Raw genomic sequence first — 57130 nt, 5'->3', positions numbered from 1 at the left:
AAAAAGCGCCGGCGGTCCTGATACTGCTCGGGTGCGGCGTCGAGTAGGAGTTGGACGTGGGCGTTGTAGATGTTGAGCCAGAAGGCGAGCCGTCGGTCGTCGGTGGCGAGCGCGTCCTGGAGCGTTGCGGGCGAGAGGTCACGGAGCGTACGCTCGTAGTGCCTGGTCAGCTCGCCGTAGCGTACCGCTCGGAGCAGGTCCGCAGCCAGCGTCAGCGGATCAGTGTCGGCGTTCACGGTGCTGTCTGTAACCCCAGTGCAGTCGGTGTCGCCAACCCACTCGGCCCGGATCGCGTCCCAGCGTCGGTACAGGCCACGGTCGATCCAGGCTCGGAGCAGTCATGGCGTTTTTCCCGTAGTGTTTTAGCCGCGCACACGCGAGCAAGCGAGTATGATCGGCATCATCGGCGGCAGCGGGATCTACGAAGCGTTCGATCTGGACGACGTCCACGAGGAAGCGGTCGAGACACCCTTCGGCGAGCCAAGTGCGCCGATCACGGTCGGCGAACTCGACGGTACCGAAGTCGCCTTCCTCCCCAGACACGGCCATAATCACCAGTTCTCGCCGACCGACGCGCCGTATCGAGCGAACATCCACGCACTGAAACAGCTCGGCGTTAAGCGCGTACTCGCGACCAACGCCGTCGGAAGCCTCCGCGATGACCTCCTGCCGCAAACCCTCGTGGTGCCCGATCAGTTGTTCGACCGCACCCGCCACCGGCCGTACACCTTCTTCGGCGACGGGATGGTGGTCCACATGGAGTTCGCCGAGCCGTACTGCCCCCATATGACTACCCATCTCGTCACATCAGCGGACGTGGCCACCGACGACGGCGCGCACGAGGGCGGCACCTACGTGTGTATCGAAGGGCCACAGTACTCGACGAAGGCCGAGTCAGAGTGGTTCCGTGAGCAGGGTTGGGATCTCGCCGGCATGACTGCGGTACCGGAAGCGAAACTCGCCCGCGAGGCCGAACTGTGCTACGCGACGATCACCGGAATCACCGACTGGGGCGTCTGGAAGGGTGCGATCGACGACCGCCTCGGCGACGTTCTCGAAAACGCCGCCGCGAACGAGGAAGCGATCAACGCGACCGTCGAACACGCGATCCGAACGCTGCCCGACGAACGCGAGTGCTCCTGTGAGCACGCCCTGGAGGGAACGATCAACACCCCAGGCGAGGCGATCCCCGACGAAACGAAAGAGCAGGTCGACCTGCTCGCGGGCGAGTATTTCGACTGAGCCGACGCTATCCCGATCGACCGATGCAGACCGATCGGTGTGAACCCTCGTGTCGATTCACGTCCGGCCGTCGTCGCGGACGTATTCGAGCGCCGCAACGAACTGGTCGAGGTCGATCCTGTCTTCAGTTTCGGCCAGGCGCTCCCGAACTCGTTCTGGCGTCATGTCCGACGTTATCATATATCGTGTGAAGATATGGCTCTTTCGTTGGTTGACATCGTGCTGTTCGGTTCGGGTGTTCTCAAACGTCCCTGTATCCGATCAGTCGGGATCAGCCCTACGACGCTGGAAAGTCGAGCCGATCAGTCCGCGATCGCTTCGGTCGAGCCGACGTCAGCTGCCGGGTTCTGGATCCAGAGGTCGCCGAACAGTTCGTCCTGTTCGAGTCGGACGTGCCCCCGATGTGAGAGAAACAAGATGGCGAGGAAGGTTTCGACGCGCGACCCACCCGCTTCCTCGATTTCGGCGTAGAGCACCTCCTCGCGCCCGGCGTCGTACTGCTTGCGGAGGACGCGCTGGACGTCCGCGATGATGGTCTCGATGTCTTCGGTGTGGGCCGTGGCGGTGACCTCGGCCTCGGTCGGCTCGTCGTCGACCCGGAGATCGTCACCCGACCGGTATTCGAGGGTCTGAGTACCTCGTTGAAAGCCCTTCGGCGAGCCGTCGGTGTCGTAGGTTCGGGACTCCTTCCACCACGAGTCGCGTTCGGCTTCGCGGAGCTCCCGCACGAGTTCGTCGAGCGTTTCTGGGGTCCCACGGGCCTGCTTCCGGTCGAGGCGGCGGTCCATCTCGTCTTCGAGCGCGGCCACCGGATCAGGACCGAACTCGCCCCCGTCCGCCCCGTCTTCGGGGTCCCACGCGTCCTCCCACGGCTCGGGCGCGGGTTCGGGCTCCGGCTCGTCGGGTTCGAGCAGCGCATCGCTTTTCATTCGAAGGAGCACGCTCGCGTAAAACAGCGCTCGACCGGAGGTCCGGAGGTCGGCAGCGTCGAGCCGCGAGAGGAAGGCGTCGGTGACCTCGACCACGTCGATGTCCCACGGCTCGATCTCGCCCTCCTCGGCCAGTCTGACGAGCAGCTCGACCGGTTCGACTTCCTCGTCAGGTTCGTCCGCGCCGCCGTCAATCTCGTCACCAGTAGTGGCCGCTTCCGCCATCTCGGGTGGAGTCTCAGGATCGGCCGGATCAGTCATCCGCCGGGACCTCCTGTGCACCGAGTTCGATCCCAGTCACCGCCGAAATGTTGTCACCCTGCATCGTGACGCCGATCGCGCGCTCGGAGCGTTCGAGCATCGCCGAGCGATGCGAGACCACGATGAACTGGGCGTCAGCGGCGAGTTCGTCCACTAACTCCCCGACGCGTTCGGCGTTGGCCGCGTCGAGGAAGGCGTCGACCTCGTCGAGCGCGTAGAACGGGGCAGGGTTGTGACGCTGGATCGCGAAGATGAATGCGAGCGCGGTCAGCGATTTCTCGCCACCGCTCATCGCGTCGAGGCGCTGGATCGGTTTGTCGCCCGGCTGGGCCTTCATCGTCAGCCCGCCCTCGAAGGGATCCTCCGGATCCTCGAGGTGAAGGGTCCCGGATCCGGCGGAGAGCCGCTCGAAGATCGACTCGAACTGGTCGTTGATTGCCTCGTATGACTCCATGAAGGTACTCTTCTTCTGGGCCTCGTAGGACTCGATCCGCTCCTCGATCCCGTCGCGCTCGTCGGTCAGGGTTGCCTTCTTGTCGGTGAGATCCGCGAGGTCGTCCTCGACCGCGTCGTACTCGTCGATCGCGAGCATGTTGACCGGCTCCAACTCCTCCATTGCGCCCTCGATCCGTGAAATCTCGCGCTCGACCTCGTCGTGGTCGGGAATCTCGTCGGCGTCGTACTCGCCGACCGCCGCAGCGAGTTCGTCGATCTCCCAGTCGAGGCGCTCGGCGGTCTCGCGCCGGTCTTCGAGGGCGTCCTCGGCCTCATCCACCATCTCCTTCTGTTCGTCGCGGGCCGCCCGTGCGTCCTGGAGTTCCTCCTTCAACTCGGCACGATCTTCTTTCAGCTCGGCGAGCTCGTCTTCTAGCTCGGCGACCGCGGCCTCCTTCTCGTCGAGAGTGGCCTCGCACTCCTCGATCTCGGCTTCGAGCTCCTCGATCCGCTCCTCGTTCTCGGCCTTCCGATTCTGTGCGGTTTCGAGAGTCGTGTGGAGATCGTCGATCGAGTCCTCGGCGTACTCCTTCTCGAGCTGGAGCTCGTTCAGCCGGCCGTCGAGATCGTCCATCCGATCCTCGCGGTCGTCGATCTCACCCTCGATCGCGTCGGCTTTTTCGGTGAGTTCCGGGACATCCGAATCCGCGAGTTCGCCCTCCAGCTCGGCGATCTCGCTCTCGATCTCCTCGATCCGATCGTCATGGTCGGCAATCGCGCTTTCGAGCTCGCCCATCTCCTCGTCGACCTCCTCGCGGGCGCTCTCGATCTCGTTGATCTCGCTTTCGAGCGAGGCGATCCGCTCCTCGACCTCCTCGCGTTCGCGCTCTTTGGCCTCGATGTCGGCCTCGACCTCTCGCACCTGCTCGGCGGCCGCCGAGCGCCGTTCGCGCGCGTCGTCCAGTCGTCCCTCGACGTCGCGCACCGCCTCTTTGGCTTCGCGGCGCTCCTCTTCGAGCTCCGCCACCCGATCCGCGACCCGCTTCAGCCGGCCCTCGCTCGATCCGAAGGAGTACCGCGACCCGCTCTTGGAGCCGCCGGTCATCGCGCCGCTCTTCTCCACGAGTTCGCCCTCCAGCGTGACGAGCCGGTAGTCGCCCATCAGCTCCCGCGCGGTCGCCATCTCCTCGACCACGAGCGTGCTCCCGAGGACGTACGAGAACACGCCCGCGTACTCCTTCGGGTAGTCGACGAGGTTCGCGGCGAAGTCCACTACGCCGTCTCGGTCCGGCAACCGTGGCAGCGAGCGCTGCTGCATCTCGGTCAGCGGGAGGAACGTCGCCCGACCCGCGTTTCTCGATTTGAGGTACTCGATCGCGCGCTCGCCCACGCCGTCGTCGTCGACCACGACGTGGGCCAGGCGTCCGCCGGCGGCGGTCTCGCACGCGGTCGCGTGCTCCGGGTCGACGCCACCGAGCTGGGCGATCGTCCCGTGAACCCCGTCGAGATCGGCATTGAGAACCGTCGACACCGCTCGGCCGTACGACGACCCGCTCTCGTCGGTCTTGGCTTCGAGGTCGGCGTATTTCTGTTGGGCGGCCCGCAGCTCCTCCTCGACCTCGTCTAAGTCCTCGTTTCGCTCGCGTTTCTCGGTCTTGAGATCGGCAACGACGTCCTCGATGTTTTCCTCGTTCGTCGCGGCCTTCTCGCGCTCGTCCTCCAGATCCCCGATCGCGGCCTCGATTTCGGGGATCCGCTCGCGTGCCTCGTCGAGTTCGGTTTCGGTCTCGGACTGCTCGTTCGACCGCCGCCGCGCCGCGTCGAGCAGTCGGTCCTGCTCGCGCTGTTTCTCGTTCTTTGCGCTCTTCTCTGCTTCGAGCGCCTCGCGTTGCTCCGCGAGATCGGCCTTCAGCTCGTCGTACGCAGTATCGGTCGCCTCGATTTCGGCTTCGACCTCGGCGAGATCGTCTTCGAGGTCCTCGATCTCCGTCGCGATCGAGGACTTCTCGACTTTGACCTGCCGAATATCGCTTTCGAGTTCGTCGACGGTCTCTTGCTTGCGATCGATCTCCACGAACGCCTGGCGGCGCTCGTTCTCTGCGTCCTCGATGCGCTCCTCGGCAGTTTCGATCTTGTCCTCCAGCCGACCGATCTCGCCTTTGACCTCCTCGATCTCGCGCTTGATCGCGAGCTGCTCGTCCTCGCCCTTCCGTTCGATTTCGGTGTTGAGGTCGTCGAGATCGCTTTCGAGTCTGGAGACGCGACCCTCGCGCTCGTCGAGTTCGCGCCGAAGTTCTTCGATTTCGTCTTCGCGCACGTCGATTTCCTCGCGAGTGTCGGCGAGCGCCTCGCGTTTTTCCTCCAGTTCGGCGGCCTTCCGGTAGCTCTCGTACTCCTCTTTCTCGTCACGGAAGGCCTGGTATTCGAGTGCAGTCTCGCGCTCGTCCTCCAACTGTTCGAGGCGCTCTTCTTTCTCCTCGATCCGGAGTTCGGCCTCCTCGATCCGGCCCTCGACCACTTCGAGCTCCTCGAAGGCGTCCTCCTTCTTCGCGTCGAACGCCGCGACGCCCGCGATCTCGTCGATGATCTCGCGGCGCTCGCCCGCCGTCATATTGATGATCCCCGTGACGTCGCCCTGCATCACCACGTTGTACCCCTCCGGGGTGACGCCAGCCTGGGCGAGCAGATCCTGAATGTCTGCGAGGTTCACCGATCGGCCGTTGATGTAGTAGTAGGAGTAGTAGTTGTCTTCAGTCTGTTTGACTCGCCGCTTGATGGTGATCTCGTCGACGTCCCCCACGTCCTCCGTGCCGGCGGCGCTCTCGACCTCGGCGCGAGTGAGCGTGCCGTCCTCGTTGTCGAGGACGACCGCGACGCTCGCCTCTCGCGTGCCACCGACCCCGCCGCCGTCGTCGTGGGCAGGATTGTAGATCAGGTCAGTGAGTTTTCGTGCGCGGATGCCTCGGGTGCGAGCGAGGCCGAGCGCGAACAGCACGGCGTCGATGATGTTCGACTTGCCGGAGCCGTTCGGACCGCTGACAGTAGTGAAATCCTCGTAGAAGGGGATTCGGGTCTTCCGGCCGAAGCTCTTGAAGTTGTCTAGGACGAGCGTCTTGATGTTCATGGGGTGCTCGTGGGGCGGCTACGCGACGATGATATCGTCGGCCTCCGTCGTGTCCGTAGAGTCGTCTTCGGTGTGCTTATCTCCTTCGACAGCGGCTTCGACGGCGCTCTCTTCGGTATCGACCTCGGTTTCGGGCGTCGTCCCGACGCCGGCCTCGATGTACTCCTCGGACTCGTCGCTTTCGAGTTCGCGGAGTCGATCTTTGGTCTCGACGAGTTCCTCGGTGAGACCGTTCAGTGTGGCTTCGAGTTCAGTAACCCGCGATTCGAGTTCCTCAACGCGATTGCCCGACATACCGATTAGGGGCTGTTCCACGGGTATAAACATGCGTCAGACAATGGTCAATTAGGTTTTATTTTAGGGGAAGGAGTTTCCGTCGAAATCGGGACGAACGGTGATGGCGTCACGTTTTAGCGGGTGCGGACGAACACAGGCACAATGACTGCCCACGCCGCCGCGGCGCGCGAACACGCCGTCGTCATCGGGCTCGAAGTCCACGTCCAGCTCGAAACGGACACCAAGATATTCTGTGGCTGCGGGACGAATTTCGAGGACGACGAGCCCAACTCCCATACCTGTCCGACGTGTCTCGGCCTGCCCGGCGCACTCCCGGTGCTGAACGAGGCCGCAGTCGAGGCTGGACTCAAACTCGCCACCGCGATCGACGCCGACGTGCCCGACGAAACTCGGTTCCACCGGAAGAACTACTACTACCCTGATCTCCCGAAGAACTTCCAGATCACCCAGTACGACTCGCCGCTGTGTGAGAACGGCGCACTCACCGTCGCGATCGAGGACGACGAGCGGGAAATCGCGATCGAGCGCGCCCACCTCGAAGAGGACCCTGGCAGTCTCCAGCACGCCGGCGGTAGTGGGGGTATCGACACCGCCGAGTACACCCGCGTGGATTACAATCGCGCGGGCGTCCCATTGATGGAGATCGTGACCGAGCCCGACTTCCGAGGGCCGGAAGAGGTCAGGGCCTTCCTCGCGAAGCTCACGGAGGTGCTCGAATATCTCGACGTGTTCGACAGTTCGCGGGACGGGTCGCTTCGAGTGGATGCGAACATCTCACTCGTGCCCGGCGAGGATATCGAGGCGGACGGGACGATCGAGACCGAGGCGCTCACGGCGGCCAACCGAACCGAGGTCAAGAACATTTCGAGCCACAAGGGCGCGGAGAAGGCGCTCGCCTACGAGGTCACGCGCCAGCGCAACGCGCTCCAGCGCGATCGGACGATCGAACAGGAGACCCGTCACTGGGACGAATCGCGTGGTGTGACGGTCTCGATGCGCTCGAAAGAGGAAGAGAAGGACTATCGATACTTCGCCGAGCCGGATCTCCCCGTGCTCCAGGTCGCCGACCGAGCCGAGGCGGTCGAGATCCCGGAACTCCCCGACGCCAGACGTGAGCGGTTCCGCGAGGAGTACGGCCTGAGTCAGGCGGCAGCTCGAAAGCTCACCTCCACCCGCGCGGTCGCGGACTTCTACGAGCGGGTGGCCGACCGGTTCGATCCCGACGTTGCGGCGTCGTGGGTCGCCGACACCCTCCTGGGCGAACTCAACTACCGCGACATGCGAATCGGGGACGTTGAGGACCGATTCGACGGGTTCGTTCGATTGGTGGAACTCGCCGAAACGGGTGAAATCACCGAGAAGAACGCCGAGGAGGTCGTACTGCGGGCGATGCTCGACGAGGATCTGGGTCCGGACGACGTGATCGAGCGCGAAGGACTCGGAGCTACCGGCGAGGACGAGATCGAACGTGCGGTCGCGACCGCGATCGACGAGAACCCGGGCGCGGTCGAGGACTACCACACGGGCGAGGACGGCGCTCTCAACTTCCTCGTCGGCCAGGTCATGGGCGCGACCGGCGGGAGTGCCGATCCGGGAACGGTGAACCAACTGCTTCGCGACGAACTCGACGGCTGAGTTCCCAGGGGAGGGACACCGGCGACGGATCACACAGCCGGTATTCCTTTGTACGCTACTGGCGAGAACTGGTATACGATGAGCAACGACGATGCGAACCACGCGGGCGAGTTCGAGGGGTTCGGCGGGCGACACGTCCCTGAGGTCATGGACGAGCCGCTCGATCAGCTCTCGGCAGCGTTCGATTCGATCGCCAGCACCGAGGAGTTTCAGACGGAGTTCCGATCGATCCTCGAAGACTTCGCCGGACGACCCACGCCGCTCTTTCACGCCGAGCGACTCTCTGAGCGCTACGGGGCCGAGATCTACCTCAAGCGCGAGGACCTCCTCCACGGCGGCGCGCACAAGATCAACAACGCGATCGGCCAGGCGCTGCTCGCGGAGAAGGCTGGCAAGTCCCGCCTGATCGCCGAGACCGGCGCGGGCCAGCACGGCACCGCGACCGCGATGGTGGGCGCGTTGTTCGGCCTCGACACCGAGATTTACATGGGCCAAAAGGACATCGAACGCCAGCGGATGAACGTCTTCAGGATGCGGCTGATGGGCGCTGAGGTCAACGAGGTGACCCGTGGCGGGGCGGGCCTCGCGGACGCGGTCGACGCCGCTCTCGAAGACTTCGCCGCGAACGTCGACGACACGCACTATCTGGTGGGGTCGGTCGTGGGTCCCGACCCGTTCCCGCGAATGGTTCGAGAGTTCCACTCGACCATCGGTGACGAGGCCCGTGAGCAGTTTCAGGCGCGCACGGGCGACCTCCCCGACGCGGCCGTGGCGTGTGTCGGCGGCGGATCGAACGCGATGGGGCTGTTCAACGCGTTCCGCGACGATCCCGTGGCTTTTTACGGCGCGGAGGGTGGTGGTGAAGGCGGCGACTCGAAGCGCCACGCCGCGCCGCTCGCGGCGGGGACCGACGACGTGCTCCACGGGATGCAGACGCGAGTCATCGACGACGACGTCGAGGTCCACTCGATCTCGGCGGGCCTCGACTACCCCGGCGTCGGTCCCGAGCACGCGATGTTCCAGGCCGTCGGCCGGTGTGAGTACCATGCGGTACCCGACGACGACGCGCTCGCGGCGTTCCGGGAGCTAAGCGAGACCGAGGGAATCATCCCGGCGCTCGAAACGGCCCACGCACTCGCGCTGGCGAAAGAGATCGCCGCCGAGCACGACACGATCCTCGTGAACCTGAGCGGTCGCGGCGACAAGGACATGGCGACCGCGGCCGAGCAGTTCGATCTCGGGTGAGTGGCCCGACCGACCGCTGCGAAACCGGTGGATCGGGCGCTGCGGCCGCGCAGGCGTCCGGGCGCTCCCGCGCAGTCTCGTGGTTTGCGAAAGGTTTAGAAGCCGTATCGGCCTATCGGAGCCAATGACGCGAGGGGGAGGGATCGTCCGATGGAGCTGATCATCACGGAGAAGGAGACCGCGGCGCGAAACATCGCCGAGATCCTGAGCGGTGAGAGCGCGGATGTCGATCGACGCAACGGCGTCAACGTCTACAAGTGGGGCGGTCGGCGGTGCGTCGGACTCTCCGGCCACGTGGTCGAGAACGACTTCCCGCCGGAGTATTCGAACTGGCGCGACGTCGAACCCGTCGAACTCATCGACGCCGAGGTGGTCGTCGAGCCACACGAGAGTCGCGAGAACATCGTCCGTACCCTCCGGCTGCTCGCCCGGGACGCCGACGGCGTCATCATCGCCACCGACTACGACCGCGAGGGCGAACTCATCGGGAAGGAGGCCCACGACATCGTGCGGGACGTGACCGACGCCCCGATCCGGCGGGCGCGCTTCTCGTCGTTCGCCGAACCCGAGGTGCGCGAGGCGTTCGACGATCTCGACGACCTCGATTTCGAACTCGCGGCCGCCGGAGAAGCACGCCAGGAGATCGACCTCGTCTGGGGCGCGGCGCTGACCCGCTTTCTCTCGCTGTCGGCGAAACAGATGGGGAGCGACTTCATCAGCGTCGGGCGGGTCCAGTCGCCGACCCTGAAGCTGATCGTCGACCGCGAACGCGAGATCGAGGCGTTCGATCCCGACGACTACTGGGAGCTGTTCTGCGATCTGGCGAAGGACGAGGCGACATTCGAGGCACAATACTTCTACGACGATGACGGCAGCGAGGCCGAGCGGGTCTGGGATGGCGACGTGGCGGAAGCGGTGTACGACGCCCTCCGCGGGGCGAGCACGGCGGCAGTCGAGGAAGTCCGCCGACGCACACGAACTGACGACCCACCTACCCCGTTCAACACCACCCAGTACATCCGCGCCGCGAGTTCGCTCGGCTACTCCGCCCAGCGCGCGATGAGCCTCGCCGAGGAGCTCTACACCGCGGGCTACATCACCTACCCCCGGACCGACAACACCGTCTATCCCGACGATCTCGACGTCGCGGAGCTGCTCTCCGAGTTCACCGACCACTCCGAGTTCGGCGACGACGCCGATGCGCTCCTGAAGAACGAGCCGACTCCCACAGAGGGCGACGAGGAGACCACCGACCATCCGCCGATCCACCCCACCGGGGAGCTCCCTTCGACGACTGAACTCGGCGACGACGAGCGTGCGGTGTACGAACTCGTCGTCCGGCGTTTCTTCGCGACCGTTGCCGACCCCGCCGAGTGGGAGCATCTCCGGGTGACCGCCGTGGCCGGCGACCACCAGTTGAAAGCCAACGGCAAGCGCCTCCTGGAGCCGGGGTATCACGCGGTCTACCCCTACGTCGATTCCACCGAGAACCACGTGCCGGACGTCGAGGAGGGCGACGAACTGCCGGTGAGCGACGTCCGGAGCGAGGCCAAGGAAACCCAGCCGCCGCGCCGGCGCGGCCAGTCTCGACTGATCGAGACGATGGAGTCGATGGGGATCGGGACGAAGGCGACCCGCCACAACACCATCGAGAAGCTCTACGATCGGGGGTACATCGAGAACGACCCGCCGCGGCCGACGACGCTCGCGAAGGCGGTCGTCGACGCCGGCGAGCGCTTTGCCGAGCAGGTCGTGAGCGAAGAGATGACCGAGCAGCTCGAAGCCGACATGGACGCGATCGCGAGCGGCGAAATTACCCTCAACGAGGTGACCGACGAGTCCCGCGAGATGCTGTCGACCGTTTTCGAGGAACTCCACGACTCGCGCGAGGCGATCGGCGACTACCTTCGAAACTCGCTCAAGGTCGACAAGACCCTCGGGCCGTGTCCCGACTGCGGGGCGGCCCTGCTCGTCCGCCGGAGCCGCCACGGCTCGTACTTCGTCGGCTGTGACGGCTACCCCGACTGTGAGTTCACTCTGCCGCTACCCTCTTCGGGCAAACCGGTGATCCAGGAGGAAACGTGCGACGAACACGAACTTCGGGCGGTGAAGATGCTCGACGGCCGGAACACGTTCGTTCATGGGTGTCCGATCTGCGCAGCCGAGGACGCCGACGAGACCGAAGACCGTGTGATCGGTATGTGTCCGGAATGTGGCAACGAGGAGGGCGCGACGCCGGAGGGGTCGCGAGGCGAAGGCGGCGATGGCGAGGCGCAGAGCGCCTCGGACCGTTCGAGCGGGCGGAGCCCGCGGGAAGACGCCGCCGGAGCGGGCGGCGAACTCGCGATCAAGTCCCTCCGGACGGGCTCGCGCCTCGCCGGCTGCACGCGGTATCCTGACTGCGAGTATTCCTTACCCCTTCCGCGCCGTGGCGAGATCGAGGTCACCGACGAGTACTGCGAGGAGCACGACCTGCCCGAGCTCGTGGTCCACTCGGGCGACGATCCGTGGGAACTCGGCTGTCCGGTGTGTAACTACCAGGAATACCAGGAGCGCCAAGCCGCCACGGACCTCGAAGATCTCGATGGACTGGGAGCGAAGACCGCCGAGAAGCTCGCCGCCGTCGGGATCGAGAGCCTCACCGATCTCCGGGAGGGCGAGGCAGACGCAGTCGCCGCCGAGGTCCAGGGCGTGAGCGCCGACAACGTCCGAAAATGGCAAGCAAAGGCGGATTGAGACTTCCGTCCGTGGTCATTACGGAAGACGTTTTAGGCCACACTGGAATGTCGGTTGTATGAGCGCCCCGTGGACGGAGTGGGACCACATCGTGAAGCTGGACCCCGACAAGACGCTCGTCGACGGCGAGAGCTACGCCGATGTCTGTAAGACGGGGACCGACGCCATCGAGATCGGCGGGACGACCGGGATGACTGAAGAAAAGATGACCGAGGTCATCGAGCCGTGTGCCGCCGCTGGCCGGGAGCACGACGTGCCGGTGTACATCGAGCCGAGCCACCCGGGAACCGTGGTCCACGCCGACGGCCTCAGTGGTTATCTGGTTCCAACCGTGTTCAACGCCGGCGACATCGCGTGGTTGACCGGCGTCCACAAGGAGTGGGCCCGGATGGATGCCGAGATCGACTGGGATCGAACTCACACCGAGGCGTACATCGTCCTGAACCCCGATTCTTCGGTAGCGGAGTACACCCAGGCGAACTGCGATCTCGACGCCGACGAAGTCGCGGCCTACGCCACGGTCGCCGAACGGATGTTCGGTCAGCGGATCGTCTACCTCGAATACTCGGGAACGTTCGGCGATCCCGACGTCGTGACCGCCGCGAGCGATGCGCTCGACGACGCCACTCTCTTCTACGGTGGCGGAATCGGCGACTACGATGCCGCACGCGAGATGGGGGGACGTGCTGACACGGTGATCGTCGGCGATCTCGTCCACGACGAGGGCTGCGACGCGGTCCGTGAGACCGTCCGTGGCGCGAAAGAAGCCGGCCAGGAGCCCGTCGAACCCGATCGCTGAGTAGTTTCTGCACACCGAACGATACAACTGTTCTTATACGATCGGTGCGTACGGAAGCGCATGCCCGAAGAGGTACTTTTCGAAACCGAGCAGTCGATGGACCGGAGCGAGATCGCCAGCTACCTGCGGACGGTGGCGGACAAGCTCGACGCCGGCGACGAGATCGGTTTGGAGGCCGGCGACCAGCACGTGACGCTCGCCCCGCCGGCGCGGCCGACGTTCGAGGTCAAAGCCGAACGCGAGACCGGCAGCGGCCCGGACGAGTTGAGCGTCGAGTTCGAGATCGAGTGGGACGAAGGCGAGTCGGGAGCTGGCGGGGACGGACGGCTCTCGATCGAGTGAGCGCGCCGAAGGGCGGCGTTTAAGACCGCGGCTCCGAAACTCCGCAGCATGCAGGACCGAACCCACGCCGCCGCGGCCACACCGGGCGAGACGGTGACGGTTGCAGGCTGGGCACACGAGATCCGCGACCTCGGCGGAATCGCCTTCCTGATCGTCCGAGACAGGACGGGGAAGATTCAGATCAAGTTCGAGAAAGACGCGATGGACGACGAACTTGTCGAGGCCGGCACCGACCTCACCCGCGAGAGTGTCGTCGCTGTCACCGGCGAGGTCGAAGAAGAGGAACGCGCACCGACCGGCGTCGAGATCGTTCCCGAGTCGGTCGAGGTGATCGCGCCCGCTGAACCCGAACTCCCGCTCGACCCCTCCGAGAAGGTCGGGGCCGAACTCCCGACCCGGCTCGACAACCGCACCCTCGATCTCCGGCGCGAGGAGGCAAAGGCAATCTTCGAGATCCGCGCCGAGGTGCTCCGGGCCGCCCGCGAGGCGTTCCGCGATCTGGAGTGCACCGAGATCAACACCCCGAAGATCGTCGCCACCGGTACTGAAGGGGGGACCGAACTGTTCCCGATTACCTACTTCGGGCAGGAAGCGTTCATGAACCAGTCGCCACAGCTGTTCAAGCAGCTGATGGTCGGCAGTGGTCTGGAGCGCGTTTTCGAGGTCGGGCCGATCTTCCGGGCCGAGGAGCACAACACGCCACGCCATCTCAACGAGGCGACCTCGATCGACTTCGAGTCGGCGTTCATCGACCACGAGGAGGCGATGGACGCGTGCGAGCAGGTTGTCCGGGCAGCCTACGAGGGCGTCGCCGCGAACTGCACCGACCAGCTCGACACGCTCGGCTACGACGACTTTTCGGTTCCCGAGGAGGCGTTCCCGCGGCTGACTTACGAAGAGGCGATCGAGCGCATCAACGCCACCGGCGAGCTCGACGAGCAGTTGGTGTGGGGCGACGACCTCCCGACCGAGGGCGAGAAGGCGCTCGGCAGCGACGTCGGCGGTCACTACTTCGTGACCGACTGGCCGAGCGAGATCAAACCGTTCTACATCAAGGACCACGACGACGGCGAACTTTCGACGGGGTTCGACATGATGGCCCCGAACATGGAGCTCGTCTCGGGCGGCCAGCGTGAGCACCGCCACGACCACCTCGTCGAGGGCTTCGAACAGCAGGGCCTCGACCCCGAGGCGTTCGAGTACTACACCAAGATGTTCAAGTACGGGATGCCGCCCCACGCCGGCTGGGCGATCGGTGCCGAGCGCCTCGTGATGACGATGCTCGATCTGCCGAACATCCGGGAGGCCGTCCTCTTCCCACGGGATCGCCAGCGTTTGAGTCCCTGACGAAAACGCTGGGAGCCAGCGGAGCGAGTCTTGCCGGATCGCCAACGCCTGTCGCCGTAGATCGGGACGGTGTCGTGCGGTCAGCGGATCCGTGTGAGTGAGTATCAGAACGGTTTTTCACGCTTCGGCAACTCTTGCGGGACGCATGTCCACCGACGCACGCACGCCCGAGGAGAGTCGCGACGAGATCAGGGAGCGCCACCGCGAGGCGCGCGAGGAGCTGATCCCCGACGAACCCGCACAGCACTACATTGGCGGCGAGTTCGTCGAGAGCGCGTCGGGCGAGACCTTCGAGACGCGCGACCCCACGACGGGCGAGGTGCTCGCCGAGGCTCAGGCAGGCAACAGCGAGGACGTCGATCGGGCCGTCGAGGCCGCGTGGGACGCCTACGAGACGGAGTGGTCCGAGGCCGACGCCACGAAGCGCCAGCGCGTGCTGAACGAGATCGCGGATCGGGTTGAGGAGCGCCGGAGCGATCTCGCGCGAATCGAGAGCCTCGACAACGGCAAACCCATCCGCGAGGCGCGCGCCGACGTCGCGCTCGTCGCCGACCAGTTCCGGTACTTCGCCGGGGCGACCCGAACCCACGGCGGCGACACCGTTCCTTCCGGGTCGGGCAAATCGATCCAGACGATCCGCGAGCCCTACGGCGTGGTCGGGGCGGTCGTGCCGTGGAACTTCCCGCTGCTGATCGCGACGTGGAAGCTCGCGCCCGCACTCGCGGCGGGCAACACGGTGGTGCTCAAACCCGCCGAGGAGACGCCGCTCTCGGTGCTCGAACTCGTTCGCGAGATCGACGACGTGGTGCCCGACGGCGTCGTCAACGTCGTCACGGGCTACGGGGCTGAGGCGGGCGCGCCGCTCACCGAACACGAGGACGTCCGAAAGGTTTCGTTCACTGGGTCGACCGCGGTCGGCAAGGAGGTCATGAAGGCCGCCGCGGAGAACGTCTCGGATGTCACCCTCGAACTCGGCGGGAAGAGTCCCGTCGTGGTGTTCCCCGACGCCGACATCCAGCAGGCGGTCCGGGTGATGATGATCGCGATGTTCTACAACACCGGTGAGTGCTGTACCGCGGGCACCCGACTGTTCGTCCACGAGGACATCTACGAGGAGTTCATGGAGGCGTTCGTCGAGAGCGCCGAGGGACTCCAGATGGGCGATCCGCTCTCGAAGGACACCCGACTCGGACCCAAAGTCTCCGAAGAGCAGGTCGAACGCACGCTCTCGTACATCGAGCAGGCGCGCGATGACGGCGCACGGATCGTGACTGGTGGGGGCCAGCCCGAGAGCGACGCGCTCGCCGACGGGTGTTTCGTGGTGCCGACGGTGATCGACGACATCGATCACGACTCCGACCCCGTGCAGGAGGAGATCTTCGGCCCGGTCGAGGAAGTGTTCGCGTGGTCGGACTACGACGAGATGATGGAGCGAGCCAACGATGTCGACTACGGTCTCGCGGCCGGCGTCATCACGAACGACCTCTCGAAAGCGAACCGTGCGGCCCGCGACATCGAGGCGGGCAACATCTGGGTCAACCAGTACAACGACTTCCCGGCGGGCCAGCCCTTCGGCGGGTACAAGCAGTCCGGAATCGGCCGCGAGCAGGCCGAGGATACCCTCGAACACTACTCCCAGACCAAGACGATCAACATGAATCTCTGAGTGACCCTACAGGAGGTATCGGAGCAGCCCGTGATTTTGCGCGAATCTCCCCACGCAGTTGCGAGATCTAGGGCGTGAGTCGATCATCGGTTGTTCCCTCTCCCTCGATCAGAATTGCTACAAACGGCGTCTTTTACTGTGACGGGAGAGAACGTACGCATCGATGGACGTCCCTGAGGTGAGTTCGGCTGTGGTATTCGGATCGCTGACGATGGTCTCGTGGGGAATCTGGATCGTCGTGGGGAACGCTGCCTCGGAATCAATCGACCCGAAGACGGCCGCCGCAATATCGTATCTCGTCGCAGCCCTCCTTGCAGTCGGGTTCGTTATCGTGTCAGGTGCCTCGCTGGCCATCACGCCACGGGGCGGGGCGCTCGCTGGTGTGGCTGGAGTGTTCGCCGGAATCGGCTTCATCTCCATGTACGTCGGTCTCTCACGTGGCTCAACGACGGTCGTTTCGACTCTCGGTGCCATGTATTTCGTCGTCGCAGCGTTCATCGGGATGGCCGCGCTCGGAGACGAGTTCACCACCACGAGAGTCGCAGGACTCCTGCTCGCGGGTGTTGCTGTCGTCCTCGTCGCTCAATGACCGAGTCGCTCATACCACCCATCCGAGCAATAGCTTGTTCGGCCCGTCACGGCTGAACAACACGTCCCGCCATACTGCATGCCACTCTCCATCTCGCACGCCGATTTTTACCAAGACAACGACCGGTGATGGAGGAACTCCGAAACCAGTGCCAATCGCCATACAATCGTCGGTCGCTCCTTTGAACTTCGGCACGCCACGCGAGCGCCAGGGACAACAGTTTAACCGAGAGCGGTGTCGATACGATTCCATGACCGACGTGTACGCAAACGAGACACGCAGCGCGTCGACGACAGGCGCGTCCCACTGGAGGACGACCTGACGGATGGTTGCGGCCGGAACGGCAGCCATCCTCGTCGTGGCGACTGTCGCGAGCCTGTTCATGGCGTGGACCATCGGTGCGGGATCGTCGGGATCGACGCCCTTTGCGCCCGCCGTGGGCGCACGCGCCATCTCGGTGATGCGCGCGGGCTTTCTCGTCGGCATTCTCGGCTTCCTGGGCGCGGTGCTCCAGGGCGCGAACGTCGCGGACGCGGTCGGCACAGGACTGGTCGGCGGGATTGCGCTCTCGCCGACGGCCTCGACGGTGCTCCTCCTGCTCGCGGCGGGGCTCGTCGCGATCGGCATCTTCACCGGGTATCCGATCGCCACGGCGTTCACCGTGACGGGCGCGGTCGTCGGCGTCGGGCTCGGACTCGGCGGCAGTCCTGTCTGGCCGAAGTACGCCGAGATCGGCGCGCTGTGGATACTCACGCCGTTCGTCGGTGGCGGTATCGCGTACATCACCGCACGGACGCTTCGACACGAAGCGATCCCCGAGCGCTACACCGTCCCGATCCTCGGCGGGATCGTCGGACTCATCGTGGCGAACGTCCCCTTTACCCTTCTCGGCTCGGGGTCCGGTGGGGGGTCGATCGCCGCCACAGTAGCGACGGAGCTCCCGGTTTCGACGGCGGTCGGGACGGGACTCGTGTCGGTCATCGTCGCCGGTCTCGTCGCTGGCGCGCTCGTCTGGGACCTCGGCTCCGGCGTCGACAGCGCCGAGCGCCACTTCCTGCTCGCGCTCGGCGGCCTCGTGGCGTTCTCGGCGGGCGGGAGCCAGGTCGGGCTCGCGGTCGGCCCGCTGCTCGCCGCGTTTCAGGGAACGACGCTACCGTTCTCGGTGTCGTTGCTCGCGCTACTGGTGTTCGGCGGGATCGGCCTGCTCGCCGGATCGTGGATGGGTGCGCCCCGGATGATCAAGGCGATCGCGCAGGACTACTCCTCGCTCGGCCCGCGGCGATCCATCGCGGCGCTCATCCCCTCCTTCGCGATCGCCCAGACGGCGGTCGTCTTTGGGATCCCGGTGTCGTTCAACGAGATCATCGTCAGCGCAGTGATCGGCAGCGGCTTTGCGGCCGGTGGGGGCGGCGTCAGCGCACAGAAGATGGGCTATACGGTGCTAGCGTGGATCGGGTCGCTCGCGCTCGCGCTCGGCGCTGGCTACGCCGTGATCACCGCGATCGAGCTGCTCTGAACGATTCGTCCCGACGGCCGTCCGGACGCTGCCTCGCGGAGCGCGTCGTCGTTCCCGGTCAAGCGGCGATCTCGTCAGTCGTCGTTTCTGGGCCCGGCTTCCTCGACGTTCACCGGCTCACGCTCGCGGCCACCCTCCCAGCCGACGAGCCACTCGCGCAGCGAGAGTTCACGGACTTCGGGGAAGCGCTGGCGTTCGGTCTGCCCGTAGTTCACGAGTGCAACCAGAAAGACGCCACCGACGGTGTTGCCGAGCAACACCGGAAGCCAGAACGCGTAGCCGACGGTGAGAAGTCCGGCTTCCCCGATGAACACGTAAAAGAGCGCGTCGGCCGCGGTGGTGACGACGTGGTAGAGCTCCGCGGCGGCGATCGTGTAGAACACGATGTAGATGAGGAGCAGGCGCGTGACCGAGTCCTGGACGGCGTGACCGAGCCACACCACGCCGGCAACGAGCCAGCCCGCAAAGAGCGCCTTGAAGAACACGTCCCACCAGGCGGTTTCGAGCCCCGTCCGGGTGAAGTCAGCACCCGCTTGCATTGCCGCGGTCGAGAGCACGTGACTGTTGGCGAGGACGAACACGCCGAGAGCGGCCCCGAGGACGTTGCCGACCAGTACGACGACCCAGACGCGCATCATCATCGGCAGGCTGGCAAGGCGAGCCAGCACCAGCGCCACGGGTGGCAGCGTGTTCTCGGTGTAGAGCTGGTAGCGCCCGAGAATGATGTAAATGAAGCCGATCGGATACAGGAGAGAGCCGAGCAGCGTGCTCTCGGGGAAGTACGCGCTCACCGCCGCGTGACCGACGAACGTGATGACGATGGCAAAGCCCGCGGCGAGACCGCTGAAGAGCAGTTCGCGAGTGCCGGTGGCGACCTCCTCGTCGGCGGTGGCGAGCACTCGCTGGAAGATCTCCTCCGAGGAGAAGCGGTCACCGATCGCCCAGCCGGCGTCGGGCGCGCCCGAAGCGGCGTGATCGGTCGACTCGGCGATCGCCTCGCTCGCGTCGTTCTCGTCGTTCATCGATATCGCTGCTGGTGGAAGTCGATCATGTGTTTACGGGGCACAGCGAGGCTACGATCGGTGGCGATCTCTCCTGGTTCGTGAAACCGACGATCGATCGCCGTCTTCATCGTCGCTTCTCCGATAGCGGCGACTCGCACAAAGCGTTTTTCCCGGCGCTCGCGGTCACGTCTTGCGCTATCAGGAGCCACGCCACGAAGCGAGGGATCGGCTGATCGCCGAACGGGCGGATTTATCCCGACCGACGGCCGATTCCCTCGTATGTCGATGTCGGCCGGGGAACGAAGTGAGCGGACGGCGAACCCAACGCAGGCGTTCGTCCCCGGCCACGTTACCGGATTCTTCAGCGTTCATCCTCACGATGACCCCCGCAATGCGGGGTCGCGCGGAGCCGGACTCGCGCTCACCGACGGCGTGACGGTTACGCTCACGCCAGCGAACGAAACGGCCGCGACAACCATCACCCTCGGCGGCGAATCCGTCGAGATGGCGGCCGTGACGCGCACGCTCGACACGCTCGATGTTGCCGCTCGCGTTGCCGTCGAGACGCCGTTGCCGGTGAGTGCGGGCTTCGGCGTCTCGGGCGGTGCGGCGCTCGGCGCGGCGTTCGCGGCGAACGCTTGCTTCGATCTCGAACGCACCGAAAACGAGTTGGTCGAGGTAGCTCACGCTGCGGAGGTCGCTGCCGGAACGGGACTCGGCGACGTGGTGGCTCAAGCGCGCGGCGGCGTACCACTCAGGCTGGAGCCGGGCGCGCCACCCCACGGCGCTCTCGACGGGATTCCAGTTCGGGCGGACAGGCGAATCGAGTACGTCTCGTTCGGCGGGCGCTCGACCGAGGCGATCCTCAGCGGCGACACCGACATACTGTCGGCAGCCGGCGAGCGCGCACTCGCCACGCTCCGCGAGGCACCGACGCTCGAACACCTCGTATCGTGCTCGGCGGCGTTCGCCCGCGAGGCCGAGCTGCTGACCGAACGGGTCGACGCCGCCATCGCCGCAGTCGAGGCCGCGGGTGGCGCGGCGTCGATGGCGATGCTCGGCGAAACGGTGTTCGCGCTCGACACCGGCCTCTCGGATGCCGGCTACGAGCCTTCGATCTGTGCGATCCACCCGCCAGGCGCGGGAGTCGTCAGGCCCGACGCCAAGTGAGCGCTTTCACCAGGGGGCGAACGCCGCCACCGGTGCCAACACGGGGTGCTTTTGTTTCTCACCGGCCGAGCGATCGTATGAGCGAGGAGCCGCAGATTCCCGTCGATCCGGACGACGAGACGGAGATCCCGGAGTCACACCCCCGCCACGAGTCGCTGCTTGCGCGCCACCGGATCGAGGCCGGTGTCGAGAAGGGCATTACCTCGTTGCAGGGACTCATCGCACAAGGGCGCGGCGAGACGTACGACTACCTGCTCGGCGAACGAACCATCGAGAGCGCCGACGCAGCCGCCCGCGCCGCGGCCGCCGAGTTCCTGCTCGCCGACCACCCCGTGATCTCGGTGAACGGAAACGTCGCAGCGCTCTCGCCCGATGCGGTGGTCGATCTCGCCCAAGCGACGGACGCCGACATCGAGGTGAACCTCTTCAATCGTACCGAGGAACGAATGGCGGCGATCGCCGAACATCTTCGCGAGCACGGAGCGAGCGAGGTGAAGGGTCTGGCAGCTGACGGCCGGATCCCGGGGCTCGACCACGCTCGCGCGACGGTCGACGCCGACGGCATCCACGCCGCCGACGTCGTGCTCGTTCCGCTGGAGGACGGCGATCGGGCGGCAGCGCTCGATGCGATGGGTAAAACCGAGATCGTGATCGACCTCAACCCCCTCTCACGGTCGGCTCAGGTCGCCGATATCCCGATCGTCGACAACCTGGTTCGTGTACTCCCACTGATCGCGGAGCACGCCCGGGACCTTCGCGACGCATCGCGCGAGGAGCTCGAAACGATCGTTCAGGGATTCGATCGCGAGGCGGCGCTCGACGCGGCCGAGCGCGTGATCCGGTCGGGCGCGTCGGAGTGATTTTCAGGGCGAAAGACGAGATTTCTGCAGTAACGCCGCCGTGCGGCGGGTCGAGACGAGGGCACTTTCATTCGCAGGCGACAAGGTTAGGCCGGAAACGGCCACAATATTTACTACCGACATCTTGCGCTCGATGCGAGCGGGACGGACCGCGTCGTGCGCGCCGATTCTGCGGTCCCCGTTCGGACGTCGGTCGCGGTTCGTAACGCAGCGTGTGCCAATCAACGAACGGTCGAACGACGAAGAAAGTGAACGATAATACATTATCGAAGAACGAAAGAACAGGTTCGTCGCGCCGACGGTTCCTCCAGGCGTCAGCCGTCGCGGGGACTGGGGCACTAGCTGGCTGTCTCGGTTCCGCAGCCGGTACCGGAACGACGCTGACGATGGGGTACCAGCCGTTCTCAGCGCACGCGTGGGAGGCGCTGATCATGAAACACAGCGATATTCCACAGCAGTACCTCCCCGACGACTACTCCCTGGAGTGGCAGTCAGCGCTCCAGGGAGCGGTCATCGGCAACCGGATCAGCGTCGGCAAGAATCAGGCGGGCTGGATGGGCGATATGCCGGCGCTGACGACCATCGCTCAGACCGAGACCCCGGCCAGCCTCGTCGGGCTTGCAAACTGGTCGCGGGGACAGCAGTGTAACCTCCTCGTCGTCCCCAAGGACTCCGACATCGAGAAAACATCCGACATCGCCGGTGAGACGGTCGGCGTTACGGTCGGCGCGTGTTCCCATCGATATCTACTCCGCGTGCTTGAAGAGGAGGGTATCGACGTAACGATCGAGGACACCGGCATCTCGACCATTCTTGCCAACCTCCGTGAGGGCCGGATCGCCGCAGGGGTCGGCTGGGAACCTTCGATCGCCAAGTCGGTCTTCCAAGACGATCTCACCCGATACGTCTCGACGGGTGCGGAGTACGACGTAATCGATGCCGGCGGGATCCCAATGACGGACGACTTGATCAACAACCACCGGGAGGCAGCCAAGGGGATCCTGAAGGCCGAACTCGAAGCGACACGGGTGCTGGCCACCGACCACGAGCGAACCCTCGATCTAGTCGAGCAGGAGCAGGACCTCCGATACTTCAACCGCTCGACGCTTCGATGGGGTGTCTACAAAGATCCGCCGATCGGCGAGAACGTCCAGCGACTCCGGTACGCAACCGACTACGAGCAAGCGACGGAACCAGGCCGGTTGATGAAAGAGACCGCACCGGAGTTTCTCACCCGCCAGGGCGCGCTCGAAGCGCCGCCGCCCGACGATCGGTACAAGCCAGAGCTACTCAACGAGGCGGCGGCCGAACTCGACGACGCGGTAGAGTGGTCGCCGCGATCGGCCGGCAACGGCTCGGGCGCGACCAACGGCTCGGCGACCGGCAACGCGTCCGGGAGTGGACGATGAGTACGCGCTCGGTGTCCGAGCGGATCAGCGACCAGTTCGGGGAGAGTCTGCCGTCGCCGACCAGGGGCGTCCGGAAACTCCTCTCGTTGGTCGGGTTCGTCGCGGTCTGGTGGCTGTGCTACCGGTTCGGCGTGCTCAACTTCGATCACTTCGTCAGCCCCGTGACGACCCTCGTGGAGTTCGCCGGTGCGCTCGCCGGCCAACCCCTGACCGAAGGTGGCGACACCATCTATCTCCACGCCGTCTACTCGGCGGCACGGGTAGCGATCGGGGTCGGGCTCGCGGCCGTGCTGGCGATCCCGACCGGGCTGGTCGTGGGTACGAGCCAGCGGTGGGGGAACCTGCTGTACCCCGCGTTGGAAGCGTTTCGACCGATTCCGCCGATCGCGTGGCTCCCGATCGCCATCATCGTCTTCCCGACGCTCGCGCTGGGATCGATCTCGGTGCCGCTGCCCGCACTGTTCGTCGTGTTCGTCGGGGCGTTCTTCCCGATCTTCACGAACACCATCGAGGGCGCACGGAACATCGAGGTCGAGTACCGCCGGGCGGCCGAGAGCCTCGGCGCGTCCTCGGGCGACGTGTTCCGCCACGTGGTGCTGCCGGCGACGCTGCCCTCGATTATCACCGGCCTCTCGCTCGGGGTCGGACTGGGCTGGATCACGGTCGTCGCCGCGGAGCTGCTCACTGGCGGCCCCGGACTCGGCTACATCATCATGCAAGGATCGCGACTGTTGCAGAACCAGATCGTCGTCATCGGCATGCTCGCCGTCGGCGCGCTCGGCTACGCGTCGTCGCTGCTGGTCGAGCACCTCGGCTACTGGCTGATGCCGTGGTCTACGATGGAGGAAACACAATGAGTGAACGTGACACCACTAACGCTCGCACCGCCACGGACGAACAACACACCGACGCGACCCACGACGACACGGCCGACGATGAGTTCCGGTCGTGGACGGAGTCGAGCGGGACCGGCACCGTCAACATCCAAGACCTGACGAAGGTGTACGGCACCGACGGTGGTGAGTTAACGGCCGTCGATTCGATGGATCTCCACATCGAGGCCGAGGAGTTCGTAACCGTCCTCGGTCCCTCTGGCTGTGGGAAATCCACCGTGATGGAGTGTATCGCGGGCTATCTCGACCCCACCGAGGGCGAGGTGCTGGTCAACGGCGATCCCGTCAACGAGCCCGACCCTTCCCGGGGAGTGGTCTTCCAGGAAAACCGGCTGTTCCCGTGGAAGACGATCACCGAAAACGTCCGGTTCGGCCCTCAGATGCGCGATGCGGTCGACCAAAGTCGCATCGACAGCCTGTTTGATCAGATGGGGCTGGAGGGGTTCGAGGATTCCTATCCTCACGAGCTCTCCGGCGGGATGCAACAGCGCGCCGAGCTCGCCCGGCTGCTCGCGAACGATCCCGACATCATGCTGATGGACGAGCCGTTCAGCGGGCTCGACGCGATGACCAAGGAGCTGATGCAGGAGAAGCTGCTCGACGTCTGGGAGGACGACGACCGCACAGTTCTCTTCATCACCCACGACGTCGAGGAGGCGATCCTGCTCGCGGATCGGGTGGTCGTGATGACTGCCCGGCCGGGCCAGGTCAAAGACGTCATCGACGTGGACCTCGACCGGCCGCGTGATACGGATATGGTCACCACCGATCGGTTCAACGAGCTCCAGCGCCGGGCCAGTGAGAGCATCCACGACGAGGCCGAACGCGCGATGGAACAGGCGGAGGGGCGGGCCTGATGGAGTACGTCCGGCGCGCCGAGCAGTCGGTGTCGCTGCTGGCGCTGCTTGCGATCTGGGTCGTTGCAACCATGATCGTCGGGGCGGTTCCGAGCCTTCCCACGCCGCCGGAGGTGGTGGTGGCGTTCGTCGACGCGGCAACTGGGGCGTCGTTCTGGGAAGAGGTTCTGTTGAGCACGTTCCGGGTATATCTCTCCTTCGTGATCGCCGCGGTGGTTGCGGTCCCGCTGGGGCTGTTGATCGGGCGCAGCGAGGTCGCCGAGGACCTCCTCTTCCCCTCCCTCGAAGTGCTCCGCCCGATCCCGCCGATCGCGTGGTTCCCCGCGCTAACGATCATCCTGATCAATCCCGCGAACATCGTCCGCTTCATCATCTTCCTCGCCGCGTTCTTCCCGATCCTCCTCAACACGATCGAGGGGGTTCGAGACATCGAGGAGGAGTTCTCACAGGCGGCCAGCTCGCTCGGGGCCTCCTCGTCACAGACCCTGCGTCACGTCGTGTTGCCCGGTGCGCTCCCCTCGATCTACACGGGGCTCGTCAACGCGATGGGGTTGGCATGGGTCAGTCTCGTCGCGGCGGAACTGCTATCGAGCACCGGACTCGGCTACTTCATCTGGAACGCGTTCACCGCCGGCGAGTACCCGAACGTCGTCGTCGGGATGATCGCGGTCGGCGTCCTGGGGTACGCCTCCTCGGCGCTGGTCCGGTGGCTCGGTGCCAGACAGTTGCCGTGGCTCCAGTCCGAAACGGTCTGACACCGCCCCGAAAAGGGCGTTCGTGGCGCTCACCGCGGACGCCGCCTCTTGCTCATCCCGAGACGTTCCGGTCGCTCTCGGACAGTCGGCTGTGGTTCACGGCGTAGATCGTCACGTCATCGGCGCGGAAGGCGACTGTGACGCCGAGAAGCCCGTCGAACGGCCGGATATCGCCGTAGCGATCGCGTTCGGACGGTCCGACGTACACGTATTCGACATCGTACCGGGAGAGCAGCTCGGCTCGCCACGCGTCCGAGCCGAGGTAGATGGTGTTGACCGCTCGGACGCGATCGACGTACGCCTCCCGACTGCGGTACTGGATCTCGTGGGAAACGCCGGCGATCGTCGGAAAGCCCGTGAGGCTCGACGCCGGGCTGGCGCTCCAGGCGTAAACTGCGATACCAGGTGCGGCGACGATCGTCGGTCGGCCGGAACGGTTGTCGAGCCAGCGGATGGCGGCGACCTGATCGGGGATATTCTCCTCGGCCGCGGCGAGGCCATCGAGCGTCGAGCCGCCGGTATCGGGATCGTCGAAGTGGCTTTTGAGTGCAACCCCGCCATACACTGCGGTCGAGACCACGAGCACCGCGGCGAGCACGGCACCAACTTGCTGGCGGCGACGACTCCACGACCACTCACCTCGCCCGCGGACGAGCCGCGGGAGGAGGACACCGGTGGCGCTCGCCCAGAGAACCCACGTCGGCATGTAGGTCTTGACGACGGTGTTGAACCGGCTGCCGCCACCCTCCTGGACGTAGACGAGTTCGGCGAAAAGCACGAGCCCGAGGCCGGCGACCACGAGCACGCCCTCGAAGCCGACATTGCGATCGGTGGCAAGGACGTACCAGCCCACGACGAGCAGTGGGCCGAACAGCGCGAACGCCGCGAGCGTCGTCGGAGCGAGCGCGACGAGAACGAGGTAGCCGAGCAGGCCGGCGGTCACGACCGACGTCGCCACGCGGCCGCGGAGCCACGCGAACGAGGCAGCGACGAGCACCGCGAGGAACGCCCCGTGGACGAGCAGCAACGACCCGAGCGAGCTGCGTGCGGCGGCTTCGAGCACGACGATGGGCGTACTCGGCCGCGACCCCACCGGCCCGAGAAGGAAGGGGAGCGCGGCGAGCACTCCGACGAACCCCGCACCGACCGTGATCCCTGCCGCCCCGATCGTTCGGGCGAGTGCGCCGCGCATCGTGGCGGACGCCGCGCTGTCGACGAATCGGTCGACAGTCGTGGCCGCGCTCGTCGGGAGCAGCGAGCGCAGTTCTGCATCGGCGAACGTCAGCGAGAGCCACAACAGGCCGAGGACTGTCGGAAAGCTCCACGTGTTCACGATGGCCATGAACCCGCCGACGATGGGAACCGCACCGAACACTACCGCGCGACGACGGCGGACCGCGGTCGCCGGCGTGCGGTAGTAGGCGTAGCAGAGGCCCGCCACGACGAGCAGAAAGGGCGTACTCAGGAGGTAGGGCCGGATGTCGCCCCGCACGATCCCGAACAGCGGAAACGGGTCGTAGGTCAGGGGGATGATCCGACTGGCGACCTTGTAGTTGTACTCCTGAGGGATCGGTTCGAGGACCCACTCGGTCACGAGCTGTGAGTGGGCCGCCGCGAACGCCGTCGCGGCCTCGCCGCGGATCGCCCCTGGCAGTCGCCGCACCAATAACCGAATCGCGGTCGAAGGGTTGCTCGCGCAGATCGTAAAGAAGACTGCCGTAACACCGGCGATGACGCGCTCGTGGCGACCACGCAGGCCGGTCGTGACGCGATTGGCGATCGAGCGTGAGTCGACGGTCGAGTCGGCGGTAATGGCCGAATCCGGACCGGCCGACTCGTGTGAGGCGAACCGTGAGCCGGTCGAATCATCGCTGGATCGGTTGGCCGCGATCGAGCCCGCAAGTTCGTACGCTCCAGCCGCGAGCGTCCCGAAAAACACCGCCATCGAGAGATTGAACCCGAACCAAGGGTGGGTTCCGGTGAGTCGGGTCAAAAGCGACGCGAGGAAGTGACCGCCGTAGTAGTAGATCAGCGACTCCCCCGCAAACCAGAAGTCCTCCGGCGGTAGCTGTGGAGCACGGTACAGCGAGGCCAGCAGCCCGAAATCGAGGAACTTCTCGCCGCCGGGCGTGATTCCCGGCTCGACCGACCGCACGACGAGAACGCCGAGGTAAACGACGGAGAACACCACGAGCGCCTCGGCAGCCGCCCGACGGTCGATGGTGACACCTCCCCGTACCGCGAGCACCGCCGCGACCGCGAGGGCGGCGAGGCCGGCCCCGAGCGCCACCCACCCGAGCACGAGGTGGCCGACCCAGAACGCGACGAGCGTCACGATCGTCAACGCGATACCGAGCGAAAACCCCGCGCCGCGGCCCGGGAGCGTCGAACAAAGCCACGCGGCGACCGGCAGACCGAACAGCGCGAGGCCGACGACAGCCACCCACCACACTGCGACGAGGCCGTACTCCATCCGTCCGAACGGTAATCGCAAGCCCGTAATACGCTTTTGTTTGCCGGTCCACACCGCTCGAACGGCAGCGAATCACGGCCTGGGTAGCGTTCCCGATCCGCCCCGAGGGGTATATAGCGCAATTACAACGACTTAAGCCCGACTCGCAGGATGGGTCGACCAGCATGTCACGATCCGATAATGCGTCCGGCGTCGAACGGGGCGAGTCGGCGTTCAGGGAGTACGTCCTCGGCGTGCGGATCACGGAGCACGTTTCCGCGACCGGTGAGGGGCCGCAGTATCGGTTCGAAGCACCACACCACGACGGGATCACCTTCGACGATCCCGATCTCGCGGAACTGTACGCCGCCGTCTACTTCGACGTGAATGGATTTCAGGAGGAAGGGACGGGCGTTCGGGGCGTTCCACCAGGAATCATTCAGGCCGGCCGCGACACGCTCGTTGCGTACTTCCTGACCCAACCCGGCACCGACGTCAACTGGGTCGCGTCGTTTTACGGTGTGAAACCCGAGAAAGTCGGTCGATATGCCTCTCGGGTCCGAAAGCGTGCCAAAGGGATTCGAAAGGGCGCGAGAGAGCGCGGCATGGAGTAGCCACCGATACGCCGGCACACCCCTCGAACACCGGGGAGTGCTCGCCACGTTCTCCTTCTTATGCCTATATCACACAACAGCATCGTCGATCCGTAGCATCGATATCCACTAGAGAAGTATCGAGCGGGGACGGGCTCGACTGGAAGTATTTCGGCGACCGTTATCGAAAACCTATAGACGACAACCGGAACACCGGAGGATCATGCTGAACGGATTTCGGATCGACTGTATAGCAGTATGTCCCTGTTGTGATCACTAAATACACCACCACTATTTACGTTGTAAACTTACTTTCCACATCGGTATGTGCGCTCGTTTGCATGGTCGAATTCACCCGACGGAAGCTGATGGCGACGTCAGTGGCGGCCACGCTCGGTGCCAGCGTGGTCGGTACTGCGAGTGCGAAACACTCGGAAGAGGTGGAGGAGTCGGATACTCGCGGTGCCCCGAGCGTCAAGGGCGATCTCAAGCGGTTCTCGACGACTGCGTTCGGTGCCGAGGTGACAGGACCGTTCGTGTTCGAAGACGGCGGACTACTGTACAGCCTCCAGCACCCGAGCGAGGAAAACCCGGAGCCATTCAACCGAGCGGGCGTCGGGTACTTCAGCGGTTTCAACTTCGAACTGAACGGCGACAACGACGACTTCGAGGAAGTCTCGACACCCCAGACCGAAGACGAGCAGGGGCGCGTCCGCGCGGGCAACGGGGAGTACGTGCTGCTCGCACGGGGCCGCGAGCCGATTAACAGCGGTGAGGAACTCCTCGGCGTAACCCAGACGCCCGATGGACGGAACCTCATCCGGGAGGACGCCACCGACCGCCTCCGTGGGGAACGTCCATTCTTCAGGGGAACACAGTACGGACTGGCCGCAAGCAACCCCGATTGCAACCAGTTCGTCACCACGGACGACGGCACGGAGGGCTATCTCTTCACGAACTGGGAGAACAGTCCCGGGAACGTCTCCCGGATTCCGATCAGCCAAGACGACGACGGCGAGTGGGAGGCGGACTTGGAGAACGCGATCAACCTCGCGAACACCGACGCGCTCCGCGACCTCGGCGGTACGCGCATTAACTGCTACGGCGACCTCAGCCCGTGGAACACGATGCTCTCCTCCGAAGAGAACTACGCCCACCCGCGGGTTTCGCTCACGCACACGGTCGGCGACATCGAGGAGGCCGGCAGCGGGAAGGGGCTCATTGGCGGCTGTCAGTTCTGGAACCGACCAAACCCCTCGGAAATCGGCGAAGCCATCCCTGAGTACTACGGCGACGACGCCTTCGAGCCGCAGGGGTACTGGGCGCTGACGGGCGTCGAGTTCCTCGCCTATTACCTCGGCGCGGAGCCGGTGGACCAGGTCGAGGACAACAACAACGTTCTCCCCATCGGCGACGTCTACCCTAACCCGTATCGGTACGGCTACCACGTCGACATCCGCGACCCGGCGGCCGACGAACCGCAGCCGATCAAGTACTACGTGATGGGACGGGCGGCCTGGGAGGCTCCAAACATCCAAGCCGACGAGCGAACCGCCTACGGCTGTTCGGACGGTGACAGCAAGGGCATCTACAAGTTCGTCGCCGACGAGCCGATCCCGAGCTACGATGATCCGATGGAGGTCGCGGGCATCCTGTATGCCCCGAAAATCACCAACGACGCGGCCTCCGCAGCGGAGGCCGGCGAGCGCAACTCCCCGGCAAACGTGAATCTCGGAATCGAGTGGATCGAACTGGGACACGCGAGCAACGCCGAGGCCGAGGCGTGGATCGCCGAGTACGACGACGTGACACAGGAGGACTACCTCGCGCATGCTGAGACCGACTGGGAGGACGATCCCCAGAAAGCACTCGAAGAGGCCGACAAGGCGGTCATCGAGGGCGGCAATCGGAACTACATCACGAACGAGGAGATACTCGACTGGGCTGCACAGTACGAAGAACGCGGCCCGGACGAGGTCGACGAGGAGCTCCGGAAAGTGCCGTTCCTCGAAACACGTGCGGCCGCGAAGGAGATCGGGGCCTCCATTGAGTTCAACAAGGCGGAGGGCGTCGACAGCGTCGATGGCGCTGGGCCGGGCGATTTCGTCTACTTCGGCATCTCCGAGTTCAACGACGATATGGCCGACAACACGGGCGACATCCGGATGGACCGCGTCGACGGCGGCGTGGTCTACCGTGGCGAGCTCGAATCCGATTACAACGTCTCGACGCTCGAACCGGTCATCGTCGGTCCCGATTTCACCGATCCGCCCGCGGACGCCGACGACGCGCTCCGCAACATCGACAACGTCTACGCGATGGACGACGGACGGGTGCTCTGCTGTGAGGACGGGTTTGGCGGACCCGCCCGCTCGTACCCCAACGACGGGCTGTACGTCTACGATCCCGATCCCAAAGGAGAGGACGACGGGGGCGACGGCGAGGACGACACGGACTTTCACGACCCGCCGGCGGACGATCCGCTGAACGTCAGGTTCAGGGACTGCTGTGCCAACACAGTCAGCTCACCGCCGGACAACGGGATTCTCAATCTCGACATCGTCTACGGGGCGTACGACGGGCCGTACGACGTCGAAATCACCGCATCGGGCCTCTCCCCCGAGCAGATCGAGGAGATCACCTTCGACAACGCCGACGACGACCCGCACGACCTGACTCGCGACGACATCGTCGGGATGGATTTCTCCGACGTGGCGGCCGGCGAGTACGAGTTCACCGTCAGCGTCGTCGGCGAGGACGCCAGCGAGACCGTTTCGCTCGAAATTCCGGACGCGTAGAACCGATCACCAATCGTGAATCGAACCGCCTCGGACCAAGGTGACCCCGAGACACTCGATCGGCGACAGCCCGAAACTGTTTTGTACCACGAGTAAATACCACTGAGTGGTATGAGCGAATTCGAGCAGTTCAGCGAGGTCGGCGAGGCGGACGTGACACGCGCGATCGGCCAGGAGTGGACCGAGGAGTTCATGGACTTCTCGGACTCGGATGTGATTATCGTCGGCGGCGGGCCGTCGGGATTGATGGCGGGCAAGGAACTCGCCGAGCGCGGCGTGAAGACGATGATCGTCGAGAAGAACAACTACCTGGGTGGTGGGTTCTGGCTCGGGGGATTCCTGATGAACAAGGTCACGGTGCGTGAGCCCGCACAGACGGTGCTCGACGACCTCGACGTCGACTTCAAACAGTCCCAAGACAGCGAGGGCCTCCACGTTGCGAACGGTCCCGAGGCGTGTTCGGGGCTGATCAAAGCTGCTTGCGATGCGGGCGCGAAAATGCAGAACATGACCGAGTTCACCGATATCGTGATCCGTGAGGATCACCGAGTCGGTGGGATCGTGATGAACTGGACGCCCGTCCACGCCCTCCCCCGCGAGATCACCTGCGTCGATCCCATCGCCGTCGAAGGCAAACTCGTGATCGATGCCACCGGCCACGACGCGATGGCGATCAAGAAACTCGACGAACGCGGCGTGCTGAATGCGCCGGGTCTCGAAGACGACGCGAGCGGGATGGACCAGACTGGCGACGAGTCCTACGGCGCACCCGGCCACGACTCGCCCGGCCACGACTCGATGTGGGTCGGCAAGAGCGAGGATGCCGTCGTCGAGCACACCGGACTCGTCCACCCCGGCCTGATCGTCACCGGAATGGCGACCGCGACCACCTACGGCCTCCCCCGGATGGGACCCACCTTCGGTGCCATGCTGCTGTCGGGCAAACGCGCCGCCCAGGCCGCCATCGACGAACTCGGTGTCGACGCCGCCGATGTCGAAATGACGAGTCGTGCCCCGGCCGACGACTGATCGTCGAGCGGAGTTCTTACTGAGTCGGGTTTCGCCACCGTCCGACCGGAACGAAGCGCACGAACCGGCCCAGCGACCACCACGCGAGCGCGAGGACGCCCGCACCGACCGCGTCCGCGAGGGCGTCAGCGGTGCTCGCCGTTCGATAGGGGATCGGCCACTGAACGAGTTCGACGCCGATCCCGAACCCGACCGTGAGCACGACTGCGAGAGCCACTCGGCTGCTGCCGCGGTCCGACGACACCGACGCATACAGCAGTGTCGCAGCGAGCCCCGCGTACGCGAATGCGTGGGTCCATTTGTCCGCACCGACGATCCCGAGCGGTCCCATCGTCGGCGCTGCCGCCGGATCAGGTTCCAGAATCGACCCGACAAGAATGACGGCGGCAACGGCGGCGACGAGCCCGTAGCGAACAGAACGGGTTGCGAAGGGCACGCGCACGGTGGTCATGTACCGCGCACGAAAACGATCGGCAAAAGGCGTGCGGTCGTCCGGCGATGACCGTCTGCGAGGACTTACTCGGCTGGCTTGCCGAGCGCAAACAGCGTCATCGGGGTTTGGTTCGCCGCCCGTGGCGAGAGGTGCTCGGTCACGCGATCGTCGTAGAACGTGAACCCGCGCCCGCCGAGCGTGCGGTGGGAGTAGGTGGCGAGGTAGAGCCGTCCGAGACGGATTCCGGCCGCCAGCTGCGCGACGCGATATCCTCGATTCCCGACCGCCTCGACGATCGCTCCCACGTCGGCCATGAGGTAGACGTTCACCGCTGCGTCACCGACGACGGACTGATCGAGCGCGAGGTGGCCCGCGATCTCCCGATCGGTGTCGCCGATCCGTTCGAGAGCGTCCTCGCCGTGGTAGTACTGGTAGGCTCCGCTCGGAATCCCTTCGACCGCGTGGACGAGACAGTACGCATCCACGAGCGTCGACGGCTCGGTTGGTTCGGCCGACCCACTGGCTCCGAAGCAGTCCAGCGGGACGCCACCCAGTGCGCGGTCGAGCACCGTGGCGAATTTCCGGGAACTGATCGGCTCGTGGCTGTACTCGCGCAGCGATCCACGGCGCTCGATGGTGTTGGCGACAGGCCGTGCCGACGCGGTGTCCTCGTCGACGGGATCAAGGGCGATCCGTTCGCCATCGCCGGCGCTCCGCGCCGGCTGCTCGAGGGACGCTTCGCGTCCCTCGCTGTCGCCGGGCGGATGGGTACCGAACGGAACGGAGTTGCCTTCGCCGTCAACGAATCGTTCACGCCACTCAGCGGCCGCTTCACCGTCCGAAAGCGTGCTCGCGTGCCACGCGTCGGAGAGCAGCGGGTAGTCGACCGGATCGGACGCGAGTCGGGTTTCCGGATCGATCGGATCGATGGGTTCGACCGTCCGAACACTCGATCCGGAGTCGTCCCGTCCAACGGCGACGAGTTCGAGAGGGGCCTCGTCGTCGGGATCGATACCGAGCAAGCGAGCCACCGAGTCGTCGGCGAATCCGGTCACGACCTCGGCGCGGTGGCCGGACCCGTGGGCGACCGCGAGCAGGTTCGCGAGGACCGTCCCGGAGTCCCAGAACGCGTGTCGGTAGGTCCGATTCCGGTACTTCCACGCGTTTCGCCACCACTCCGAGGTCGCCACGAGGGTCACCGGCGCGTCGGCGACGCCCGGATGATCGTCGGTGGCGTCGGCGAGCACACCACGGTAGTCGCCCTCACGGAGGACGTGGAACTCGTCGGTGTTGGGATCGTAGTGATAGACACCGGCGTCGGTCCCGTCGTCGCCATCGGGTGCGTCGAGATCGCCGGTGATCGCGTACAGATCGACGTGATAGAGCTTTCCCGTACAGGCGGCCGCACGAAACTTCGCGGTTTCGCCACGGACTTCGATCGTCTTCGTCACACCAGCGGCGTAGTGACAGAGTGTCGTGAGATCGATGGAAAGCGTGTCATCGTCAGGCGTCCTGTTCGACTCCGCGGTGTCGGTTGCGATAGCCTGTAGTGCCGGCGTTTCGGGCGGCGTCGAGACCGTTCCGAGCGAGCGTCTCGGGAAATCGACGTACTCCTTCGACGGCCGCGGCCGGTTCGAAAAATCGAGTTCGAACTCGTCCGCACGGAGTTCGCGCGGCGAGTGCTTCGTTCGCTCGTGGTACTCGCGGGCGTCGACCATTGCCTCATCTTGCCCCAACGGCGACAAACCCTTTCGGGTGGTCGCCATCGGCCAAGCCGTGGTGAACCACACGACCGCAGCCGCGCTGCCGACCGCAAGCGTTTCGCCGCGCGGCCCGGACATCGAGTCATGGTCGAACGAGTCACGCTGTACCGCGCGCCCACCACCGCAGCCGACGCCGATGCGATCGCCACGTGGCTCCGCGAGCGCGTGGACGCCGACGTGACGGTTCGCGATCGGTTTCTCGATCGCCATGCGGACGACGATCTCGCCGAAGCGTTCGCGCGGGCACGAGTGCTCGATCCCTACGAACGTGAGACGGGCAACGAGATGCTCGGCATCGTCCGGTACGAGGAGCGGGCCATCGACCACCCCGAGCGCGCGGGAGGGGTGATCTACGACGGCCAGCAGGTCCAGCGCGCGCTGGGCGCGCGGCTCCCGACCGACGAGCGCTCCCTCGATCACCTCCACGTCCCGCTGCTCGACCGCGTGCTCGGGACGTGGGGTGACCACGATAAACGGTGGCACAAGCGGGTGAACGTTCTCGGTCAGCCGGCACTGCTCTCGGTGCCCGGACTGTTCGAGGCTCCGGCCAAACCCGAGGCCTATTACCAGGAACAGCAGCGCCACGCCATGCTCTCGGGCGATGCGCCACCGCGTGAGGTGCTCGAAAACCAGGTCGACGGCGAGTTCCTCGTCGAAGACGATCCCCGGACCACCGACGTGATCAACGGCTACGTCCTCCAGGCGATCGAGTATCTCGCCACGGGATCGGCCTTCTGTGACGACGAGCGGTGTCGCCTCCACAACGCCCACCGCCAGCCCAGCGTGATCGAGGCCCAGCTCCGAGATCCCGCATTCTGCGAAACCCACGCCGAACGGTACGGATAGAACCCGCTGCGGTCACCCGTCGGGTTCGACGATCCGACCGCTCGACAGTCGGACGAACCCCAATCCGAATGTCTCGTCGGTGCGATCGGCCGTTCGATCGGCGAGCGGCCGTCGGGCAGCCGCGACGCGCTCGTCGAGCAGCTCCCACGGTGGATTCACGTAGCGCAACTGGGTTGCAGGTGGTGTGCTGGCGGCGACGAACAGCCGGAACGCGGCGTCGAGCGGACGGGCCAGCGGCCGAGTGCTCCGCGCAGCGTCGAGCAGCGCGATGTGGCCGCCAGGTCGCACGAGATCGAGCCAGCCATCGACCGCACGCACCGGGTCGGTGAACATGCCGACGACGAAGCTCGCGAGCACCGCATCCACGGACCCCGTGACTGGCGGTGCGGTGGCGTCGCCGTGGACGAGATGGACGTTCGTCCAGCCCTCGCGCGCGACGCAGGTGGCCGCCCGATCGAGCATTCCGCGGGTGAAGTCGACGCCAACCACCGTCCCGCCTGGACCAACACGTTCGCGGAGGTATGGGAAATTCGCACCCGTTCCACAGCCCATCTCGATCACGGTGTCACCCGCCGAAAGATCGAGGCTCTGGGCGGCCCCCTCGCGCCACGAACCGACACCAGGGAACGTGGCGACCAGATCGTAGAGCCGTGCCCACCGGCCGTAGAACGCCTGCGCCGCCGATACGTCGTCAGCCATTTCGGCCGAGTCAGACGAGATCGCGCACGCGCTCGGCGGCCGTCTCGGCGTCGGGCGCGAGCAGGTACGTGATCGGTTCGATCCCCATCGCGCCGGTCTGGTAGAGCACGTCCGCCTCGGCGACCGCGACGCTTGCGATGGCTGACTCGGTGTCCGTCTCGCCGTCGAACTCGACGGTTTCGAGTCCGAGCGATGCGAGCTGGTCGTGGAGGGCGTCGTCGTACCGAAGGTTGAGTGCGGCGCGGGCGTCGGAGCCGTGCGCCCGCGCGGCGAGCAACACGCTCGCGACGTGACCCGAGACACCGAACTCGGGCTCGCCCGGCACCGTGGTCCGCCCCTTCACGTCGAAGATCCGGCCAGGGACGCCCGCCACGTCGTCGATCCCGTCGGCGTCGGGAGTGCACTCGACGAGATTGGACCCGACGTTCGGGATGAGTCCCGCGAAGCCGCTGGTGTTTTCGAGGGTGCGGAGTCCGCGCCGGACCGACGATCGCGTTCGCTCGGCCGCCCGGAGCGCTCCCTCGGGATCGTGGACATCGTAGCCGCTGTTCTCGGCGAGCCCGGGCACCCGCTCCTCGTGGAGCCGCGCGAGCAGGTCGCCGCGTTCGAGCTCCCGAATCAGCACCTCGACCTCGACCAGCGCGCCCACCGGCGTCAGATCGCCGGTCGCAAGCCCGTCGGCGAGCTCGTCAACGAGATCGCGCACTCGCTCGTCGTTCAACACTGCTTCGTTCCGGGCGACTTCGCCGTGGGCGTACTTCGAGACCGCGGACTGGCTGATACCGAGGATCGACGCGACCTCGCTCTGGGTGAGATCGCGCTCGCGCAGACGCTCGGCGAGCATCGAGCGAAACGTGGGAAGGAACTCCTCGACGACGAGCTCCTCGACGAACTTCATCGACGCTCGCCCTCCTCGTGTTGCGAATCAGCCGGCGCATTTCGGCCGTCGGCGTCGTGTGATCGGTCGCGAGCGGTCTGATGGCCACCGAACTCGTCGTCGCCACCGATCCGGGAGGCCTGCGGGCCAGCCTGGTCCTGATACTTCGAGCCGCGTTCAGAGCCGTAGGGCCGGTCGGCGGCAGTTTTGAGTTCGGTGAATATCACCTGTGAGATTCGCATTCCCGGGGTGAGCGCCACGGGCGCAGTACCCAGATTCGAGAGTTCGAGCGTGACCTGGCCCCGGTAGCCCGGATCGACGATCCCCGCGGTGGCGTGGATCACGACTGCGAGCCGTCCCAGCGACGACCGGCCCTCGACCCGCGCGATCAGGTCGTCGGGCACCTCGACGCGTTCGACAGTAGTACCAAGAACGAAATCACCGGGATGGAGGATGAACTCCTCGCCCTCGTCGACGTAGGTTTCGGTAACGTACTCGTCGACCTCGTTCTCTGAGTCGGGATGGATACACGGGATGTTGGTCCGTTGGAATTCGAGGAACTCCCGACCCAGCCGGAGGTCGACGCTCGCAGGCTGGATCTGGAGATCGGGGTCGGCGAGCGGCTCGACGACGAGGCTGCCCTCGTCGAGCCGGCGGTTGATGTCCACATCCGAGAGGATCATGCTCGGAATGGACGGCGGCAGCGGCCTAAACCTTCCCGTCGAGCGTTCGTGCAAGCACAACCGTTTCCCGTCGGCTCTCGATATCATAGAGGAGAATGGCAGACCTCGGGAGCGGGCCGCCGACCGACCGCACGCGCCTCGGCTGGTGGGTGTTCGTGATCGGACTCGCCGCCATCGCGGGCTACGTCGCGTACTCGTTCATCGGCATGGTGGTGCTCGGAGTGTTCGGCTACTACGCGACACGGCCGATCTGTCGCCGCCTCGCCCGTCGGATCGACTCGGACGGGATCGCGGCGGGCGCGACGGTGCTGCTGGTCGTGGTACCGATCTTGCTGCTCGTGGCCTATGCGGGGTTCAACGTCTTCCAGCAGCTCCAGGGAGTCGTCGGCGCGAGCGGTGGCGGTGCCGCCGGCGGGTTCATCGACCTGGGTGTGCTTCCGCCCGAACAACAGGAAACGGCGCGGACGCTGCTCCAGAACCCGACGCAGGTCGTCAGCCAGCCCGAGCAGGCTGCCCAGACGGCGCTCACGGTGGGCGCACAGGCGTTCGGCGCGGTCGCCGGCGGACTCGTGCTCGTCGGACTCGCGCTCACGCTCTCCTATTTCCTGCTCCAGAACGACGACCAGCTCGCCGGCGGGCTCGAAGAGCTGTTCGGCGGTCGGGAGACGGTGGCGTACGCCTACGCCGCAGCGGTCGACGAAGACCTCGAATCGGTGTTCTTCGGCAATCTCCTGTTCGTGATCACCATGGCCGTCATCGCGGCGATCGCCTACGAGGCGACGAACCTCCTCGCACCGGGGAGTCTCCACGTGCCGATGGTGCTGGTGCTGGCGGTGTTGACAGGGTTCACCAGCCTCATCCCGATCGTCGTCGGCAAGGTGATCTACCTCCCGGTCGTGGCGTATCTCGGCGTGCAGGCGCTCCAGACGGGTGGCGGCGCGCTCGTGTTCGTTGCCGCAGTCCTCGTCGTCTACTTTCTCGTTCTCGACATCCTGCCACAGACGTTCCTCCAGCCGTACATCACCGGCCGACAGCTCGACATGGTGGTGTTGATGTTCGCGTATCTGCTGGGACCGATCCTGTTCGGGTGGTACGGCTTCTTCCTGCTCCCGATCGTGTTCATCGCGATCCTCGAACTCGTCCGGATCGTGCTCCCCGAACTCGTCCGAGGTGAGCCTCTCACGCCGACGGTGTCGCTCGGCGAGGGCGTCGGGACGAATCCACGGTCGGCACGCGACGACGTTCCTGGCGAGGACGCGGCCGACGAGACGCCCGACACGGACGAGGAAACCGACGACCCAGCCGGCGCGGGCTGACAGCCGCTGTCGAGTAGTCAGCCCTATACCCGCAGCCATCCCGTCTCGGATATGAAACAGGCCATCGTCGCGCGCACCGATCTGGGGATGGGCAAGGGAAAGCTCGCCGCCCAGGTCGCTCACGCCTCGCTGTCGGCCTACGAGGACACCGGCTCGCGCACGCGAAACGAGTGGAAGGGATCAGGCCAGAAGAAAGTCGTTCTCAAAGGTGACAGCGAGCGAACCCTGTTCGAACTCGCCGACCGGGCCGAGCGCGAGGGGCTGCCACATTCCATCGTCCGCGATGCGGGCCACACGCAGGTCGACCCCGGCACGGTGACGGCGCTCGCGGTCGGACCGGGCGAGGAGAGCGCCGTCGACCGGGTAACAGGGGATCTCCCACTTTTTTAGACGGGAGGATCGCTCGTTCGCTCTACCCAGTCATCCCTCACGCGCACTCCGGCCTACGGCCGGGTTCACCGCGCGCCACTGCACCCAACAGGCGTTCTCACTGACAGAACGAGGTCATTGAGCCGACCACAACACACTTACTGACACCCACCGGAACGCCCGCCATGAGGAGGATTCGCCGATGCGGGTAGTCGTCGTCGGTGCGGGCGATGTCGGCACACACATAGTGGAAGACCTCGCGGACGCACACGACCTCGCCGTGGTCGATACGGACCCCGATCGGATCGAAGCGCTCGGGTCGTCACACGACATCGACACCGTCGAGGGCGACGGCCGATCGCTCGACACCCTCGAAGCGGCCGCTATCCGCGACGCCGACGTCGTGATCGCCAGCACGGACGACGACGCGGTCAACGTCATGGTCTGTGGCGCGGCCGCGAACGTGACCGACGCGTTCACCATCGCGCGAGTGAAATCCGGCGATCTCTTCGACACCTGGCAGGAGTTCGACGACGCGTTCGGTGTGGATCGGATGTTGTGTGTCGACCGGCTGACCGCGGCAGCGCTCGTCAGAACGGTGGCGCTGCCAGGAGCGCTCGCTACCAGCACGTTCGTCGACGAACAGGTGGTGATGGCGGAGTTCGAGATCGACGACGGGGACGAGATCACGAACCAGCGGGTCGAGGACGCCGATCGGTTCCCGGCGCTGACGTTTGCGGGCGTCCTCCGGGACGACGCGGTGCTCGTCCCGAGTGGCGAAACCGTCATCGAGCCAGGCGATCGGGTGGTCGTCATCGGGAGTCCGTCGAGCGTGCGGCGGTTCGCCACAACGCTCTCGCCAACTGGAGCGCTCGAGCCGGACGACGACGTGATCGTCATCGGTGGCGACGAGGTCGGCTGTCGAACCGCCGAGCTGTTCGCCGAGAACGAGTACACACCACGACTCGTCGAGCACGATTCCGAGCGCGCAGCCGAACTCGAGAACCGACTGTCGGACGTTTCGATCGAGGAGGGCGAAGCGACGTCGGCCGCGTTCCTCCGGGAAGTGGGCGTCGGCAACGCGGAACTGGTCGTCAGCACGCTCGACGACGAGACCAACTACCTCGTCTCGTTGCTCGCCCGCCGGATCGGGGCGGAGCACACCGCAAGTGTGGTCGGCGAGCGCGAGTTCGTCGACCTGTTCGAGGCTGCCGGCGTCGATGTGACGGTCCAACCCCACTCCGTGGTCGCGGGTGAGATCACCCGCGCAACCAGGGGATACACCGACGAAGCCGCAATCCTCGAACGCGACAGCGCCGAAGTGCTCGAGATCACCGTCGAGCGCGAGAGCGCCCTGGCGGGCGAGGCGATCGAGGATGTCGCTCACGATCTCCCCGACGGGTTCGTGATCGGCGCGATCGTCCGCGACGGCTCGCTCACGACGCCCCGTGGGGGAACCGTTGTCCAGGTCGGTGATCACGTCGTCGTCTTCGCCGACACGGACGCACTCGACGAGATCGCGACAGCGCTGTGAGCGCCTCCCTCGAGACCGCCAACGACGCCCCGCACGGACGGGTGATCGACTGATGCGCGAGGCCCATCCCATCGAACGTGCGGTCGGAATCAGTCACTACGTCAGCGACGCCGACGGCACTGGCGGCCGACTTCGGACCCAGCCCGCCGACTTCCGAGTGCGCGAGATCGAACGATCGGGATTCGAGTCGGCAGACGCCGATCCAGACGCGTACCCGCACGTCGTTTTTCGGGCAACCCTCGACAACTGGGACACCAACGACTTCGTGGGTGCGCTCTCGAACCGACTGGAGAGCAGCCGTGAGCGCGTCTCGTGGGCGGGAACGAAAGACAAGCGCGCCGTGAGCACTCAACTGTTCTCGGTCGATGGCGTCGATCAGGCGACGCTCGCCGATGCGGCGGCGGGCCTCGACGACGTCGACATCACGATCGTCGGTCGGTCGGGCCGTGCGCTCCGGTTCGGCGATCTCGCGGGCAACGCCTTCGAGATCGTCGTCCGTGAGGCCGATCCCGAGCCAGTGGCTGCGATCACCGACGATCTCCGGGCGTTCGGAAGCGAGAGCGGCGATGACGGCAGGACAAGTTCCGATGGTGGCGTAACGGTCGGCGTCCCGAACTACTTCGGCCAGCAGCGGTTCGGCTCGCTACGTCCCGTGACACACGAGGTCGGTCTCGCGATCGTCCGGGGAGACTGGGCGGGAGCGGTACTTGCCTACGTCGGCAATCCCCACGAGAGCGAGCCGGACGACACCCGCGAGGCGCGGGCGTTCGTCGAGCGCGAGTTCCGTGTCGACGATGGAGATACAGAAGCCGAAACAGCGACTCGCGTCCGCTCAGATGGCTGGGAAGCGGCACTAGAGCGACTTCCGAACCGGCTCGGGTTCGAGCGCTCGATGGTCCACCGGCTGATCGAGAACGGTGCGCACAGTCAGGACGATTTCCGGGCGGCGATCGAGGCCGTCCCGAGCAACCTCCAGCGGCTATTCGTCAACGCCGCCCAGTCCTCTCTGTTCAACCGGATTCTCTCCGAACGGCTCGCACGCGGCCTGCCGTTCGGCCGCGCAGTCGCGGGCGACGTCGTCTGCTTCGCCGACCCGGATGCGCCCGACGAACTCCGGGTTCCCGACCCGGATCGAAGCCAGCGCGTCACCGCCGACCGGGTCGACACCGTGAACCGTCACGCGGCGCGGGGTCGGGCGTTCGTCACCGCGCCGCTCGTGGGTACCGAGACCGAACTGAGTGAGGGCGAACCGGGCGAGATCGAGCGCGAAGTGCTCGACGAAGCCGGGATCGTGCCCGCCGATTTCGACCTCCCTGGATCTTTTCACTCCGCGGGGACGCGTCGAGCGGTGCTCGTCGAGTGCGATCTCGACATCGATCACGAGCCCCTCACCTTCGATTTCAGTCTCCCGAAGGGGTCGTACGCGACTGTTTTGCTCAGAGAGTATCTGAAGGTCGATCCCGTCGATCTCGGGTGAGAACGACCGGTTTATCCGCCGCGTCGCCGAATCCCGCGCATGGAGTGTGGCCGGTGTGGCGCGCGACTCGACCGGGCGGGCGATTTCTGTCTAACCTGTCGGACCGCGAGCGTCGACAGCGTCGTCCTCGACTGCGGGCGCGAGCGCGCCACCGCCACCAGCCTCGCCGACGGCGAGCGCGTCGGGACGTGGACGGTGACGACCATCGAGGAGAGCGGCGAGGACCGGCCACGCGAACGGCGAAACTTCGCGGGACGGATCGCCGACGAAGTCCACCGGAAACGTCCCGAAACCGTCTACGCGACCGGCGACCGTGAGGTGCTCCGTGCGGTGCGCACACAGTTACACTACGACTGCCGGCGGATCGCCGATCCCGGCGACGATCCGGTGGCGACGGTGCTCGAACGCGCCGACGAGCCCGCACTCGCGGTAGTGGAGACGCCGCCACGCGAGAAGCTCGGGGGGAGTCACTCGACGCTCGTCGGCGGACGGACGGGGAGAGACACGGTCGGCGTCGCGGCCGATCACCCACACGTGAAGAAGGTGATTCCGGGCCCGATCGACGCCGGCGGGCGCGGGTCGCGGACGGGCGTCCGCGCGAAGGCGACCCGGGCCGACGCGAACGGTAACGTCCGCCTCCTGCTCCGGGACGGATCGAGCGTTCAGGAAGTTCGAGTGGTGACGACCGCCGCCGATCGCGACCAGGGTGAGCGGGTGCGCGAGGACCTGAATCGCGGGCTCGCCGACGCCGATCTCCGTAAGTAGCTCGGCTCGCCGCCAGCGATGTCGATTCACGACACGGCTCCAAGCAGCCGCAGGAAGAACACGAAGGGTTTTACTCGCCCCTTGCCGTAGCGGTGTCACCATGGGTAATCAGGAAGTCGGGAGTGCGGGCCGGTTCGGCGCACGCTATGGCCGCGTCTCGCGCCGACGCGTCGCCGAGATCGAGGCTGACATGAACGACGATCACGGCTGTCCCGAGTGCGGCGAGGACGCCGTCGATCGAACCGACACGGGGATCTGGGAGTGCGGCAAGTGCGGCCACGCCTTCGCTGGCGGGGCCTACCGGCCCGAGACGCCCGGCGGGCGGACCGTCGAGCGCTCGATCCGGGCCGCACTCGCCGACGAGGGTGCAGACGACGAATGAGCTACAAGTGTTCGCGGTGTAAGCGCGACGTCGAACTCGACGACTACGGTGGTGTGCGGTGTCCGTACTGCGGCCACCGCGTCCTGCTGAAAGAGCGCAGCCGCGACGTCAAAGAGATCGACGTCGAGTAGTGACCGAGCGCCACGAGACTCTTCTCACGTTCGAGTACGATACCGCCGCACGAGCCACGACCGTCGAGGCGAGCCTCCGGCCCGAGATCGACGACATCGAGGGTGATCGGACGCGGGCTAGCCTCGCGCGCGATGGAGGGTCGGTGGAGATCACCATCGAAGCCGCAGATCTCGTCGCACTCCGTGCCGGACAGAATACGTGGCTGTCGTTGATGGCGGTCGCGGAGCGGTGTGCCGTACCGGGATCGAAGTAAACTGATTGCCGGACGGTTGTCGACACGTCCAAACGCTACATTGGATCGTGAACAACAGCCTGCATTCGCAGCCTCAGAACAATTAACATGTGATCGCATATCGTGTGACGCAATGGCACGAGATCTCACCGACGACGACAGGGGAAAATCGGTCGTTGATCACGAGGGGAACCGCATCGGTAGCGTCACGGATACGGAGAACGGAAAAGGGATCATCGAAACGAACGACGATTCGAGCCTTACAGACAAGCTCAAATCGGCGCTCAGCTGGGACGATTCCGATGACTCGCACGAGTTGCAAAACGACCACGTCGATAGCGTCAACGACGACGAGGTCCGTCTCCGCAACCTGTAGCTGGTTGGTCACGACGATATCAGACCACGATTTTTGCGAAACCACCGGAATCGAGTCGTTACTCGATGCATCGCTTGGTGCGGAGAGATCCGAGGAATTGGTTCGAAAGCGGGGGTTTTTCCCTCCGGCCACCGAGGTGACGGGTATGCAAGGGAATCTGCCGCCGGAAGCCCAGGAGAAAATCGAGGAGCTTCAGGACCTCCAAGAGAGCGCCCAGCAGGTCGCCGCACAGAAACAGCAGGCCGAGACCCAGCTCACTGAGTCCCAGACCGCCCTCGACGAGCTCGACGACATCGACAGCGACACCACGATGTACCGCGAGGTCGGCGAGCTCCTGATCGAGACCGACTACGACGAGGCTGAGGAAGACCTCGACGACAAGGTTTCCAGCCTCGAAGTCCGTGTCGAGACGCTCGAAAAACAGGAAGAGCGCGTTCAGGAGCAGTTCGAGAGCCTCCAGAGCGAGCTCCAGCAGATGCTGAGCGGTGGCGGCGGTGGCGGTCCCGGCCCGGCGGGCGGCATGGGCCCCGGCGGTCCCGGTGCGGGCGGGTAGATGCCGACCGACGACGAGGTCGTAGCGACGGCCAGCGAGGCCGCCGAAGGAATGATTTTCTCGCGGTACAAGCGATCGGCAGTCCGTGATCTCGACATCACCGTGGGGTTCGAGGACGGTATCCTCGACATCGACATCTATCTCAACCCACCCGACGACGCAGACCCCGACCCCGAAGCGGTCGTCGAGGAGGCGATCCAGGCGGCGGAGTCGGCGGTCGATGAGCTGTTCGCCGACGAGTGACGGGTCGCGGTGGGGTTACGGCGCGGTAGCGGGTCGCGCCGCGGTTTGCGGTGCAGTGGCGGTTCCTGGCGTCTCGACGAACATCGTGAGCTGAGGCTCAAGAGAGCAAGCTCTCCTGGTGGATGAAGGGCGAGGTGCTCGCGGCTTCGCCGCTCGCTCGTTCCGAGGTGCTCGCTTCACTCGCACCTCGCGGCCGAGGGCTTCGGCGGTGCTGTACGGTGGCGGTCGCGGCGCGGAAAGCGCCAGTAGCTCTACCGCGAGCGCCGAAGGCGCGAGCGGGGGTTTTTCATGAACGTTTTTGCAAGCGGGGGTGGGCGACCGAGCAACGCGAGGGAGCGCATCCCCCCGCAGTAAAAAGGTTCAGGCGAGGAAAAACAGCAGGACACTCACCGCCATCAGCGCGAGGATGAGGGCGGCCGCGAGCGCGCCACCCATCCCGATCATGGCGTTGGCGTGGCTGGCGAGCGCCTCGGTCCGGTCGTTGCCGAACACCGTGACGCGGGCGCGTTCGGTCGCCATCCCGGCTGCGACGGGTTCGCAGTCCGCGCGTGCCTCCTCGACGAGGGCTACGATTCGTGCCGTGAGTTCGTCGCCGTCGATCGCGCCGCCGACCTGGTTGGTCGAGTCGACGGTGTTCACCACGTGGGTGTCGGTCGTGAGCACCTCGGCGGTGTCCACAGGTAGAGAGTCGACGATCGCATCGCGGAGGCCGGGTTCCATGTTGTTGCCGTCGACGAGCACGTAGGCAGTGGTGTCGCCGCCGACGTCGAACACTGCGACCCGGATACCGAGCGGACCGATGCCGTCGGTGGGCTCCCACGGCGTCTCATCCCACGCAACCCCGAGCTTGAGGGTTGCTTGGGGTGCGTCGGCGAGATCGTCGGCAACCGCGCCAGTGGCTTCCATCAGGTCGAACGAGCGCTGGCTGCCGGGAACCACGTGCCCGAGATCCGGCCCGTCGAGCCCGTTGTTGGAGTTGTGCGCATCGGCAAGTAGCACGTCGGCGAGTCCACGAGTCCGTGCCTCCGCGGCCGCCGAGAGCCCCACGGAGTAGTCGATGTCGTCGGCGAATCCCGGGGCGTACGTCGCCACGAGCAGCGCGCTGTCGCCGATAGCGTGGCCGGTCACGGTGGCCTCACCGACGGTCGTGCGCCGACTCGGGGTCGCGGTCTCGGTGTACTCGATGCGCTCGTGTGCACGTGAAACCGCGTCGAGCACCGTATCGACCTCGCGCTCGGTCACGAGATTGAAGTCGTGACCGGCAGTTGCGTGTGGCGGGAAGCCGAGTCCGTCGGCGCTCTCGGCGACTCGCTCGGGAAGGTTGCCCCCGCCGATCTCGCCCATCGGGCCGGGATGGATCATCGGGAGGACGAAGCGGGCTTTCTCGGTGCCGTCGGACCGGCGGGCCGAGAGCACCGAGACGGGGACGATCGCCTCCTCGCCGAGCGACTCGAAGAACGCCTCCAACTCTCTCGTTCCCTCGGCGATATGGCCGATGAACCCACGGAGGAAATCGAGGACGCTCACGCCGAGGCTCCGTCGCCACGGCCGGTCGATCGCGGCGACGAACACTCTGACCCCGACCGCATACAGCACGCAGGTCACCCCGAGGAGCGCGAAGTCGAGCGGTTCGACCGCCTGGAACTCCGCGGGGCCACGCGTCGGCCGGGAGAGAAACGAGCGTACCAGCGGGCCGCCGACCTCGACGTACCGCATCGTGCCGCTGTAGACGAACACGAGGAGCGCGACCGTCGCGGTCTGGATGCTCGCGGGAACGCTCGCGGCGAGCAACGATTTGCGCGAGATCGCCATTACGGCGAGCAAGCGGAGCGCGAACACTGCCGCCAGCCCGATGGTCAGCGCGTCGAAGACGAACCCCTGCCCGAGCGGCGTGAGCAGCACGACGAGCCCCGCCACGACGAGTACGACGACGAGGAGGAGTTCGCACACGAGCGCAAGCAGGGAGGCTCGGTTCGGTGTGAGCTGCCCACCGAGTCGGCGGTCGACCGGCGGCGTGAGCACCGCCGCCACGACGGTCGGAACCCCGATGAAGAACACCCCTTGCCACGCGTCCTCGAGGACGAACCGCGAGTCGAACGCTACGACACCTGCGAGCGCGGCGACCACCAGCGCGAACCCCAGACTCGCGTACCACCGCGGTGCGCGGAACACGTACCGCGAGAGCGCCGCGAGATCGCCCTGAGTCGCCGTCATTGGCGACGACACCGCGCGCGAGCAGGTAAAACCCCACTACTCGCCGGCAGGTTAGGACTCACAGATAGCCCGGAAGTTCTCGAAGACCGCCTCACCCTCCGCAGTGTGGGCGACCTCGGGATGCCACTGGACGCCGTAGAGCCCACGGTCGGGATCGCTCATCGACTCGATGTCACAGACATCGCTGCTGCCCGTGCGGACGAATCCTTCAGGAAGTTCGACCACCTCGTCGGCGTGGCTCGCCCAGACACGGGTTTCTGGCGCGAGCGACCCCACAAGTGGATCGTCGGAATCGTCGATGTCGACCGTGACGTCGGCGTAGCCACCGTAGTCGCCGGCACCGACGGCTCCACCGAGTTCGTCCGCGATGACCTGCATTCCGAGACAGATGCCGAGAACCGGGACGCCGAGATCGAGATACTCGTCACATCGACCGCTCTCGTCGATCGAGGGGCCACCAGAGAGCACCAGTCCGTCGGCGTCGATCTCGTCGGGTGCGGTGGTGTTGTCGACGATTGCGGTCTCGACGCCGATGTCGCGCAACGCCCGGCCTTCGAGGTGAGTGAACTGGCCGTGGTTGTCGACGACGACGATTCGTGTCATTGCTGGCTATTGGTGGGAGTCGCCTAAAAGCTCCCTGAAACCGCCCGAACAGCGGGAGCGACACGTCGTCACGTGAACCTTATATTGAATAGTATGCACAGGTATGTCGTAATAGCATCAGTATTATTAAGATGCAGCCCGTGAGCCGAGCCAATGCAGACTGCCGACAGCACCGCGGCGCGCACAGCAGCCGACAGCTACTGGCGAGGGGATCGCTGAGATGGCGGCAGCAACCGCCGAGACCGACGAGAGTGAGGAGGAAGAAGAGCCGGAATCGGCGCGTGAGACCGCCGAGCGCCAGTTAGAGCGCGCGGCCGCACAGCTCGATATCGATCGGAACGTCGTCACCAGACTATCGAACCCGACCCAGGTTCACCGGGTGTCGGTACCGATGGAGCGTGACAACGGTACCGTCGAGGTCTTTACGGGCTACCGCGCCCAGCACGACAGCGTTCGCGGCCCCTACAAGGGCGGCCTTCGCTATCACCCCGGCGTCACCGACGAGGAGTGCGTGGGGCTCTCGATGTGGATGACGTGGAAGTGTGCGGTGATGGATCTCCCCTTCGGCGGCGCGAAGGGCGGGATCGTGGTCGATCCGAAATCGCTCTCCGGCGAGGAGAAGGAGCGGCTCACCCGGCGATTCGCCCAGGAGCTCCGGAACGTCATCGGACCGACCCGCGATATCCCGGCCCCCGACATGGGCACCGACGCCGAGACGATGGCGTGGTTCATGGACGCTTACTCGATGCAGGAGGGTGAGACCATCCCTGGCGTCGTCACCGGCAAACCGCCCGTCGTCGGCGGGAGCTACGGCCGCGAGGAGGCTCCTGGCCAGAGCGTCGCGATCGTCGCGCGCGAGGTGTGCAAGTACTACGATCGACCACTGGCCGAGACCACGGTCGCGGTCCAGGGGTTCGGTAGCGTGGGTGCGAACGCCGCCCGCCAGCTCGACGATTGGGGAGCCTCGGTCGTCGCGGTCTCGGACGTCAACGGCGCGATCTACGACCCTGACGGCCTCGACACCAGCGACGTGCGTTCGCACGAGGAACAGCCAGAGGCCGTCACCGGCTATCCCGGGGCCGAGGCGATCACGAACGCCGACCTCCTCGAACTCGACGTCGACGTCCTGATCCCGGCGGCGATCGGTAACGTCCTGACCGAAGCGAACGCCGGCGACGTGCGGGCCGACATCGTGGTCGAAGGCGCGAACGGTCCGACGACGACCGCGGCGGACGAAATCTTCGAGGAGCGCGGCGTTCCGGTCGTTCCCGACATCCTCGCGAACGCCGGCGGCGTTACGGTCTCCTATTTCGAGTGGCTCCAGGACATCAACCGCCGAGCGTGGTCGCTGGAGGAGGTCAACGAGGAACTCGAAGCCGAGATGCTGACCGCGTGGGAGGACGTCCGCGCGGCGTTCGACGATCACGACGCGACGTGGCGCGATGCCGCCTACATCGTCGCGCTCCGCCGGCTGGCAGAGGCCCACGAAGCGCGTGGCCTCTGGCCCTGAGACGGTTCGTTTTCAACCGCCAGCTCGTCGTCCCGTCCACTTCTCGATCGCTCACAATGCCATCGGATCGAACGGTTCGTTCATCCCCTGCCACTCGGTGTGATCGTTCTCTACCCGAGTGTCGCGATAGACTTCGAGCCCGTTACCGTCCGGATCATCGAAGTACAACGCCTCGCTGATGCCGTGGTCGATCGGGTCGACCCGGACGCCGCGTTCGTCGAGCGTTTCGTGGATCCGTCGGAGTGCCTCGCGGCTCTCGACCTCGAACGCGGCGTGGTAGAGGCCGACGCCTGGTCCCGATCCGGCCGCGTCGGCCCCGATTTCTTGGACGGCGACGTCGTGGTGATGGTCGCCGAAGGAGAGGAAGGCGAACGGGCCGTGGCGATCGTTCACGTCGAGATCGAACACGTCGGTGTAGAACGCGACCGAACGCTCGACGTCGCGGATCTTGAGATGGACGTGGCCGAGGTGGGGCGTCGAACGACTCATGCGCTTTCGTCGGACGGGACAGAAGTAAGGGCTCTGCCGTCCTCGCTCGGCGGATCGGATCGTCGGGGCCGCATCCCGACAGTTAGTGTCGGCTCGTCGGTCGTCAGGTTCACTCGTCGCCGTATCGCTCGGCCGCCGACGAAAAGCCGAGTTCGTCCTGTTCGCGGCTCCGTCGTCCCTCACGTGCGGCGATTGCCTCAGGATCAGGACTGGCGTCGTCGCCGAGCCGCGCCCACGAGTTGTGGATCTTGGCGTGACACCACCGACAGAGGTAGACCGTGATCTCGTGGTTCGGCTCGTCGGCTGAGCCGTCGTCGCCGTGGTCCGCGCCGTCGTCGATGTCGGCGTACGAGAGGTGATGTTCTTCGAGCAGCGGGCGCTCCTCGGAGTGGGCCATCCGACGCTCGTCGAGTCCACATCGAACACACTCTCGCGACCGGTTTCGCGCCCGGAAGTGGGGGCAGTCCCGCCACGTCCACTCACCGGCGGGATCGGCCGCCGGACACCGGCAATCGTCGGCTCGGCGCTCGGCGGCGAACGACGGATCGTGTTCAGCGTGTTCGAGGGCGTATCGACACCGGCCATCGTCGGTGAGATGGTCGCACCGCTCGACGAACGCGTAGGGGTCGTCGACGCCGACCGACGTGCCGGCGGGCGTCCTTTCCATGTTCATACATCGGTCGATGGTGGCTTCAACCCTCGGCAGACAGCGACGAACGGATCGGACAGCAACATCTGCCAGAAGGCACCTCTTTAAGACCCTGCCGCGCGGCGGTGCGAGTGGCTATCATGACCAGTGACCGATTTATTCGGGGGCCTCCCCGAAACCACTCCGCTCTCCGACACTGACGTACAGTTTCTCGATACCACACTCCGTGACGGCGAACAGGCCCCAGGAGTCTCGCTCGCACCCACCGAGAAGGTCGATATCGCGCGGCGGCTCGACCGGGCCGGCGTGTCGGTCATCGAGGCCGGCAGCGCCTGCACCGGTGCGGGCGAGCGCGAGGCGATCTCACGAGTTACGGAGGCGAACCTCGACGCCCGAGTGACGAGTTTCTGTCGTGGGGTCCGCCGCGACGTCGACCTCGCGCTCGACTGTGACGTCGACGGGATCAACCTCGTCGTGCCCGCGAGCGACCGCCACATCGAGGGGAAGGTCGGCTCGACCCGCGAGGACGTGCTCGCAGACACGGTCGAGCTCGTCGAGTACGCCCGCGATCACGGCCTCTGGGTCGAACTTCTCGGCGAGGACGGGAGTCGCGCCGACATCGACTTCCTTTCGCGGCTCGCTCGCCGGGGGTTCGAGGCCGGTGCGGATCGTGTGTGTTACTGTGATACCGTTGGGCACGCAACGCCCGAGCGAACGGTCGAGGTGGTCTCGACGCTCGCCGAGTGCGGCCCGACAAGCACCCACACCCACGACGACCTCGGGTTGGGGGTGACGAACGCGCTCGCGAGCGTGGCGGCCGGCGCGGACCTCGTCCACGCGACCGTGAACGGGGTCGGCGAGCGTGCGGGTAACGTCGCCCTCGAAGAAGTCGCGATCGCGATCGCCCACGGATATGGGGTCGAGACCGTCGACACCACCCTCCTCTACGACCTCGCCAGAACCGTCGCCGACGCCACCGGAGTTCCACTCGCTTCGAACAAGGCGGTGGTCGGCGAGAACGCGTTCACCCACGAATCGGGCATTCACACCGACGGCACGCTGAAGGATGAGGCGATGTATGAGCCCTACCCCCCGGAGACCGTGGGTCGCGAGCGTCGGCTCGTCCTCGGCAAGCACGCCGGCCGGGCAGGCGTCGCAGCGGCGCTCGAAGAACACGACGTCCAAGTGACCGACGACGAACTCGCTGAGATCACCGATCGAGTCACCGATCTCGGCGAGGGCAAGCGCGTGACCGACGCCGACGTGCTCGCGATCGCAGAGACGGTCCAGGGCCGCGAGCGCGAGCGTCGGGTCGAACTCCTCGACCTCACGGCCGCAAGCGGCAGCGGGACACCGACCGCGAGCGTCCGACTCCGGATCAACGGCGACGAGCGCACCGCGAGCGGCACCGGCAGCGGCCCCGTCGACGCCGCAGTCGGGGCCGTCCGAGAGGCGCTCGGCCCCAGCGGTGATGCGACGCTCGACTCATATCACGTCGACGCGATCACCGGCGGGACCGACGCGGTCGTCACGGTCGAAGTCGAGATGACTCGTGACGGCCGGACGGTGTCGGTCGCCGCGAGCGACGCCGACATCACCCGCGCGAGCGTCGAGGCGATGGTCGAGGCACTCGATCGGCTGCACGCCGCGTAGCCCGCCCCATTTCGCTGTTTGTCCGGCTCTATCAAATCCCTCTTCCGTAGATACCTGATCTCGCGAAACTACTGTTCACTGCGCGTACTGCTTAGTTGGGGGTTTCAGTTGACCTATCAAATAGGGCCATGAGAGTGAAGCCGAGGTACAAACCAGTTCCGTGAATAAGTGTCTGAGTCAAGAGTTCTTCAGGTGTGTTGATTCCCAAACCATGAATGATCCACATATCACTAAGAAATACGAGTAACGCAAGGGAATAGGCGAATACCGCTCGACGAAGGCTGAAAAGAAAGTTTGCTCGTGTATGTTCAATCACATTGTCTAACTCCTGTCGAAGTACATAACCTTTCTCACTACCGATCGTTAGAGGATCCGGTTAAGATCGTAAACGAGACACGCAAGGGTGTTCGTGAAACTGATTCCACCAATGGTGTGATCTCACGAATACATCGTATTTTCGCTTGAGCGGAGAATTCACTGTTTCGCTCTGGTTTCGTTGACTGTAGAGGCGGACATCTAACCGTGTGTTCCATGCTTTTTGAGGTGATGAGAACTTCCGCTGTTTATTCGCCCTCACCTGAGGAGCGAGCAGCGGTCCAGCAGGCTTAGGAGCGGGCCGCCCGGACCGGGCGTATGCGCGAACTCGATTCGGTCGAGCGGGTGGGCGTCGTCGGCGCAGGAACGATGGGCAACGGCATCGCCCAGGTCGCCGCGACCGCCGGGTACGACGTGGTGATGCGCGACATCGAGCAGGAGTTCGTCGATCGCGGGTTCGACGCGATCGATAGCAGTCTCGGTCGCCTCGTCGACGGCAATAAGCTTACCGAGGACGAGGCGGCGGCGACCCGCGAGCGGATTACCGGGACCACGGACCTCGACGATCTCGCGGACTGCGATCTCGTGGTTGAGGCCGCAGTCGAGGAGATGGAGATCAAACAGGAGATCTTCGCCGATCTCGACGAAACGATCCCCGACGACGTGGTGCTCGCGACAAACACCAGCACGCTCTCTGTCACGTCGATCGCGAGCGCGACCAGCCGGCAGGAACTCGTCGTCGGCGTCCACTTCATGAACCCCGTGCCCGTGATGGACGGCGTCGAGATCGTCGTCGGCGAGCGCACAGGCGAGAAGACGACCGCGCTGGCCCACGACTTCGCCGAGGAGCTCGGCAAGGAAACGTGGGAGTCCGACGATAAGCCGGGGTTCGTCTCGAATCGGATCCTGATGCCGTGGATCAACGAGGGCATTCGAACTCTCGACGAGGGCGTTGCGACGAAGGAAGACATCGACCGCGGGATGAAACTCGGAACGAACGTGCCGATGGGCCCCCTCGAACTCGCCGACCACATCGGTCTCGACATCTGTCTCGATGCCACCGAGACGCTCCACGACGAACTCGGTGACCGGTACACGCCAGCGTACCTTCTGAAGCGCAAGGTCGAGGCAGGTGATCTTGGGAAGAAGACGGGCCGCGGGTTCTACGAGTACGACTGAGCCGGCCGCGTGAGTTTTATTGTCGCCGTCCGATAGGGGAATCATGACCGACGAGCTGTTGATCTACGGGTCGTACGGGTATACCGGCGCGTTGATCGTCGAGACAGCCACCGAGGAGGGACTCTCACCCACGCTCGCGGGTCGGCGTGCGGAGCCGGTCGAGCGCCAGGCCACCGACCGTGACCTCGATCACCGCGTGTTCAGCCTCGACCATCCAGACGTGATCGAGGGCCATCTCGACGAGTTCGACGCGGTGTTGAACTGCGCGGGGCCGTTCTCGGCGACGGCGGAGCCGATGGTCGAGGCGTGTCTCCGTACTGGCACCGACTACCTCGACATCACCGGCGAGATCGCCGCCTTCGAAGCCCTCGCCGAGCGCGACCGCGAGGCCGAGAAGGCCGACGTGACCCTGCTTCCGGGAGTGGGTTTCGATGTCGTGCCCACCGACTGCCTCGCGGCTTACCTCGAAAGCCGGCTTCCGTCGTCGACACAGCTCAGACTCGCGATCGACAGTATGGGGACGTTCTCACCGGGAACCCTGAAATCCATCGTGGAGGGGCTCTCGCAGTCGGGTGCGGCGCGGATCGACGGCGAGATCCGGACCGTGCCGCCGGCGTGGAAGACCCGTCGGATCGACCTCGGCGTGGGGCCGAAGCCCGCGGTGACGATCCCGTGGGGCGACGTCGCGACGGCGTACTACACCACGGGTATTCCGAACGTCGAGACCTACGCCACCGTGCCGCGGCTCGCGGTCGCGATGCTGCGCCGATCCAGCGCGCTCACGCCCGTGTTCGGTTCGGCGTCGGTCCAGCGGGTGCTGAAAGCGGTGATCGACGCGACCGTCTCGGGGCCGACCGCCGCCGAGCGCGCACGGAGCACCACCCGCGTGTGGGGCGAGGTCGAGAACGACGAGGGCAAGCGGATCGCCGCACGGCTCGAAACCCCCGATACGTACGATCTGACCGCACGGACCGCCGCCGAGTCCGCACGGCGGGTGGCGGCCGGCGAGGTCGCGCCCGGTTTCCAGACCCCGGCATCGGCGTTCGGTCCCGAGTTCGTACTCGAATTCGACGGCGTCGAGCGCGAGGACGTCGCGGGGGCGATGGGCGCGCCGTCCGAAGCGGCCGACGACGACTGATCGGGGGCGACGACAACGCTTATTCTCGGCTCGAAAGTCGAGAGTGCATGGACGATCCGCTCGCGTGGGCGACCCGCGACGCCGACATCGCGTACTCGTGTCCGGGATTCGATATCGTCAACGAGACCGTCGAACTCCCCGACGGCACCGAGACTGACTTCGATTACGTCGACGAGCCCGCCGCAGTCGTGGTGATTGCGCTGACGACCGACGATCAGGTGGTGGTGATCGAGGAGTGGCGCGAGGCCGTCGGTCGGGTGAATCGGGGATTCCCTGCGGGTACCGTCGAACCAGGAGACGACGATCTCGCGACTGCCGCACGGCGCGAACTCGAAGAGGAAACAGGCTACGTGGCCGACACGCTCGATCCACTCACAACTGTCGAGCCACTCAACGGTCTCGCGAACTCGGTCCATCACCACTTCGTCGCGCGGGGCTGTCGACCGGCGGGCGAACAGCGTCTCGACGACGACGAGTCGATCCGTGTCGAGACGACGACCCGTGACGCTCTCCTGGACGCGCTCGCCGCCGGCGAACTCCGTGACGGCCGCACCGCACTCTGTCTGCTCTATTACGAACGGTTCGCCGAGGATTGAGGCGAGAAGCGCGATCTCGGGACCGGGAATTGCAGTTGGCGCGCGGGAGCGCCGGGGGCGCGACTCGCGCGAGGGATGACTGATTGGAGCGAACGGAGTGAGCGACGCGAAGGAATCGGCTGGGGAGGGTGTGGCCTGCGGTTCTCATTTGTGTCGGCATCAGTAGCGGGCACGATAGCGATGAGAGCGATCGAATCGTGTTCAATAGCGACGGCGACTACAACCACTTCGACAGCCGCTGGTACGGAGAACGCAATCCTTAGGCGCGCGCCGGCGGTTTTAAACAGGAATGAGTGGATTTTTCGAGCAGCGGACGGCGGACGCCGCGGGACGGATCGGCGAACTCGCCGTGCCGCGTTCGGGCGTGACGGTTGAGACGCCCGCGCTGATGCCGGTCGTCAACCCCCACGTGCAGACGATCGCCCCGTCACGGCTGGAAGAGGAGTTCGGTGCGGAGATCCTGATCACGAACGGGTATATCCTCTCACAGAGCGAGGATCTCCGCGAGGCTGCGCTGTCGATGGGACTCCACGATCTCCTCGATTTCTCGGGGGCGATCATGACCGATTCCGGTTCCTTTCAGCTCGCCGAATACGGCGAGATCGACGTCACGACGCCCGAAATTCTCGACTTCCAGTACGAGATCGGTTCGGACATCGGCACCCCGATCGACATCCCGACACCGCCCGATGCGGGGCGGGACCAGGCGGAGCGCGAGCTTTCGACGACCCAGAACCGACTCGAACGCGCTCGGGAGGTCGAGACCGGCGAGATGCTCGTGAACGCCCCGGTCCAAGGGTCGACGTACCCCGATCTCCGTGAGGACGCGGGGCGACACGCCCGCGACACGGGCCTCGACGTGTTCCCGGTCGGCGCGGCGGTCCCGCTGTTGAACGCCTACCGCTACGACGACGTGGTCGAGATCGTCACCGCGGCGAAACGCGGGCTCGGTGCCGACAAACCCGTGCACCTGTTCGGCGCGGGCCACCCGATGATGTTCGCGCTCGCGGTCGCGGCGGGCTGTGACCTGTTCGACTCGGCGGCGTACGCGCTCTACGCCCGCGACGATCGCTATCTCACGGTACGCGGCACCGAACAGCTTGGAGAACTCGACTACCTCCCCTGTGAGTGTCCGATCTGTGTCGCGCACACGCCAGACGACCTTCGTGATCTCGGCGACGACGAGCGGGAACGACATCTCGCCGAGCACAACCTCTATGTGAGCTTCGGCGAACTCCGCCGGATCAAGCAAGCGATCCGCCGCGGGAACCTCCTCGAACTGGTCGAGGCACGTGCACGAGGCCACCCGGCGATGCTCGACGGGTATCGCGCGCTGCTCGATCACGCCGATCGGCTGGAGCGCTCGGATCCGGTCTCGAAGGACGCGTTCTTTCACCTCTCGACCGAGAGCGCTCGGCGGCCCGAGGTCCGCCGCCACCACGACCGCCTCGCGCGGCTGGCTCTCGAGGGTCACGTCCTGCTCACCGCGGGTGGCGAGAACAGCTCATACGACGAATCGTGGCGGATCGTGCCACCGTTCGGCCCGTTCCCGCGACATCTCTCGGAGACGTACCCGCTCACCGCCGAGGTACCCGAGCGGACCGGCCGCGAGTCTTACGAGGCAGCCGCCGAAGGAGTCGTCCAACTGGTAGAATCGAACCCCGATGTCGAGTTCACGCTCGCTCACCGGGAGTGGCCGACGAGTGCGCTCGAACGGGTTCCCGAGCGCGTTTCGGTGGTGCCGCTCGAATCGATGGACGAATACGACGCGGCGGGCGAAACGGACCAATGACCGAGTTCTTCGAGATCCACGACCGCGACGGGGCGGCCCGGATCGGGGAGGTGCGCCTCGCCGATTCGCTCACTACACCCGCACTCTGTGGTGACGTGCTCGCGGATGCAGGGAGCCTCTGGCCTGAAGATCGCGAAGCACCGACCGGCGATCCCGGTCGTCTGACTGTTCTTCCGCATCGCGCGCTCCCAGCGGGCACCCCCGACGAGGTCGCGGGAGCGTTCGCCCCCGAACACCCCAACATCGACGCGCCGAGCGCTGCGGTCGTCTCGACGGCAACAGCGGCCGACCATGGCACTGACGCCTACGCCCTCTCGGACGCCCAGGGA

Annotated in this window: 53 protein-coding genes and 1 pseudogene (2 of these 54 cut by a window edge); 38 read left to right on the top strand and 16 right to left on the bottom strand. The window is 65.6% G+C overall.

All coding sequences use genetic code 11. The features are described from left to right. A protein-coding gene (locus C449_RS03720) for a DUF547 domain-containing protein (protein WP_006076587.1) crosses the window boundary here: on the bottom strand, nt 1-236 show its start. It extends 499 nt beyond the left edge of the window; 236 of the gene's 735 nt are visible here — the first part of the coding sequence; the start codon lies at nt 234-236; the stop codon falls past the left edge of the window. A gap of 154 nt (nt 237-390) precedes the next feature. On the opposite strand from C449_RS03720, the gene mtnP reads away from it, so the two are divergent. Further along, nucleotides 391-1242: an S-methyl-5'-thioadenosine phosphorylase gene (gene mtnP / locus C449_RS03715; RefSeq protein WP_006076586.1), complete on the top strand. Its 852-nt coding sequence runs from the start codon at nt 391-393 to the stop codon at nt 1240-1242. A 302-nt stretch (nt 1243-1544) separates the two neighbouring features. Here mtnP and C449_RS03710 read toward each other — a convergent pair whose 3' ends face one another. The 3 genes from C449_RS03710 to C449_RS03700 are packed head-to-tail and all read right to left on the bottom strand — an operon-like array spanning nt 1545 to nt 6285. After that, on the bottom strand, nt 1545-2432 hold the full coding sequence (locus tag C449_RS03710; protein WP_006076584.1) for a segregation and condensation protein A: 888 nt from the start codon (nt 2430-2432) through the stop codon (nt 1545-1547). Then, nucleotides 2425-5991 carry a chromosome segregation protein SMC gene (smc, locus tag C449_RS03705; protein WP_006076583.1) on the bottom strand — a complete coding sequence of 1189 codons (3567 nt, stop codon included), beginning with the start codon at nt 5989-5991 and terminating at the stop codon, nt 2425-2427. The genes C449_RS03710 and smc overlap by 8 nt, the downstream gene beginning before the upstream one ends. Nucleotides 5992-6009: 18 nt before the next feature. After that, nucleotides 6010-6285, bottom strand: coding sequence for a DUF7518 family protein (locus tag C449_RS03700; protein WP_006076581.1), 276 nt, complete (start codon nt 6283-6285; stop codon nt 6010-6012). Nucleotides 6286-6429: 144 nt separating this feature from the next. Between C449_RS03700 and gatB the strand changes: the two genes are divergently transcribed. From gatB to C449_RS03655, 9 genes are all read left to right on the top strand, one after another. Further along, nucleotides 6430-7923 carry an Asp-tRNA(Asn)/Glu-tRNA(Gln) amidotransferase subunit GatB gene (gene gatB / locus C449_RS03695; protein WP_006076580.1) on the top strand — a complete coding sequence of 498 codons (1494 nt, stop codon included), beginning with the start codon at nt 6430-6432 and terminating at the stop codon, nt 7921-7923. Between the two features lie 78 nt (nt 7924-8001). Then, nucleotides 8002-9168, top strand: coding sequence for a tryptophan synthase subunit beta (trpB, locus tag C449_RS03690; RefSeq protein ID WP_006076578.1), 1167 nt, complete (start codon nt 8002-8004; stop codon nt 9166-9168). Between the two features lie 150 nt (nt 9169-9318). After that, nucleotides 9319-11904: a DNA topoisomerase I gene (locus C449_RS03685; RefSeq protein ID WP_006076577.1), complete on the top strand. Its 2586-nt coding sequence runs from the start codon at nt 9319-9321 to the stop codon at nt 11902-11904. Nucleotides 11905-11962: 58 nt separating this feature from the next. Further along, nucleotides 11963-12703: a phosphoglycerol geranylgeranyltransferase gene (locus C449_RS03680; RefSeq protein WP_006076576.1), complete on the top strand. Its 741-nt coding sequence runs from the start codon at nt 11963-11965 to the stop codon at nt 12701-12703. A gap of 60 nt (nt 12704-12763) precedes the next feature. After that, complete coding sequence (locus C449_RS03675; RefSeq protein WP_006076574.1) at nt 12764-13045, top strand: amphi-Trp domain-containing protein; 282 nt, start codon at nt 12764-12766, stop codon at nt 13043-13045. 48 nt (nt 13046-13093) lie between these two features. Next, nucleotides 13094-14392, top strand: a complete 1299-nt coding sequence (gene aspS / locus C449_RS03670) for an aspartate--tRNA(Asn) ligase (RefSeq protein WP_006076573.1) — start codon at nt 13094-13096, stop codon at nt 14390-14392. A 145-nt stretch (nt 14393-14537) separates the two neighbouring features. Beyond that, nucleotides 14538-16058, top strand: a complete 1521-nt coding sequence (locus C449_RS03665) for an aldehyde dehydrogenase family protein (protein WP_006076572.1) — start codon at nt 14538-14540, stop codon at nt 16056-16058. 163 nt (nt 16059-16221) lie between these two features. Continuing rightward, nucleotides 16222-16647 (top strand): EamA family transporter, encoded by a 426-nt coding sequence (locus C449_RS03660; RefSeq protein WP_006076571.1) that lies wholly within the window; start codon nt 16222-16224, stop codon nt 16645-16647. 325 nt (nt 16648-16972) lie between these two features. Beyond that, nucleotides 16973-18163 carry an inorganic phosphate transporter gene (locus tag C449_RS03655; protein ID WP_006076569.1) on the top strand — a complete coding sequence of 397 codons (1191 nt, stop codon included), beginning with the start codon at nt 16973-16975 and terminating at the stop codon, nt 18161-18163. 74 nt (nt 18164-18237) lie between these two features. On the opposite strand, the gene C449_RS03650 is transcribed toward C449_RS03655, so the two are convergent. Continuing rightward, nucleotides 18238-19185, bottom strand: a complete 948-nt coding sequence (locus tag C449_RS03650; RefSeq protein ID WP_006076568.1) for a formate/nitrite transporter family protein — start codon at nt 19183-19185, stop codon at nt 18238-18240. 261 nt (nt 19186-19446) lie between these two features. On the opposite strand from C449_RS03650, the gene C449_RS03640 reads away from it, so the two are divergent. The 6 genes from C449_RS03640 to C449_RS03615 all read left to right on the top strand — a co-directional run bounded on the left by C449_RS03640 (nt 19447) and on the right by C449_RS03615 (nt 25111). Further along, the gene (locus C449_RS03640) at nt 19447-20337 is read left to right on the top strand and encodes a pantoate kinase (protein WP_006076566.1); all 891 of its coding nucleotides are present in this window, start codon (nt 19447-19449) and stop codon (nt 20335-20337) included. 77 nt (nt 20338-20414) lie between these two features. Further along, nucleotides 20415-21197 carry a 4-phosphopantoate--beta-alanine ligase gene (locus tag C449_RS03635; protein ID WP_006076565.1) on the top strand — a complete coding sequence of 261 codons (783 nt, stop codon included), beginning with the start codon at nt 20415-20417 and terminating at the stop codon, nt 21195-21197. A 386-nt stretch (nt 21198-21583) separates the two neighbouring features. Continuing rightward, nucleotides 21584-22606 carry an ABC transporter substrate-binding protein gene (locus tag C449_RS03630; RefSeq protein WP_006076564.1) on the top strand — a complete coding sequence of 341 codons (1023 nt, stop codon included), beginning with the start codon at nt 21584-21586 and terminating at the stop codon, nt 22604-22606. Continuing rightward, nucleotides 22603-23463 carry an ABC transporter permease gene (locus C449_RS03625; RefSeq protein WP_049913873.1) on the top strand — a complete coding sequence of 287 codons (861 nt, stop codon included), beginning with the start codon at nt 22603-22605 and terminating at the stop codon, nt 23461-23463. The genes C449_RS03630 and C449_RS03625 overlap by 4 nt, the downstream gene beginning before the upstream one ends. Continuing rightward, complete coding sequence (locus tag C449_RS03620; RefSeq protein ID WP_006076562.1) at nt 23460-24356, top strand: ABC transporter ATP-binding protein; 897 nt, start codon at nt 23460-23462, stop codon at nt 24354-24356. Before C449_RS03625 ends, C449_RS03620 begins: the two co-directional genes overlap by 4 nt. Next, entirely contained in the window at nt 24356-25111 is a 756-nt protein-coding gene (locus C449_RS03615; RefSeq protein WP_006076561.1) for an ABC transporter permease, read from the top strand. Before C449_RS03620 ends, C449_RS03615 begins: the two co-directional genes overlap by 1 nt. A 52-nt stretch (nt 25112-25163) precedes the next feature. On the opposite strand, the gene C449_RS03610 is transcribed toward C449_RS03615, so the two are convergent. Continuing rightward, nucleotides 25164-27584: a DUF2298 domain-containing protein gene (locus C449_RS03610; RefSeq protein WP_006076560.1), complete on the bottom strand. Its 2421-nt coding sequence runs from the start codon at nt 27582-27584 to the stop codon at nt 25164-25166. 164 nt (nt 27585-27748) lie between these two features. On the opposite strand from C449_RS03610, the gene C449_RS03605 reads away from it, so the two are divergent. From C449_RS03605 to C449_RS03595, 3 genes are all read left to right on the top strand, one after another. Next, complete coding sequence (locus C449_RS03605; protein WP_006076558.1) at nt 27749-28177, top strand: hypothetical protein; 429 nt, start codon at nt 27749-27751, stop codon at nt 28175-28177. A gap of 320 nt (nt 28178-28497) precedes the next feature. Further along, entirely contained in the window at nt 28498-30954 is a 2457-nt protein-coding gene (locus C449_RS03600) for an alkaline phosphatase PhoX (protein WP_006076556.1), read from the top strand. Nucleotides 30955-31065: 111 nt separating this feature from the next. Beyond that, nucleotides 31066-31983 (top strand): sulfide-dependent adenosine diphosphate thiazole synthase, encoded by a 918-nt coding sequence (locus C449_RS03595; RefSeq protein WP_006076555.1) that lies wholly within the window; start codon nt 31066-31068, stop codon nt 31981-31983. A gap of 16 nt (nt 31984-31999) precedes the next feature. Here the strand turns inward: C449_RS03595 and C449_RS03590 are convergent, their stop codons facing one another. Further along, nucleotides 32000-32434 (bottom strand): VanZ family protein, encoded by a 435-nt coding sequence (locus C449_RS03590; RefSeq protein ID WP_006076553.1) that lies wholly within the window; start codon nt 32432-32434, stop codon nt 32000-32002. A gap of 65 nt (nt 32435-32499) precedes the next feature. Further along, on the bottom strand, nt 32500-34134 hold the full coding sequence (locus C449_RS03585) for a SagB/ThcOx family dehydrogenase (RefSeq protein WP_006076552.1): 1635 nt from the start codon (nt 34132-34134) through the stop codon (nt 32500-32502). 129 nt (nt 34135-34263) lie between these two features. On the opposite strand from C449_RS03585, the gene C449_RS03580 reads away from it, so the two are divergent. Then, nucleotides 34264-35025, top strand: coding sequence for a DUF7001 family protein (locus tag C449_RS03580; protein ID WP_006076551.1), 762 nt, complete (start codon nt 34264-34266; stop codon nt 35023-35025). 12 nt (nt 35026-35037) lie between these two features. On the opposite strand, the gene C449_RS03575 is transcribed toward C449_RS03580, so the two are convergent. Genes C449_RS03575 through dcd form a run of 3 tightly spaced genes read right to left on the bottom strand, consistent with a single transcriptional unit; the run spans nt 35038 to nt 37284 of the window. Beyond that, on the bottom strand, nt 35038-35724 hold the full coding sequence (locus C449_RS03575) for a class I SAM-dependent methyltransferase (protein ID WP_006076550.1): 687 nt from the start codon (nt 35722-35724) through the stop codon (nt 35038-35040). A 10-nt stretch (nt 35725-35734) separates the two neighbouring features. After that, nucleotides 35735-36622 (bottom strand): thiamine-phosphate synthase family protein, encoded by an 888-nt coding sequence (locus C449_RS03570; protein ID WP_006076549.1) that lies wholly within the window; start codon nt 36620-36622, stop codon nt 35735-35737. Next, entirely contained in the window at nt 36619-37284 is a 666-nt protein-coding gene (gene dcd, locus C449_RS03565; protein WP_006076548.1) for a dCTP deaminase, read from the bottom strand. The genes C449_RS03570 and dcd overlap by 4 nt, the downstream gene beginning before the upstream one ends. Before the next feature lie 95 nt (nt 37285-37379). On the opposite strand from dcd, the gene C449_RS03560 reads away from it, so the two are divergent. The 11 genes from C449_RS03560 to C449_RS03510 all read left to right on the top strand — a co-directional run bounded on the left by C449_RS03560 (nt 37380) and on the right by C449_RS03510 (nt 44663). Then, on the top strand, nt 37380-38600 hold the full coding sequence (locus C449_RS03560) for an AI-2E family transporter (RefSeq protein WP_006076546.1): 1221 nt from the start codon (nt 37380-37382) through the stop codon (nt 38598-38600). Between the two features lie 51 nt (nt 38601-38651). After that, entirely contained in the window at nt 38652-38990 is a 339-nt protein-coding gene (pth2, locus tag C449_RS03555) for a peptidyl-tRNA hydrolase Pth2 (RefSeq protein WP_006076545.1), read from the top strand. 181 nt (nt 38991-39171) lie between these two features. Beyond that, nucleotides 39172-40503 carry a Trk system potassium transporter TrkA gene (gene trkA, locus C449_RS03550; RefSeq protein WP_006076544.1) on the top strand — a complete coding sequence of 444 codons (1332 nt, stop codon included), beginning with the start codon at nt 39172-39174 and terminating at the stop codon, nt 40501-40503. A gap of 52 nt (nt 40504-40555) precedes the next feature. Next, nucleotides 40556-41980 carry a tRNA pseudouridine(13) synthase TruD gene (gene truD, locus C449_RS03545; protein ID WP_006076543.1) on the top strand — a complete coding sequence of 475 codons (1425 nt, stop codon included), beginning with the start codon at nt 40556-40558 and terminating at the stop codon, nt 41978-41980. A gap of 39 nt (nt 41981-42019) precedes the next feature. Beyond that, nucleotides 42020-42745 (top strand): DUF2103 domain-containing protein, encoded by a 726-nt coding sequence (locus C449_RS03540; RefSeq protein ID WP_006076542.1) that lies wholly within the window; start codon nt 42020-42022, stop codon nt 42743-42745. A gap of 100 nt (nt 42746-42845) precedes the next feature. Continuing rightward, nucleotides 42846-43127, top strand: coding sequence for a 50S ribosomal protein L37ae (locus C449_RS03535; protein ID WP_006076541.1), 282 nt, complete (start codon nt 42846-42848; stop codon nt 43125-43127). Then, nucleotides 43124-43258 (top strand): DNA-directed RNA polymerase subunit P, encoded by a 135-nt coding sequence (locus C449_RS03530; RefSeq protein WP_005039198.1) that lies wholly within the window; start codon nt 43124-43126, stop codon nt 43256-43258. The genes C449_RS03535 and C449_RS03530 overlap by 4 nt, the downstream gene beginning before the upstream one ends. After that, nucleotides 43258-43512, top strand: coding sequence for a KEOPS complex subunit Pcc1 (locus tag C449_RS03525; protein ID WP_006076540.1), 255 nt, complete (start codon nt 43258-43260; stop codon nt 43510-43512). The genes C449_RS03530 and C449_RS03525 overlap by 1 nt, the downstream gene beginning before the upstream one ends. A 112-nt stretch (nt 43513-43624) precedes the next feature. Further along, the gene (locus tag C449_RS03520) at nt 43625-43867 is read left to right on the top strand and encodes a hypothetical protein (RefSeq protein WP_006076539.1); all 243 of its coding nucleotides are present in this window, start codon (nt 43625-43627) and stop codon (nt 43865-43867) included. Between the two features lie 145 nt (nt 43868-44012). Further along, on the top strand, nt 44013-44420 hold the full coding sequence (locus C449_RS03515) for a prefoldin subunit beta (protein WP_006076538.1): 408 nt from the start codon (nt 44013-44015) through the stop codon (nt 44418-44420). After that, nucleotides 44421-44663 carry a DUF3194 domain-containing protein gene (locus C449_RS03510; RefSeq protein WP_006076537.1) on the top strand — a complete coding sequence of 81 codons (243 nt, stop codon included), beginning with the start codon at nt 44421-44423 and terminating at the stop codon, nt 44661-44663. A 360-nt stretch (nt 44664-45023) separates the two neighbouring features. Here the strand turns inward: C449_RS03510 and C449_RS03505 are convergent, their stop codons facing one another. Both C449_RS03505 and C449_RS03500 read right to left on the bottom strand, forming a co-directional pair. After that, nucleotides 45024-46877, bottom strand: coding sequence for a DUF2070 family protein (locus tag C449_RS03505; RefSeq protein WP_006076535.1), 1854 nt, complete (start codon nt 46875-46877; stop codon nt 45024-45026). Nucleotides 46878-46928: 51 nt separating this feature from the next. Then, nucleotides 46929-47480, bottom strand: a complete 552-nt coding sequence (locus tag C449_RS03500) for a GMP synthase subunit A (RefSeq protein ID WP_006076534.1) — start codon at nt 47478-47480, stop codon at nt 46929-46931. 220 nt (nt 47481-47700) lie between these two features. On the opposite strand from C449_RS03500, the gene gdhB reads away from it, so the two are divergent. Continuing rightward, nucleotides 47701-48990, top strand: a complete 1290-nt coding sequence (gdhB, locus tag C449_RS03495; RefSeq protein WP_006076533.1) for a glutamate dehydrogenase GdhB — start codon at nt 47701-47703, stop codon at nt 48988-48990. 51 nt (nt 48991-49041) lie between these two features. On the opposite strand, the gene C449_RS03490 is transcribed toward gdhB, so the two are convergent. Next, a complete protein-coding gene (locus C449_RS03490) occupies nt 49042-49479 on the bottom strand; it encodes a VOC family protein (protein WP_006076532.1) in 438 nt (145 codons plus the stop codon). Nucleotides 49480-49588: 109 nt separating this feature from the next. Next, nucleotides 49589-50146, bottom strand: a complete 558-nt coding sequence (locus C449_RS03485) for a DUF7097 family protein (RefSeq protein ID WP_049913867.1) — start codon at nt 50144-50146, stop codon at nt 49589-49591. A gap of 129 nt (nt 50147-50275) precedes the next feature. Here C449_RS03485 and C449_RS03480 point away from each other — a divergent pair, with 129 nt between their 5' ends. Then, entirely contained in the window at nt 50276-51781 is a 1506-nt protein-coding gene (locus tag C449_RS03480) for a (R)-citramalate synthase (RefSeq protein WP_006076530.1), read from the top strand. Nucleotides 51782-52144: 363 nt separating this feature from the next. Here C449_RS03480 and C449_RS18570 read toward each other — a convergent pair. Next, nucleotides 52145-52346 (bottom strand): annotated as a pseudogene (locus C449_RS18570) (IS5/IS1182 family transposase); the annotation flags it as partial. Nucleotides 52347-52414: 68 nt separating this feature from the next. Here C449_RS18570 and C449_RS03475 point away from each other — a divergent pair. The 5 genes from C449_RS03475 to arcS form a co-directional block, all read left to right on the top strand. Further along, nucleotides 52415-53275 (top strand): 3-hydroxyacyl-CoA dehydrogenase family protein, encoded by an 861-nt coding sequence (locus tag C449_RS03475; protein ID WP_006076529.1) that lies wholly within the window; start codon nt 52415-52417, stop codon nt 53273-53275. Between the two features lie 43 nt (nt 53276-53318). After that, nucleotides 53319-54413: a saccharopine dehydrogenase family protein gene (locus C449_RS03470; protein WP_006076528.1), complete on the top strand. Its 1095-nt coding sequence runs from the start codon at nt 53319-53321 to the stop codon at nt 54411-54413. Between the two features lie 47 nt (nt 54414-54460). Then, nucleotides 54461-55009, top strand: coding sequence for an NUDIX hydrolase (locus tag C449_RS03465; protein ID WP_006076527.1), 549 nt, complete (start codon nt 54461-54463; stop codon nt 55007-55009). 289 nt (nt 55010-55298) lie between these two features. Beyond that, nucleotides 55299-56801: a tRNA guanosine(15) transglycosylase TgtA gene (gene tgtA / locus C449_RS03460; RefSeq protein ID WP_006076526.1), complete on the top strand. Its 1503-nt coding sequence runs from the start codon at nt 55299-55301 to the stop codon at nt 56799-56801. After that, a protein-coding gene (arcS, locus tag C449_RS03455) for an archaeosine synthase subunit alpha (RefSeq protein WP_006076525.1) crosses the window boundary here: on the top strand, nt 56798-57130 show its start. The gene runs 1413 nt beyond the window's last position; 333 of the gene's 1746 nt are visible here — the first part of the coding sequence; it begins with the start codon at nt 56798-56800; its stop codon lies off the right edge, out of view. The genes tgtA and arcS overlap by 4 nt, the downstream gene beginning before the upstream one ends.

It is taken from the genome of Halococcus saccharolyticus DSM 5350 (assembly GCF_000336915.1).
Lineage (GTDB): Archaea > Halobacteriota > Halobacteria > Halobacteriales > Halococcaceae > Halococcus > Halococcus saccharolyticus.
Note: the sequence above shows the minus strand (reverse complement) of the source record. Positions and strands in the feature narration are given on the sequence as shown.

Coding starts and splice junctions, on each gene's coding strand:
- mtnP (WP_006076586.1), top strand. CDS start 391: ATGATCGGCATCATCGGCGGCAGCGGGATCTACGAAGCGTTCGATCTG.
- C449_RS03710 (WP_006076584.1), bottom strand. CDS start 2,432: ATGACTGATCCGGCCGATCCTGAGACTCCACCCGAGATGGCGGAAGCG.
- smc (WP_006076583.1), bottom strand. CDS start 5,991: ATGAACATCAAGACGCTCGTCCTAGACAACTTCAAGAGCTTCGGCCGG.
- C449_RS03700 (WP_006076581.1), bottom strand. CDS start 6,285: ATGTCGGGCAATCGCGTTGAGGAACTCGAATCGCGGGTTACTGAACTC.
- gatB (WP_006076580.1), top strand. CDS start 6,430: ATGACTGCCCACGCCGCCGCGGCGCGCGAACACGCCGTCGTCATCGGG.
- trpB (WP_006076578.1), top strand. CDS start 8,002: ATGAGCAACGACGATGCGAACCACGCGGGCGAGTTCGAGGGGTTCGGC.
- C449_RS03685 (WP_006076577.1), top strand. CDS start 9,319: ATGGAGCTGATCATCACGGAGAAGGAGACCGCGGCGCGAAACATCGCC.
- C449_RS03680 (WP_006076576.1), top strand. CDS start 11,963: ATGAGCGCCCCGTGGACGGAGTGGGACCACATCGTGAAGCTGGACCCC.
- C449_RS03675 (WP_006076574.1), top strand. CDS start 12,764: ATGCCCGAAGAGGTACTTTTCGAAACCGAGCAGTCGATGGACCGGAGC.
- aspS (WP_006076573.1), top strand. CDS start 13,094: ATGCAGGACCGAACCCACGCCGCCGCGGCCACACCGGGCGAGACGGTG.
- C449_RS03665 (WP_006076572.1), top strand. CDS start 14,538: ATGTCCACCGACGCACGCACGCCCGAGGAGAGTCGCGACGAGATCAGG.
- C449_RS03660 (WP_006076571.1), top strand. CDS start 16,222: ATGGACGTCCCTGAGGTGAGTTCGGCTGTGGTATTCGGATCGCTGACG.
- C449_RS03655 (WP_006076569.1), top strand. CDS start 16,973: ATGGTTGCGGCCGGAACGGCAGCCATCCTCGTCGTGGCGACTGTCGCG.
- C449_RS03650 (WP_006076568.1), bottom strand. CDS start 19,185: ATGAACGACGAGAACGACGCGAGCGAGGCGATCGCCGAGTCGACCGAT.
- C449_RS03640 (WP_006076566.1), top strand. CDS start 19,447: ATGTCGATGTCGGCCGGGGAACGAAGTGAGCGGACGGCGAACCCAACG.
- C449_RS03635 (WP_006076565.1), top strand. CDS start 20,415: ATGAGCGAGGAGCCGCAGATTCCCGTCGATCCGGACGACGAGACGGAG.
- C449_RS03630 (WP_006076564.1), top strand. CDS start 21,584: ATGGGGTACCAGCCGTTCTCAGCGCACGCGTGGGAGGCGCTGATCATG.
- C449_RS03625 (WP_049913873.1), top strand. CDS start 22,603: ATGAGTACGCGCTCGGTGTCCGAGCGGATCAGCGACCAGTTCGGGGAG.
- C449_RS03620 (WP_006076562.1), top strand. CDS start 23,460: ATGAGTGAACGTGACACCACTAACGCTCGCACCGCCACGGACGAACAA.
- C449_RS03615 (WP_006076561.1), top strand. CDS start 24,356: ATGGAGTACGTCCGGCGCGCCGAGCAGTCGGTGTCGCTGCTGGCGCTG.
- C449_RS03610 (WP_006076560.1), bottom strand. CDS start 27,584: ATGGAGTACGGCCTCGTCGCAGTGTGGTGGGTGGCTGTCGTCGGCCTC.
- C449_RS03605 (WP_006076558.1), top strand. CDS start 27,749: ATGTCACGATCCGATAATGCGTCCGGCGTCGAACGGGGCGAGTCGGCG.
- C449_RS03600 (WP_006076556.1), top strand. CDS start 28,498: ATGGTCGAATTCACCCGACGGAAGCTGATGGCGACGTCAGTGGCGGCC.
- C449_RS03595 (WP_006076555.1), top strand. CDS start 31,066: ATGAGCGAATTCGAGCAGTTCAGCGAGGTCGGCGAGGCGGACGTGACA.
- C449_RS03590 (WP_006076553.1), bottom strand. CDS start 32,434: ATGACCACCGTGCGCGTGCCCTTCGCAACCCGTTCTGTTCGCTACGGG.
- C449_RS03585 (WP_006076552.1), bottom strand. CDS start 34,134: ATGGTCGACGCCCGCGAGTACCACGAGCGAACGAAGCACTCGCCGCGC.
- C449_RS03580 (WP_006076551.1), top strand. CDS start 34,264: ATGGTCGAACGAGTCACGCTGTACCGCGCGCCCACCACCGCAGCCGAC.
- C449_RS03575 (WP_006076550.1), bottom strand. CDS start 35,724: ATGGCTGACGACGTATCGGCGGCGCAGGCGTTCTACGGCCGGTGGGCA.
- C449_RS03570 (WP_006076549.1), bottom strand. CDS start 36,622: ATGAAGTTCGTCGAGGAGCTCGTCGTCGAGGAGTTCCTTCCCACGTTT.
- dcd (WP_006076548.1), bottom strand. CDS start 37,284: ATGATCCTCTCGGATGTGGACATCAACCGCCGGCTCGACGAGGGCAGC.
- C449_RS03560 (WP_006076546.1), top strand. CDS start 37,380: ATGGCAGACCTCGGGAGCGGGCCGCCGACCGACCGCACGCGCCTCGGC.
- pth2 (WP_006076545.1), top strand. CDS start 38,652: ATGAAACAGGCCATCGTCGCGCGCACCGATCTGGGGATGGGCAAGGGA.
- trkA (WP_006076544.1), top strand. CDS start 39,172: ATGCGGGTAGTCGTCGTCGGTGCGGGCGATGTCGGCACACACATAGTG.
- truD (WP_006076543.1), top strand. CDS start 40,556: ATGCGCGAGGCCCATCCCATCGAACGTGCGGTCGGAATCAGTCACTAC.
- C449_RS03540 (WP_006076542.1), top strand. CDS start 42,020: ATGGAGTGTGGCCGGTGTGGCGCGCGACTCGACCGGGCGGGCGATTTC.
- C449_RS03535 (WP_006076541.1), top strand. CDS start 42,846: ATGGGTAATCAGGAAGTCGGGAGTGCGGGCCGGTTCGGCGCACGCTAT.
- C449_RS03530 (WP_005039198.1), top strand. CDS start 43,124: ATGAGCTACAAGTGTTCGCGGTGTAAGCGCGACGTCGAACTCGACGAC.
- C449_RS03520 (WP_006076539.1), top strand. CDS start 43,625: ATGGCACGAGATCTCACCGACGACGACAGGGGAAAATCGGTCGTTGAT.
- C449_RS03515 (WP_006076538.1), top strand. CDS start 44,013: ATGCAAGGGAATCTGCCGCCGGAAGCCCAGGAGAAAATCGAGGAGCTT.
- C449_RS03510 (WP_006076537.1), top strand. CDS start 44,421: ATGCCGACCGACGACGAGGTCGTAGCGACGGCCAGCGAGGCCGCCGAA.
- C449_RS03505 (WP_006076535.1), bottom strand. CDS start 46,877: ATGACGGCGACTCAGGGCGATCTCGCGGCGCTCTCGCGGTACGTGTTC.
- C449_RS03500 (WP_006076534.1), bottom strand. CDS start 47,480: ATGACACGAATCGTCGTCGTCGACAACCACGGCCAGTTCACTCACCTC.
- gdhB (WP_006076533.1), top strand. CDS start 47,701: ATGGCGGCAGCAACCGCCGAGACCGACGAGAGTGAGGAGGAAGAAGAG.
- C449_RS03490 (WP_006076532.1), bottom strand. CDS start 49,479: ATGAGTCGTTCGACGCCCCACCTCGGCCACGTCCATCTCAAGATCCGC.
- C449_RS03485 (WP_049913867.1), bottom strand. CDS start 50,146: ATGGAAAGGACGCCCGCCGGCACGTCGGTCGGCGTCGACGACCCCTAC.
- C449_RS03475 (WP_006076529.1), top strand. CDS start 52,415: ATGCGCGAACTCGATTCGGTCGAGCGGGTGGGCGTCGTCGGCGCAGGA.
- C449_RS03470 (WP_006076528.1), top strand. CDS start 53,319: ATGACCGACGAGCTGTTGATCTACGGGTCGTACGGGTATACCGGCGCG.
- C449_RS03465 (WP_006076527.1), top strand. CDS start 54,461: ATGGACGATCCGCTCGCGTGGGCGACCCGCGACGCCGACATCGCGTAC.
- tgtA (WP_006076526.1), top strand. CDS start 55,299: ATGAGTGGATTTTTCGAGCAGCGGACGGCGGACGCCGCGGGACGGATC.